The organism is Macromonas nakdongensis (assembly GCF_002837145.1).
GTDB classification, from domain to species: domain Bacteria; phylum Pseudomonadota; class Gammaproteobacteria; order Burkholderiales; family Burkholderiaceae_C; genus Macromonas_B; species Macromonas_B nakdongensis.
This window is the reverse complement of record NZ_NWMV01000009.1, coordinates 1-54,943: the sequence shown is the minus strand read 5'-3', so window position 1 is coordinate 54,943 and position 54,943 is coordinate 1. Positions and strand designations below refer to the sequence as shown.

Sequence of the window (54,943 nt, the reverse complement as noted above, 5' to 3'; positions counted from 1 at the left end):
TGATGGCCTTCTTCCTGCTGATGTGGCTGCTGGGTTCGACCACGGAAGGCGACCGCAAGGGCATTTCGGACTATTTCAACGCCCCGCTGAAGGTGACCTTGATGGGTGGGCCGGGCAGCGGCGCCAGCCACAGCATCCTGCCCGGGGGCGGTGACGACCTGAGCAAGCAGACGGGCGAAGTCGCCAGCGGGGATGTGGAGCTCAAGACCCGCGAGATCGGTGCCCAGCTGGCGCGCGCCGAGGCCATGCGCCAGGACCGCGAACGCATCGACAGCCTGCGCCAGAAGATCGACAACGTCATCAACGCCAACGTCAAGCTGGCCGAGTACAAGAGCCAGATCCGGCTGGAGATGGTGCAGGACGGTCTGAACATCCAGATCGTGGACGACCAGAACCGCGCCATGTTCAACGTGGGCAGTGCGCTGGTCCAGCCCTACATGCGCGACATCCTGCGCGAAATCGGCAACGCCCTGACCGACGTGGACAACCGCATCGCTTTGTCCGGGCACACCGACGCCACGCCTTACGGCAGCGGCGAACGCGCCTACAGCAACTGGGAGTTGTCGGCCGACCGGGCCAATGCCTCGCGCCGCGAACTGGTGTCGGCGGGTTTGCCCGAGGGCAAGCTGGCCCGCGTCGTTGGCCTGGCCTCGAGCCAGCCCCTGGTGGGCGACAAGCCATTCGACCCGATCAACCGGCGCATCAGCATCCTGGTCATGACCCGCGACGCCGAGGCGCGCATGAACCAGTCGTTCGAGGCCGCGACCCGGCTGGACGGTGAAGCGGTGCTGGAACCGGGTTCGCCCCTGAGCCGCGCGCCCGCGGCGCCCACGCCCGGCCCCACGCCCGCCTTGGCCGCCGGTTTGGCCCCCACTTCGGTGAACGCGGTGGTGTCCACCGTGCCCCTGCCGCCCCGGCCGGCCTTGTCCCTGCCGGCGCCCCCGGCGGCTGCACCGCGTTGAGCCGCCACGCCAAGCCTTACACTTAGAGCCCTCCCCAGACGGAGCCATGTATGCCCGAATTGCGCTTTTTGATTGTTGACGACTTTTCCACGATGCGGCGCATCGTGCGCAACCTGCTCAAGGAAATCGGGCACGCCGATGCCGACGAGGCCGAGGACGGCGTGGCCGCGCTGCACAAGCTGCGCAACGGCAAGTTCGATTTCGTGGTCAGCGACATCAACATGCCAAACATGAACGGTTTCGAACTGCTCACCCAGATCAAGTCCGACGACAAGCTCAAGCACATCCCGGTGCTGATGGTGACGGCCGAAGCGCGCAAGGAGGACATCATCGCGGCGGCCCAGGGTGGGGCGGCCGGCTACATCGTCAAGCCGTTCACCAAGGCCACGCTGGAAGAAAAATTGGCCAACATCTTCAAAAAGATGGGCTGGTAACAGGAGGCCGCGCATGAGCCACAACCCGCAGCCCGGGGACCAGACCGCCGAAATGTTTCAGCGCCTGGGGGCCATCACCCGCCAGTTGCACGATGCCCTGAACGAGTTGGGCTACACCCCGGTGCTCAAGGGCGCGGTGGACGAACTCCCGGACGCGCGCAGCCGTCTGGAGTACATCGCCCGCCTGACTGGCGAGGCCGCCGAGAAGGTGCTGAACCGGGTGGACGAAGCCAAGGCCGAGCAGGACGGTGTGATCGAACGCAGCACCCGCCTGCTCGACACCATCGGCGGGGTGCCTGGCCTGAAATGGGCCATGCCCGAGTTGATGGAGTGGTCGGACCAGATCCAGCGCGGGGCGCAACGCACCGACCAGCACCTGACCGAGATCATGATGGCCCAGGACTTCCACGACCTGACCGGCCAGGTGATCAAGAAGGTGGTGTCGCTGGCCGCGACCATTGAAGAGCAGTTGTTGCAGCTTTTGCTGCAGGCCGCGCCGCACGCCCTGGACGGTGAGGCCCGGACCGGTGGCACGCCGGCGTCCAGGGAGGCCTTGTCCGGCCCGGTGGTCAATGCCGAAGGCCGCACCGACGTGGTCACCAGCCAGGCGCAGGTGGATGACCTGCTGTCCAGCCTCGGCTTCTGAGTCCGGGGGTGAATTGGCCGGTTTTCCCGGCTTGATCGCGCTTTAGAAATCTGGCTTGCGCCAGACAATGCGGTGAACGATTCGTTGCACCGCCATGAGCTCCTCCACCCAAGACAAAAACCTGCCGGCCACGCCGCAGCGCCTGAAGAAGGCGCGCGAGGATGGGCAGGTGCCGCGCTCGCGCGACCTGACGCACCTGGCGGTGCTGGGGGGCGGTTTGGTGGCGCTGTCGGTGCTGGTGCCCTGGGGCTACGAACGCCTGCGCCAGGCCATGCGCCTGGGCTTGTCCTTCAACGCCGATACGGTGCGCCATCCCGAGGCGGCCCTGGAGTACATGGTGTTGGCCGTGGGCGAGGCGCTGATGTTCTTCCTGCCCCTGGGCCTGGGTGTGGCCGCCGTCGCCACCGCCGCGATGGTGGCTTCGGGCTCCTTCGCCTACAGCGTCAAGCCGCTGATGCCGGACTTTTCCAAGATCGGCCTGCTCAGCGGTTTTGGCCGGCTGTTCTCGAAGCAGCAGTTCTTCGAAGTGCTCAAGCTGACCGCGATCACGGTGTTGCTGGCGGTGGTGGCGGCGATGTTTGTCCGCAGTCACCTGGCGGAGTTCGGCACGTTGCTGATGCGCCCCCTGGAAAGCTCCATGAGCCAGTTGGGCGAATGGTTCACCACCGGGGTGGGGACCTTGCTGGCGGTGGTGTTCCTGATCGCCGCCATCGACGTGCCGCTGCAGCGCTACCTGCACGCCAACAAGCTCAAAATGTCGCTCAAGGAAGTGAAGGACGAGCACAAGGAGTCCGAGGGCAACCCGCAGCTCAAGGGCAAGCTGCGCCAGCGCCAGCGCGAGATCGCCCAGGGCAACAGCGTCAGCCGCGTGCCGTCGGCCGATCTGGTGGTGATGAACCCGACCCACTACGCCGTGGCGCTGAAGTACGACGACAAGACCATGGTGGCGCCGCACGTCATCGCCAAGGGGGCGGACCTGATCGCGCTGCGCATCCGCGACATGGCCAAGGACCACCAGGTGCCGGTGCTGGAGTCGCCGATGCTGGCGCGTGCCCTGTACGCCCACACCGAGATCGACCAGCAGGTGCCGGCCGCGCTGTTCACGGCCGTGGCCCAGGTGTTGGCCTATGTGTACCGCCTGAAGGCCGCACTGCGTGGCCAGGGCCCGATGCCCACCACCGTGCCACAGCCCGAGGTGCCGGTGGAGCTGGACCCGCACCACGGCCGCACCGCCGCCGCCCATTGAAGACGCTCCCGGAGTCCTGAAGCATGAACGCCTCCCTCCAAAAGATGCAGCACTGGCTGGGCCAGGGCCGTGGCCACGGTTCGGCGCTGGCTGCGCCCATCCTGGTGATGCTGGTGCTGTCGATGATGGTGCTGCCGCTGCCGGCCTGGTTGCTCGACACCTTTTTCACGCTCAACATTGCGCTGTCGCTGACGGTGATGATGGTGGCCGCCTACATGAAGCGGGCGCTGGACTTCCTGGCCTTTCCGGTGGTGCTGCTGCTGACCACCTTGCTGCGCCTGTCGCTCAACGTCGCCTCGACCCGGGTGGTGCTGATGGAGGGCCACACCGGCCCGGGCGCCGCCGGTGCGGTGATCGAGGCTTTCGGCACCTTCCTGGTGGGCGGTAACTTCGCCGTCGGTCTGATCGTCTTCGTCATCCTGGTGGTGATCAACTTCGTGGTGATCACCAAGGGTGCCGAGCGTATCGCCGAAGTGGGTGCTCGCTTCACTCTGGACGCCATGCCGGGCAAGCAGATGGCGATCGACGCCGACCTGAACGCTGGCCTGATCGACCAGCAGGAGGCGAAGAAGCGCCGCTCCGAGGTGGGCGAGGAGGCCGACTTTTTCGGCAACATGGACGGCGCGTCCAAGTTCGTGCGCGGCGACGCCATCGCCGGCATCCTGATCCTGCTGATCAACATCGTCGGGGGTTTTGCCATTGGCGTGCTGCAGCACGGCCTGTCGGCCGGCCAGGCGGCGGACCACTACATCGTGCTGGCGGTGGGCGATGCGCTGGTGGCGCAGATCCCGGGCCTGCTGATTTCCGTGGCCGCGGCCATGGTGGTGTCGCGCGTGGGCAAAGACGAGGAACTGGGCCAGCAGATCGTGTCGCAGATGTTCATGTCGCCGCGGGTGCTGGCGGTGACGGCCACGGTGCTGTTCCTGCTGGGCGTGGTGCCGGGCATGCCGCACGTGGTGTTCCTGACCTTTGCCTTTGCCATCGGCGGTGTGGCCTACTGGCTGGCGCGGGAGCAGGCCAAGCCCGCGGCCGTGGACGTCCAGGCGCAACAAGCGGCCGCGGCCGCGGCCGCGCCGGCGGCCGATGCCGAAGCCACCTGGGACGACCTGCAGCCGGTGGACCTGCTCGGGCTGGAGCTGGGCTACCGTCTCATTCCCCTGGTGGACAAGAGCCGCCAGGGCGACCTGCTGACCCGCATCAAGGGCGTGCGCAAGAAGTTCGCGCAGGAGGTGGGCTTCCTGCCGCCGGCGGTGCACGTGCGCGACAACCTGGAGCTGCGCCCCAGCGCCTACCGCATCACCCTGCGTGGGGTGGTGGTGGGCGAGGGCGAGTGCTTCCCCGGCCAGCACCTGGCGATCAATCCGGGGCACATCAAGACGCCGCTGATCGGCACCGCCACCACCGACCCGGCCTTTGGCCTGCCGGCGCACTGGATCGACGAGCGCCAGAAGGAAAACGCACAAATGGCGGGTTACACCGTGGTTGATTCGGAGACCGTGCTGGCCACGCATTTGTCACACTTGATGCAAGTCCACGCCGCCAAGTTGCTGAGCCGCACCGAGACCCAGGAGCTGGTGGCGCACGTGGCGAAGTTGGCCCCCAAACTCATCGAAGAAGTGGTTCCTGCAATGGTGTCGATCGGCGTGTTCCAGAAAGTCCTCCAGCTGCTGCTGGAAGAGAACGTGAACATCCGCGACATCCGCACCATCGTCGAAGCCTTGGCCGAACACGCGGGCCAGGCGCAGGACCCGGCCGAGCTGGCCCGGCGCGTGCGCCAGGCCCTGGCCCCGGCCATCGTGCAACAGATCTACGGCCCTGTGAACGAGCTGGAAGTCATTGCCATCGAACCCGGCCTGGAGCGGCTGCTGACCCAGGCCCTGAGCGGCCAGGGCATGGCCGCCCTGGACCCCGGCGTGGCCGACATGCTGACCCAATCGGCCGCCAAAGTGGCCAACCGCCAAGAAGAAACCGGTGTGCCCGCCTGCCTGCTGGTGCCCGACGCCATCCGTTCCGCCATGGCGCGCCTGCTGCGCCGTGCCGCCCCGCGCCTGCAAGTGCTGGCGCACAGCGAAATTCCTGAGACCCACCTGATCCGGATCGGCCCGATCCTGGGAGAACCCGCATGAACGCCCAACGCTTTATTGCCTCCAATTCGCGCGAAGCCATGGCCCAGGCCAAAGCCGCCTTCGGCGACAGCGCGGTGATTTTGTCGAGCCGCTCGACCGAGCAGGGCTTCGAGGTGGTCGCCACCGCCGAGGAGCACCTGGCGACCCTGACGACGCACCAGCCGCCGACGGCTCCGGTGGCTGGCCCGCGCGCCGAACGCCCCGCTGGCATGAGCCTGCAGCAACGTGCCGCCCAACAACTGCCCCCGGTGTCGGCCGGTAGCAGCGTGGCGCAGGACACCGAAACCCTGGCCATGAGCACCCTGTCGTTCCAGGACTATGTGCGCGAACGCATGCTGCGCAAGCGCCGCGAGGCCTTGCAGGGCACCGAGGCGGTGGCGTGCAAGCCGGCGGCACGCCCCGTGGCCAGTGCGGCGCCAACCCGCCCGGTGGCCTCTCCCCGCAATGCCCCGGCGGCAGCGCCGGATGACGCGATGAGCCTGCCCTTCGGCCGCCCCACGGCCGCCCCGGCGGCGTCCAAAGCCAAGGGCGCCGCGGTGCCCGAAACCCCGGCTGGCGCCCGCCTGGCCGAACAGATCAACGGCCTCAAGGCGCTGATGGAAGAGCGCTTCAACACCCTGGCCTGGCTGGGGCAGGCCAAGCAGGACCCGATCCAGTCCAACCTGATGCTCAAGCTCATCCGTTCCGGCTATTCGCCCACCGTGGCGCGCGCCGTGATGGAGCGCCTGCCCGAGCAGTACGGCGCCGCCGATGCGTTCCGCTGGGTGCAGGAGGTGCTGGCCCGCAACCTGAAAACCACCCGCGACGCCGGCGCCCTGTGCGACGAAGGCGGCGTGTTCGCCCTGATCGGCTCGACCGGTGTGGGCAAAACCACCACCGCCGCCAAGCTCGCCGCCCAGTGCGTCAAGGCCTACGGCGCCAACAGCGTCGGCCTGATCACGCTGGACACCTACCGCGTGGCCGGTTACGAACAGCTGCGCACCTACGGCCGCATGCTCGGCGTGGTGGCCCACCTGGCCCACGACCGCGCCGCCCTGCAGGACCTGCTGGAGCTGCTGGCGAACAAGCGCATGGTCATCATCGACACCGCCGGCCTCGGCCAAAAGGACCCGCGCATCCAGGAAATGATGGAGCTGCTGGCCAGCCCGAGCATCAAGAAGCTGCTGGTGCTCAACGCCGGTGCCCACGGCGACACCCTGGACGAGGTGTTCGGCGCGTACAAGGACAGCGGCTTGCACGGCGTCGTCCTGTCCAAGGTGGACGAGGCCGCCAAGCTGGGCCCGGCGGTGGACGCGCTGATCCGCCACCAAGTCGTGCTGCGCGGCCTGTGCACCGGCCAGCGCGTGCCCGAAGACTGGCAGCGTCCCGACGCGGCGGCCCTGGTGCGCATGAGCATGGGCAGCAGTGGCAAATCCGCCCAGGACCCGCAGGCCAGCGAGCTGGCGCTGTTCTTCACCGACCCGGTGCAGCCCGGCGTGCAACTGGATGCCTGGCATGCTTGAGACCGTCTGCGATCAGGCCCACGGCCTGCAGGCCCTGGAGCTGCGGCCACCGATCCGGGTGCTGCCGGTGGTGGCCAGCGCCGACGACGAGCGATCGCTCGAACTGCTGTGGCGGCTGGAGCAGGGCTTCCAGGCGCTGGAACTGCCGGTGGTGGTGCTTGAAGGTGCCCACGGCCTGGCGGTGGCCGACGCCCGTGCCGGTCACCGGGCCGTGCTGCGGCGCTGGCTGGAGGGGGTGCCGCCGGGCAGCGTGGTGCTGTGGCACGCCCCGCTGGCGGCCCTGAGCACCCTGCTGGCCGACAGCCAGGCGCGCCCCTTGGTGGCGCTGACCGAGGCGCCCAGCGCCCTGGTGGGCGCCTACAACGCGGTCAAGGTGCTGCAGCAGGCTGCGGCCCTGCAGGCCATCGTGCTGCTGCTGGACATGGCCATCGAACCGCAGGGCACGGCCCGGTTGGCGCAGGTGCGCGAGGCTTTGCGCGACACCTGCGAACGCCGCCTGGGCTGGGTTCCCGCGGTCTGGCCGCTGGGGTATCATCCCAGCAGGCACGGGAGCCTGGGCAGTCGGCTGGCCGAATCGGGCTGGCTCAAACTGCTCGACAGCGCACTGATGATCGACGAATTCGAGACCCGAGCCCATGATGACACCTGCGCCCCGCGTTGCCCGACCCCAGCCGATCAGACCATCGGAGTTCCAGATGTACACCGCCAAAGGCACGCTTGACCGGGACGCCCAACTCCGTCAATACAGCCCGCTGGTGCACCGCCTGGCGCACCACATGATCGCCAAGCTGCCCGCCAGCGTCGAGGTGGACGACCTGATCCAGGTTGGCATGATCGGCCTGACCGAGGCCTTGGCCCGCTTCGAGCCCTCACAGGGCGTGCAGTTCGAGACCTTCGCCAGCCAGCGCATCCGCGGCGCCATGCTCGACGAGCTGCGCGATGGCGACTGGATGTCGCGCGGCTCGCGCAAGCTGCAGAAAGACATCGAACACGCGGTGCAGCGGCTGGAGCAGCGCCTGTCGCGCAGCCCCAAGGAGTCGGAAATCGCCGACGAACTGGGCATGAGCCTGGCCGATTACCAGGAAACCCTGGCGCGGGTGCGCGGCACCCAGCTGGTGTATCTGGAAGACCTGTCGGCCAAGGGCGACGAGGAGGACAATTTCCTCGACCGCTACCTGCCGGCCGATGCGCAGTCGGACCCGCAAGCCCTGTTGGGCGACCACCGCATGCGCAGCGCGCTGATCGAGGCGATCAACAAGCTGCCCGAGCGCGAGCAGTACGTGATGAGCATGTACTACGAGCACGACATGAACCTGAAGGAAATTGCGGCGGTGCTGGGCGTGACCGAGTCGCGCGTGAGCCAGTTGCACAGCCAGTCGATCGCGCGTTTGCGGGCCCGTTTGCGCGAGCACTGAACGCCGCGCCTGTGCGCCGCTCCTGCGGCATGGCCCTTGAGTGCCCAAACAGAACAGGCCCCGAGTGGGCCTGTTCGTGTTGGGGTCGGGGGTTCTCAGGCCTTGAGGTAGGCGGCGCTGCCCAGGCCCGGGCCGCGCGCTGGGCCCAGGCGGCTGTAGGCCTGGATCTGGTCGGTCGGGAACAGCAGCCCCAGGGCTTGCTGGTTGCTGGCAGCCAGCCGGGCCTGGGTTTGCTGCAACAGTTCCAGGCGTTTTTGCAAGGCCTGCAATTTCACGCGGAAGGCGGTCGGGGGCTCGCCCCATTGGATGGCCTGGGCCAGGGTGGGCAGGGCCTGCTGCAGGGCCGGGCCCAGTTCGGCGCAGCACTGCACCAGGGCGTCGGCGGTGCCGAGCCGCACGCTGTCCAGCGCGGCCTGCAAGGCGCGCTCCAAGTGCTGGTCCAGGGTGTCCAGTTGTTCCAGGCTGGGCGACCAGTCGGGCTGCGTCATGGAGACAGGGGGCGACCGCGCCTCAGACGGGGGCGCTGCGGTCGTTGCCCGAGGAGGCGCTGGCCACGCTCAGCATTTCACGGGCGTTGCCCAGCAGCTTGTCGGCAATGGCTTCGGCGTTGACCGAGAAGGAGCCGTTGGCAATGGCGGCGCGCATGGCCTCCACTTTTTCGGCGTTGAACACGTCTGTGCCGGAGCGGGCCACGCCGTTGGTCATGGTCTGCGTCACGGCCGACAACTTGACCGCCACGCTGGCGGTTTGGGCAGCGGCAGCGGTGTCGGTGCTTTGAACGGATGCGGCCGCACCGTCTGCGGGCTTGTTGGGGCCAGCAGACAGGTTGTTGAGGGGCTTTTCCGGCAGGTTTCCGAGTTTCATGACGCTCTCCAGGTGCCCAGTGACGGGCCTTTGGGAGAGTTATCGACCATTGATGGAGGGACTTTACCCCTTTTTTCAAAAAAGTGGCGCGGTCGAAAACCCCGGGTGTGGGCAGAATCCGACAGTCAATGGCGGGCGGAGGGCGCCCGGCAACGCCTCAGAGCGAGATGTCCACCGTGTCGGCGTTGCGCACGGTGCCGCTCAGGATCTTGCGGTTGGGCATGCGCACCCGCGCGGTTTCGCCCACATAGCCGTGGGTGATGGCGGCCCCGGTGGCCATCAGGGTGAAGCCATTGCCTTGGACGCGCACGCGCACCTGGGTGCCGGCGGCAAAGGCCTGCGCCACGCTGACCATGCCTTTGCGCAGCACCTGGCCGGGCGCCAGTGCGCGGTCCGCCTGCTGACCGATCCAGTCTTCGGGGCGGGCCAGGACCGGAGCGCCGCCCTCGGCCCAGTCGACCTCGGTGGCTTCGAACTGGGACGCTTCCAGCGCAGTGCCGCGGGCGATGGGCTGGCGCACCACCCAGGCCGGGCCCCAGGCCTTGACGGTGATGGGCAGGAACACGTTCCAGAGCACCGGCCCCTGGACGCAGCGCAGCCCGATGCGGCTGCGCCCCCAGAGGCGTGTGCCCGTGGGGAGGTAGGGTTCGACGCGGGCGCAGGGGGCCAGTTGCAGCCGGCTGTCGAGTTGGCCCACCGTCACCTCGGGGCGCAACGGCAGGGCGGCCGGAGCTTCTGCCGCCAGCTGCTGCGCGATCCATTGCTGGGCCTCGGCGTTCCAGGACGGGTTGGCCTGGGCCGGTGGGGCCAGGGTGGCCCAGCCCGCACACGCCACCGCCCAGGCCCAGCGGTGGGCGGGCGTGGGTCGGTGGGAAAGGCGGGCACGGTGTGACATCTTGGGGACCGACTGTAGCCCCCGGGGCGGCCGGCAAAGCGCGGAAATGCCGGGCCGGGGCCGGCTTATTTGGGGGATTGAAAACGCTCAAGTTTTTGACAATCACTCCACCGGGGCATGGTGTCCTGGCACCGCAAGTTCTGGAGGTGCTCATGTTTGAACAGCTGACGAATCGGATGGAGCAGTTCTCCAGCGTGCTGCAGTTGCGCGCGCACCGCCAGCAGGTGATTGCCAGCAACATCGCCAACGCCGACACGCCGGGCTATGTGGCGCGCGACTTCAAGTTCGACGCCGCCTTGCGCGACGTGATGGATCGGGCCGGCAGCGGCCGCGGTGCCCTGGCCGGCAACGACGCCGGCCACCTGCGCACCTGGAGCAGCCAGGGCGGGGTGAGCGAGCAGGTGAAGGCCGACTACACGGTGCAGACCCAGCCCAGTCTGGACGGGAACAGCGTCGATCTGGATCAACAGCGCGCGAACTTCACCGAAAACGCCATCCAGTACGAATCGACCCTGCGTTTCATCAACGGTCACGTCAAGACCATGCTCGCGGCCATCCAGGGCCAATAAGGAGTGGGATCGTGTCGATGTTCAACATTTTCAACGTCTCGGGCAGCGCCATCAGTGCGCAGGCCCAGCGCCTGAACACCGTGGCCAGCAACCTGGCCAACGCCGATGCGGTCGCCGGTCCTGACGGCCAGGCCTACAAGGCGCGCCAGGTGATGTTCCAGACCGTGCCCATGGGCAACGGTCAGGCCTCGGCCGGTGTGAAGGTGGTCAACGTGGTGGAAAGCGCTGCGCCCAACCGCCGCGAGTTCAGCCCGCAGCACCCCCAGGCCGACGCTCAGGGCTATGTGACCCATTCCAACGTGAACCCGGTGGAGGAGATGGTCAACATGATCTCGGCGTCGCGCTCGTACCAGAACAACGTCGAGGTGATGAACACCGCCAAGACGCTGATGCTCAAGACCTTGCAGATGGGCCAGTGAGCCCGCGCCGGAGCCAACCATGTACATGACCGCCCTGACCAACGACCAGATCAACGCCTACAACGCCGCTGGCGGCAGCACCGCCGCCAACACCGACCCGGCGGCGGCGCAGGAGCGCTTCCTCAACCTGTTCGTGGCCCAGTTGCAGAACCAGGACCCGCTCAACCCCATGGACAACGCCCAGATGACCTCGCAGATGGCGCAGATCAACACGGTGACGGGCATCCAGCAGCTGAACGAGACGCTCAAGGGCATGGGCACCCAGTTTGCCGCCTTGCAGGCGATGCAGGGTGCCTCGCTGGTGGGGCGCGAGGTGCTGGTGGCGGGCAACCGGCTGAGCTTTGACGACGCCGGCGTGGGCCATGGCGCTTTCAGCCTGGCCAGCAGCGCCGACAGCGTGACCGTGGACGTGATGGGCAAGGCCGGCAACCTGCTGGGCACCCTGCGGCTCGGCGCACAGGCGGCCGGCCAGCAATTCTTCGACTGGAACGCCAACGGCATCGACCCCGCCACCGTCGGGACCTTCCGCGTGACTGCCACCTCGGGCCAGAACGCGGTGGCGGTGACGACCCTCTCGCCCCAGCGGGTCGAGGCCGTGGGCATGAGCGACGGCGCGATGACCCTGCGCACCAGCGCCGGCCAGACCGTGGGCTACGACCAGGTGCAAGCCTTTATGTGACGCGGCGGTGCCGCACCCCCCATTTCTCCTGAAAGGAAATCGCCATGAGCTTCAACACCGGACTTTCGGGCCTGAACGCCGCGTCCAAAAACCTGGACGTGATCGGGCACAACATCGCCAACGCCAACACCTACGGCATGAAGTCCTCGCGCGCCGAGTTCGCCGAGGCCTATGCCTCGTCGCTGGCGGCCACGGGCAGTGGCGGCTTCGGCATCGGCACCACGGTGGCGGCCGTGTCGCAGCAGTTCACGCAGGGCAACATCACCGTGACGGGCAACGACCTGGACGTGGCCATCAACGGCGCCGGCTTCTTCAAGGTGGAGCTGCCCAACGGCTCCGTCGGGTACACCCGGGCCGGCAACTTCAAGCTCAACCCGGAGGGCAACATCGTCACCAACGACGGTGCCAAGCTGCTGAACAAGCTGGGGGTGCCGATCGTGTTGCCGACCAACGCCGGCATTTCCGGCGAGCAGTCCACCAACATCGCGCTGGAACTGAACCTGGACACCCGGGCGCCGGTGTGGAACGACCCGAGCCTGGACGTGCCCGTGCCCCTGACCACCTACGGCACCACCGCGCAGATCTTTGACAGCCAGGGCGCGTCCATCAACGTGGACACCTACTACCGCAAGACCGCCGCCAACACCTGGGATGTGTTTGCCAGCTACCCGACCGAGATCCCGAGCGGCAGCACCTACTACACCGACGCCAATGGCAACCCAATCGTACCGGCCGGATTTTCGGAGGTGGTGACCCCGGGTGATCCCACGGCTACACCTCCCACTCCCGATGTGACGGCGCCCATGTATGTGGGGGCCGACGGCACCTTTTATTCCCAAGCGACCTTGACCGCTGGTGCGACCGCGACGCCGGCCACCTACACCGCCGTCACCGGCCCGGACACGGTGGTGGCCACCAACTACGTGGGCAGCGTGCAGTTCGACGAGCGCGGCAAGATCCTGGCCACCCGTGCGGCGGCCGATTTCGATCCGGCCGACACCAGCACCGGCTTCAGCGCCAGCAACCCGCCGCCCAACCTGACCATCAGCGGGGTGCGCGTGCCGACCGAGGCTACCAGTGCCTTCAACGTCGAACTGGACCTGCTCAACGCCACTCAGTTCGCGGGCGAGTTCAACGTCACCTCGGTGGAGCAGGACGGCCGGGCCAAGGGCGATCTGGTCGGTATCGAAGTGGAGTCCGATGGCAACATCTCGGCCCGCTACTCCAACGGCGAAACGATCGTGGATCCGGAGGACCAGATCTACCTGGCCAACTTCCGCAACGTCGGCGGGCTGGCGCCGATCAACGGCGGCTACTGGGTGGAGACCGCGGCGTCGGGCGAGCCGGCGCTGTCGCCGCCGGGAGCGGGCAACCTGGGTTCGCTGCGTTCGGGCGCGCTGGAAGAGTCCAACGTGGAGCTGACGCAGGAACTGGTGAACATGATCACCGCGCAGCGCACCTACCAGGCCAACGCCCAGACCATCAAGACGCAGGACCAGGTCCTGCAGACCCTGGTGAACCTGCGCTGATCGGCGCAGCCTGAGCCCGGACACCCCTTTGCCGCGAGGTTGAGCCATGGACCGCCTGATCTACACCGCCCTGACCGGCGCATCCGCCGCGATGCACCGGCAGCAGTTGCTGTCGCAAAACCTGGCCAACGTCAACACCAACGGTTTCCGGGCGCAGTTGGCCACCTTCCGCGATGTGCCTTTGCGCGGCGACGGTGCCACCACCCGGGTGCACGCCCTGGAGGCCACCGCCGGCCACCTGGAGGCGCCCGGCACCATGACGGCGACCGGCCGCAACCTGGACGTGGCGGCGCAGGGCAATGCTTACTTCGCCATCCAGGGGCTGGACGGCACCGAGGCCTACACCCGTGCCGGCGCCTTGCAGGTGTCGTCCACGGGCGAGCTGGTGGGCCATTCCGGCCTGCCGATGCTGGGCAATGGCGGCGCCCCGATCACCGTGCCGCAGGGCGCACGCGTCAGCATCGGTTCGGACGGCACCGTGACCGGCCAGGTGCCGGGCCAGGAAAAAGAGCAGCTGGGCCAGCTCAAACTGGTGACGCCCAACGCCACCGATCGCCTGCAACGCGGCGACGACGGCCTGTTCCGTGCCGGCGGCGGCAACCCCTTGCCGCAGGACGAAAGCGCCCGGCTGGCCGACGGCGTGCTGGAAGGCTCGAACGTGAACGCGGTGGAGGCCATGGTGGGCATGATCAGCGTGGCGCGCCAGTTCGAGGTGCAGATGAAGATGCTGCAAAACGCCGAAAAGAACGACCAAAGTGCCAGTCAACTGCTGAGCATGAACGGTTGAGGCCCACTAGCATCAACCCGATAAGACAGGAGTAACACCATGGCACTCGTCAATTCGCTGGGCATTTCCGCCACCGGCATGCAGGCACAGCAAACCCAGATGGACGTGATTTCGCACAACCTGGCGAACGTGTCCACGGCCGGTTTCAAGCGCGGCACCGCGCTGTTCGAGGACCTGATTTACCAGAACCTGCGCCAGGCCGGCGGCAACGCCACGCAGCAGAACGAACTGCCCACGGGCTTGCACCTGGGGCTGGGGGTGCGCACCGTGGGCACGGCCCGCACCTACACCCAGGGCAGTTTGCAGGAAAGCCAGAACGGCTTCGACGTGGCGATCAACGGCAACGGCTTTTTCCAGGTGGAAATGGCCGACGGCAGCACCGCCTACACCCGCGACGGCACCTTCAAGATCAACGCCCAGGGGCAGATGGTGACCAACAACGGTCTGCGGGTGCTGGGCGGCGTCACCGTGCCCGAGGGCGCGCGCAGCGTCACCATCGGCAAGGACGGGGTGGCCACCGCCGTCATCGGCAACAACCCGACGCCGCAGCAGATCGGTTCGATCGAGCTGGCCAACTTCATCAACCCGGCCGGCCTGGAGCCGCGCGGGCAGAACCTTTACACCGAAACCGTGGCCTCGGGTGCCCCGACCACCGGCGAGCCCGGTGCCGAGGGCCTGGGCGAGGTGCTGCAGGGGTACCTGGAATCGTCGAACGTGAACGTGGTGCAGGAACTGGTGACCATGATCCAGACCCAGCGGGCCTACGAGATGAATTCCAAGGCGATCCAGACCTCGGACCAGATGCTGCAACGCCTGGGCCAGCTCTGAGCCCTGGATGACCCCACGCCTTGCCCGCTGGAGCTGACGACATGCACACCCCCCACCACCCGTGGCGCCGCGCGGCGGCCTGGACCCTGCTCGGCCTGGCCGCCTGCGCGGCGACCGGTTGCGCCTCGCTCTCGCAAATTCCCGACGTCGACCTGGCCAAGGCCCCCGACAAGTTGGTCTACCCGCAGGCCCAGGCGACCGAGCCGGGGCCGGCCACGGGCAGCCTGTTCGCCGCCAGCAGCTACCGCCCGGGCTTCGAGGACCACCGCGCCCGCCTGGTGGGCGACACGCTGACGGTGCAGATCGCCGAACGGCTGACGGCCTCGCAGCAGTCCTCGTCCACGGTCAACCGCGAGTCCGAGCTGGGCGGCAGCGTCAGCGCCTTCCCGTTCCTGAATGCGAGCACCCTGGGCAAGCTCACGGCCGGGGCCGCGTCGAGCAACACCTTCAATGGCGACGGCGCCACCGAGGCGACCAACACCTTCACCGGCAACATCACTGCCACTGTCACCGATGTGCTGCCCAACGGGCACCTGGTCGTCATTGGCGAAAAACAGATCGGCGTGAACCAGAATGTGGACGTGCTGCAGTTCTCGGGCACGGTGGACCCGCGCACTATCCGTCCGGGCAACACGGTGCAGTCCACCCAGGTGGCCAACGTGCGCGTGCTCTCGCGCGGGCGTGGGGCGCAGAACGATGCGCAGACATTTGGCTGGCTTTCCCGCTTCTTTTTGACGCTTTTGCCGTTCTAAAGTTTTTCGACAATCGGTTCATGCGGTACGTGCGGTGATGGGCTTGGGGCCCGGCCGCCGGAAAGGACCCCCATGAACCGATTTGCTTTGACCCCTTCTCGATGCCTGGCGCTGGCCCTCCTGGTGGGCCTGGGCGGCTGGCTGAGCACGCCGGCGCAGGCCGCGCGCATCAAGGACGTGGCGGCGGTGCAGGGCGTGCGCAGCAACCAGTTGACCGGTTACGGGCTGGTGGTGGGACTGGACGGCACCGGCGACCAATCCTCGCAGATGCCCTACACCAGCCAGAGCCTGGCCAATTACCTGCAGCAGATGGGCATCGTCCTGCCGGCCGGCGTGGTGGCCCAGCCCAAAAACGTGGCGGCGGTGCTGGTGACGGCGCAACTGCCGGCTTTTGCCCGCCCGGGGCAGGCCATCGACGTGACCGTGTCGTCGGCGGGCAACGCCAAATCGCTGCGCGGCGGCACCCTCATCACCACGCCCTTGCGCGGGGTGGACGGGCAGATCTACGCGCTGGCCCAGGGCAACCTGCTGGTGGGCGGCGCGGGGGCTTCGGCTGGGGGCAGTTCGGTCACGGTGAACCACCTGAGCGCCGGGCGCATTCCCGCCGGCGGCCAGGTGGAACGCAGCGTGCCCACGCCCTTCCTCAGCGGCGAGTCGATCGACCTGACGCTCAACGCCAACGATTTCCAGACCGCGCGCCGCGTGGCCGCGTCGATCAACGCCGCCAAGGGCGCGGGCGTGGCCCGGGCCATGGACGGGCGCACGGTGCGCGTGAGCGCGCCGCCCAGCCCCGACGAGCGCGTCGCCTTCGTGGCCGACCTGGAGGAGTTGCCGCTGGAGATTCCCAACGCGGTGGCGCGGGTGGTGGTGAACGCACGCACCGGTTCGGTGGTGATGAACCAGTCGGTATCGCTCAAGGCCAGCGCGGTGGCGCACGGCAACCTGTCGGTCAGCATCAGCTCGACCCCGCAGGTCAGCCAGCCCAATTCGTTCGCGCCCAGCACCGCACAGACCGTGGTCACGGAGAAGGCCAACATCCAGGTGGCGCAGGACGGCGGCAAGCTGATGCAGGTGGAGGCCTCGCCCCAGCTGGGCGACGTGGTGCGTGCCCTCAACGCCCTGGGCGTGACGCCGCAGGACCTGGTGGCCATCCTTCAGGCGCTGAAGGCGGCCGGTTCGCTCAACGCGGAGTTGGAGGTGATCTGACATGGCCATATCCACTGTGGGCTTTGCCAGCCAGCGCGGGCTGGCTGCCGATGCCACTTCGCTCAATTCGCTCAACGCCCTGGCCGGCAAGGACAGCCGCGCCGCGCTGAAGGAAACCGCCAAGCAGTTCGAATCGCTGTTCATGCAGGAGCTGCTCAAGAGCATGCGCGACGCCTCCATGAAAAGCGGCCTGATGGACAACGAGGCCACCGGCCTGGGCACCGACCTGCTGGACCAGCAATGGTCGCAGTTGATGACCGGCATGCCCGGCGGCCTGGGCGAGATGATCGAGCGCCAGCTGTCGCAGCAGACCACATCGACCCGCCCTGACGCGGCCGGCGCGGCCCCCCGTGCCGGCGTTGCCCAGGTGTCGCAGGCCACCCCGACGCAAGCTGGCTTTGTGGCGCAGCACAGCCAGGCGGCGCTGGCGGTGTCGCGCGAAACCGGCATCCCGGCGGCGTTCATGATCGGCCAGGCCGCACACGAAACCGGCTGGGGCCGCAGCGAGATCCGCGCTGCCGATGGCGGTAACGCCCACAACCTGTTCGGCATCAAGGCCGGTGCCGGCTGGAAGGGCAAGGTCGCCGAGATCACCACCACCGAGTACGTGGACGGCGTGGCGCGCAAGGTCACGGCCAAGTTCCGCGCCTACGACTCCTACGCCGACTCCTTCCGCGACTACGCCCGCATGATCAGCCAGAGCCCGCGCTACGCGCAGGTGATGGACAACCTGCATTCCTCCGGCGCCTTCGCGCAGCAGTTGCAAAACGCCGGTTACGCCACCGACCCGCAATACGCGAGCAAGCTCAGTCGCGTCATCAACACCGCACTCAGCCTGCAGCGCGCCACGGCCTGAGGCTGAAAGGACCGAGCCATGAGCAGCCTCAACATCGCCACCCGCGCCCTCACCACCAACCTGTCCGCCTTACAGGTGGTGGGCAACAACATCGCCAACGTCAACACCGAAGGCTATTCGCGCCAGGTGGTGTCGTTCAACAGCGTCGCCGGCCAGCGCCTGGGGGGCAGCTACTTCGGCAAGGGGGTGGAGCTGGAGAGCGTCACCCGCATTTACGACCAGCTGCTGGCGCGCGAGGCGCAGCTGACGCAGTCGGTCGCCTCGTCCGAGGCGGTGCTCTACCAGCGCCTGCAGCAGGTGGAGGACCTGTTTCCCATGGGCGAGTCGGGTCTGGGCGCAGCGCTCAACGACGCGCTCAACGCCTGGGTGGACGTGTCGTCTTCCCCCACCGACCTGACCGCGCGCACCGTGGTGCTCAGCCGCACCGAGGACTTCACCCAGCAGCTCAACAGCATCACCAAGACGCTGGACGAACTGTGGGTGTCGGCGCGCCAGCAGGTGGACGCGACCATGACCAGCATCAACGAGCTGGCCAAGCAGATCGCTGCCTTGAACGTGCGCATCGTCGAAGGGCAGAGCGCCACCGCCGTGCCCAACGAACTGCTGGACCAGCGCGATCAGCTGCTGCGCCAGCTCAACACCCACATCCAGACCACCGCGGTGGTGTCGGACAGCGGCGCCATGACGGTGTTCGTCGGCGGCAGCCTGCCCCTGGTGCTGGGGGGCGAGGCCTTCAAGCTGGCGCGCTCCGACACGCTCGATCCGCCGCCGACCGACGCACCGCTGGACCCCAAGCAGATTGGCATCGCGCTGGACCGCGACGGCCAGCCCTACTCCATCTCGCAGGACCTGTTGCGTGGCGGTGAACTGAACGGCCTGGTGCGCTTCATCAACAACGAGCTGAACGACGCCACCAACCTGCTGGGCCGCATGGCCCTGGGCACCGCGGTGCAGATGAACGAGCAGCACGCGCTGGGCCTGAACCTCAATGGCGACATGCAGCCCGACAACCCGCTGTTCAGTCTGGCCGGGGGCTACCTGTCCATGGACGGCATCGACGTGTCGTTCAGCGCCATTCCCTCGCGCACCAGTGCCCCGGCGCTGACGGCCACGGTAGAAGATCCGAGTGCCTTCATCGCCTCCAACTACGAGGTGCGCATCACCGATGCCGCGGCCGTGCCGCCCACCGGTTCCATGGTGCGCCTGTCCGACGGCAAGGCGTTTGCGTTCACCGTGGACACGGCCAACAACAACCAGCTGGTGTTCGGCAGCGGCACCAGCCTCGACGGCCTGGGCTTTTCGCTGGCGGCCAGTCCGGCGCTGGCCAGCGGCGACCGCTACCTGATCAAGCCTTTTGCCGATGCCAGCCGCAACATCGGCGTGGCCATCAGCCGGCCCGAGCAGCTGGCCGCGGCCTCGGCGGTCATGGTCCGCCCCGATCTGCAGGCCGGCAGCGGCCTGGGGGTGGAGACCTTCAGCGTGGTCGGCTTCGACCTGGTCAGCGGCAGCATGCCGGCCACACGCCCCACGCTGGAGCTGACTTACGACGACACCACCGGCCAGTTCAACCTGGCGACGACGCCCACGCCGATTGCCCCGGCGACGGCTACCGTTAGCCCCAGCACGCTGACCTATTCGCCCGGCCAGCCGCTGACGGCAAAGATCAGCATCAACGACGGCGCCGGCAACGTCTACACCATCGATTACTCGGTGACCCTGCGCGGCGCCCCGGCGGACGGTGACACCATCACCATGCTGCCCCCCGGTCCGGGCGACGACATGCGCCAGAACGCCGGCAACGCCCAGGCCATGCTGACCTTGCGCGACGTGCCCACGTTCGAAGGCATCGCCCTGAGCGACGGCTACGTGAGCGTGTTTTCCGAGGTGGCCGCGCGCGTGCAGGCGGCCAAGTTCGCGGCCGAATTCTCCGAAACCAAGGCGGTCTCGGCCGAAACCGCCCGCGCCAACGTGGCCGGCGTCAACCTGGACGAAGAGGCCGCCCGCATGCTGCAATACCAGCAGTCCTACCAGGCGGCCGCCAAATACCTGCAGACGGTGCAAGGCACGTTCGACACCCTGATCAACAGCTTCGGCTGATGTGACCGGTCGACCCCGCGCCCAAGGAGCTTCCCATGAGCATATTCCGCGTCTCCACCGCCAACACCTACGACGTGACGATGAACAACATCGCCAAGCGCAACGCCGACCTGGCCACGTCGCAGGAGCAGTTGTCCACCGGCAAACGCGTCATCCGCGCCAGCGACGACGCGGTCGCGGCCACGCTGTCGGAGCGGGCGCGCAACCGCATGGCGCGGGTCGAGGCCGACCAGCGTGCGCTGGAGGCCTCGCGCACCGCCCTGACCCAGGCCGAAAGTGCCCTGGGGGAGGCGACCGATCTGGTGCACTCGATCCGCGAACTCATGGTGCAGGCCGGCAACCCGGCCCTGAGCAACCGCGAGCGCGAAGACCTGGCCAAGCAGCTCGAAGGCCTGCGCGACCAGATGCTCAACGTGGCCAACCGGGCCGACACCACGGGCCTGACCCTGTTCGGCGGTCTGGGGGGCAGCTCCCAGCCGTTTGTCGACGTGTACGGTCCCGACGCCGGCGTGCGCTTTGACGGCCAGCCCGGCCAGTACCTGCCGACCGAATCGTCGCTGCCGCACGCCATCGACGGCAGCATGGTGTGGATGAACGTACCCCAGGGCAATGGCGTCTTCACCGTGGGTCTGGACGCGGCCAACCAGGGCAATGCGGCCGTCGTCAACGGGGCGGTGACGGACACGGCCCCCCCGGCCGCGGCCCCCGGCGTCAGCTACCGGGTGGACTTTTTCAAAGACCCGGCGAACAGTGGGCAACTGAGCTACCGCGTGGTGAACATGGACACCGATGCGGTCGTCGGACCGACCTCGGTGTACGACCCCACCACCACCAGCGTCAGCTTCGTCACGGCAGGCACCGACACCATTGCCTTCGACCTGCAGGGCGTGGCCCAGGCCGGCGACAGCCTCCACCTGACGCCGCAGTTCGACGGCACCGGCACCTTCACCGACTACGCCACCACCGCCGAAACCGGGAATGCGGGCGCGCTGCGTGCCTCGCTCGGCGCGTTCAGCGGCGACACCCTGCCAGCCGGTTTCGACACCGGCGGCCTCGGGTACGAAGTCGAATTCCTCACCGCCGACACCTTCCGCGTGCGCCAGGTGCTGGCAGACACCGCGGCCGGCGATGCGGCCTACGGCGCCAACCTGGTGCTCGACGCACCGGCCGTGCCGGTGCCGCCCAGCACCGACGTCTACAGCTTCACCAACAGCAAGACCCTGTCGTTCGGCGGTGTCCGCCTCGAACTGCAAGGCAGCCCCGCCGCCGGTGACAAACTCACGCTGTCGCCGGTGGTCAACGAACCGGGCGAGTACTTCCAGACCATCCAGAACACCATCGACGCCCTGCGTTACGGCGGCGCCAACCAGAACGCCCAGCTGACACAGGAGTTGTCCCGCGCCCTGCAGGAAACCGACGCCGGGCTCGACCGCATGCTGGCCGCCCGCGGCCGCCTGGGCGAATGGCTCAACCGCGCCGATTCGATGGAAGGCCTGTTCGCCGACCGGCAACTGGCCTACGAAACCGAGAACTCCCAGCTGACCGACGTGGACATGGTCAAAGCCATCTCCGATTTCCAGAACCGCCAGACCGCCTACCAGGCCGCGCTCAAGTCCTACGCCCAGGTCCAGAAACTCTCGCTCTTCCAGTACATTGCGTGAGGTATGTCACTGAACCTGCTTGAGCACGTCGCCTTCGCCTACCAACCGGTCTGGGGCGCCTCGCGCCAGTTGATCGGCGTGCGCCTGCGGGTGCGGGCGCTGGCGCCCGACTCGGTGGACGCGGCCCACCTGCTCGAACTGCTGGCCAACGCCTGGTCCGGGCAGGCGCCCTTCCTGCTGGTGTCCTTCGTGGAGCAGAGCCTGCTGCGCCAGGCGCTGGTGGTCACGCCGCACGACCACCTCTGGCTCGAGATCCCCGACTTTGGCGACACGCCGCCGCCCGGTCTGCCCGAAGCCCTGGCCCGCGCCCAGCGCATGGGCCACCGCCTGGTGCAGGACGCCCCCCTGGCCCGCGCCCGGCCCACCCCGGCCACCGGCCCCGGCGCGCACCGCCACCTGCTGCACCTGTGGCCCGAGCAGGTCACCCAGGCCCTGCAGGCCGCGGAGCAGCACGGGCGCAGCCCCTTGCTGACCGGGCAGCTCTACCGCGACCTGAACCAACGCCGCCTGGCCGTGCACGCCCTGGACGAGCGCCAGGCCTGGGGCGTGCTCGGCTGGCCCGAAGACGATGTGCTCCGCGAGCACCAGCGCCACGGCGTGCCGGTGGACAAACTCACCCTGGTGCGCGTGCAGCAGGCGCTGATGCGCGAGGCCTCCATGGAGGTGATCGAGCGCCTCATCCACCAGGACGCGGTCCTGACCTTCCGCATGCTGCGCCTGGTCAACTCGCCGGTGTTTGGGGCCAGCCGCGAGGTGAGCACGGTGCGCCAGGCCCTGATGCTGCTGGGCCAGCGCCGACTGCGTGACTGGTTGCTGGAGCTCATGCCCGGGGCCTCCGCCGACCGCGAACTGCTGCCGGTGCGCCTGGCCATGGTCCTGCGCGGCAGCCTGATGGAGCACCTGATGAACGCCGGTGTGCAGCACGACCTGGCCACCGAAATCTACGTCACCGGCCTGTTCTCCCGGCTCGACCGCCTGACCCACGAGCCCCTGGCCACCACGCTGCGGCGGGTGCCGCTGTCCGAGCCCATGACCGACGCCTTGCTGCGCCAGACCGGCCCGTACTTCCCCTACTTCGACCTGGCCCGCCGCCTGGAACACGACGACGAGGTGCAGCGCCTGCCCGCGGTGTGCGAGGCCTACGGCTTCCCGCTGGAGCAGCTCAACCGCGCGCTGCTGCGCACCCTGGCCCAGTGGCGCAACAGCCTCTGAGCGGTCCGGGCGCTCTGAGGCCGCTTCAGGCCAGTTGAGCGATCACCACCGCGGCTTCGTCCACGGCGGCCAGGGCCGGCTCGCCCACTGTCAGCCCGTGCCCGGCCTCGGCAAAACCCACCCACTGCACCCCGCCGGGCAAGCGCAGCCCCATTTCACCCCCCTGGGCGGCGCGTCCAGCCCGCGTGACCGTGCCGGTCAACAGGTTGCGGCCTGCAGCGGCGGTCAGCGACCGGCCGATCTGCACGGCCGTGGCCTTGCACAGGGCCAGCACCTCCAGCCCCCGCACCAAGCCCAGCAACTGGGCACTCTCCCGGGTGATGCGGGCGTGCAGCAGGGCGTCGGGGGACAGCTCCAGGGCCACCCGCACCTGCCCGCCCTGCGGCCGGAGCGCGGCCACCGTGCAGGGGAACTGGTTGCGCATGCTGGTGCGCAGGGCCAGAGCGGCCCGGCCGGGGCTGGCCGTGCCCCACCCGCTCAGCAGTTGTTGCCGCACCTGGGCCAGCCGGTCGGCGGCTTCCAGCACGTGCCAGCCGGCGTCGGTCAGCACCGCACCGCCGCCGCCGCTGCCGCCCACCGCCTTGTCCACCAAAGGGGTGCCGGCCAGGTTGGTCAGGGTTTCCAGCGCCTGCCAGGCGGCTTTGTAGCTCACCCCGGCTTGGCGCGCCGCTTCGGAAATCGTCCCGGTCTGGCCGATGCGGCGCAGGATGTCGATGCGTTTGTCGCTGGCCTCGAAGCCGAGGACCTGTGCCAAGGGCAGGGGCGGCGTGCTCATCCGGCAATGGTAGCGGGGGCCGTGCTACATTCTCGCTATTCATCAATGGAATAGCGGAGGCGGTGTGAAGCGAATCGGCTGGGCCATCGGGGCCGTGGTGTGGGCGGTGTCGGCGCAGGCGGCCGAGGTGTCGGTGGCGGTGGCCGCCAACTTCACCGTGCCCATGCAGAAAATCGCGCGCCTGTTCGAGGCCGACACCGGCCACACCGCCACCCTGGCCTTTGGTTCCACGGGGCGGTTCTACGCACAGATCCGCCACGGGGCGCCGTTCCAGGTCCTGCTCGCCGCCGACGACGACGTGCCCGCCCGGCTGGAACAGGAGGGGCTGGCCGTCCCAGGCACCCGTTACACCTACGCGGTCGGGCGCCTGGTGCTGTGGAGCAAGCGCCCCGGCGTGGTGGACGAGCGCGGCGAGGTCTTGCGCCGCGGCGCCTTCGACCGCATCGCTGTGGCCGACCCCAAGCTGGCCCCTTATGGGCAGGCGGCCGTCGAAACCCTGAGCCGCCTGGGCCTGTACGACGCGCTCAAACCCAAATTCGTGCAGGGCGAGAACATCGCCCAGACGCACCAGTTCGTGGCCACCGAAAACGCCCTGTTGGGTTTTGTGGCGCGTTCTCAGGTCGAGGTGGATGGCCGCCTCACCGAAGGCTCGGCCTGGCCGGTGCCGCCCCACCTGCACGCCCCCATCCGGCAAGACGCCGTGCTGCTGCAGAAAGGGCGGGGCCAGTCGGCCGCCACGGCCTTGCTGGCCTACCTGCGCGGTGACAAGGCGCGTGCCGTGATCGAGGCCCACGGCTACGGTTTCTGAGGCACACTGCGGCATGCCCATCGGTCCCGACGCCTGGCAGGCCATCCGCCTCACGGTCGAGCTCGCCACCCTCACCACGCTGTGCCTGCTGGTGCTGGCCGCGCCACTGGCGTGGTGGCTCGCGTTCACCGCGTCGCGCTGGCGGGCGCCCATCAGCGCCCTCGTCACCCTGCCGCTGGTGCTGCCGCCCTCGGTGTTGGGCTTCTACCTGCTGGTGGCCATGGGGCCGCAGGGCCCGCTCGGCCGGCTGACGCAGGCCCTGGGCTGGGGCGTGTGGTCGTTCACCTTCACCGGGCTGCTGCTGGGGTCCATCGTGTTTTCCCTGCCGTTTGCGGTGCAGCCGCTGCAGCACGCCTTCGAGGCCATGGGCCGCCGCCCGCTGGAAGTGGCGGCCACGCTGCGGGCCGGTCCGCTCGACGCCTTCTTCACCGTCACCTTGCCGCAGGCCCGGGGCGGCCTGCTCACCGCGGCCATCCTGAGCTTTGCCCACACCGTGGGCGAATTCGGGGTGGTGCTGATGATCGGCGGCAACATCCCGGGCCAGACGCGGGTCGTCTCCACCCAGATCTACGGCCACGTCGAGGCCATGGAGTACGCCCAGGCCCACGCCCTGGCGGGGGGCATGCTGCTCTTTTCCTTCGCGGTGCTGCTGGCCCTGGCCTGGCTGCGGCGCGGTCCGGCCCGGGTGCTGCCATGACGGCGGCGCTGCACCTCGCGCTCACCCTGCCGCGGGCCGACTTCACCCTGCAGGTCGACCTGACCTTGCCGGCCCGCGGCATCACCGTGCTGTACGGGGCCTCGGGTTCGGGCAAAACCAGCGTGCTGCGCTGCGTGGCCGGCCTGGAGCGGGCCCGGCCCGGCCGGGTGGCGGTGGGCGAAGAAGTCTGGCAGGACGACGCGGCCGGCCATTTCCTGCCCACCCACCGCCGTCCCCTGGGCTATGTGTTCCAGGAGGCGAGCCTGTTCGAGCACCTCGACGTGCGCGGCAACCTGCACTACGCCTTGCGCCGCAGCGGTCACCCCCGTGGCGAACACGCCCTGGCCGAGGTGACGGGGCTGCTCGGCATCGACCACCTGCTGGCGCGCCGGCCGGCGCAGCTGTCGGGCGGTGAACGCCAGCGCGTGGCCATCGCCCGGGCCCTGGCCACCCAGCCGCGCCTGCTGCTGCTGGATGAGCCCATGGCCGCCCTCGACGCGGCGCGCCGGCAGGACATCCTGCCCTGGCTGGAAAAGCTGCGCGACGAATTGCGCCTGCCCATGCTCTACGTCACCCACTCGGCCGACGAGTTGCACCGCCTGGCCGACCACCTGGTGGTGCTGGCGCGCGGCCGTGTCCAGGCCGCCGGTCCGGTCGCCGAGGTCTTGGCCCGGCTCGACGACCCGGTGCTCCTCGGCGACGACGTCGGCGCCCTGCTCCAAGGCGAAGTGGCCGAGCACGACACGCGCTGGCACCTGGCCCGGGTCGCCGTGGACGGTGCCGATTTCTGGTTGCGCGACACCGGCGTGCCCCGGGGGCGCGCCGTGCGCCTGCGGGTGCTGGCCCGCGACGTCAGCCTGGCCACCGAGCGGCCCGTCCACACCAGCATCCAGAACCACTTCGCCTGCGTGGTCGATGCCATCGTGCCCGATCCGCACCCCTCGCAGGCCCTGGTGCGCGTGCGCTGGGGCGGTTCGGTCCTGCTCGCCCGCATCACCCGGCGCGCGCTCGACGCGCTCGGTCTGCAGGTGGGGCAGCGGGTGTGGGCGCAGGTCAAGGCCGTGGCCCTGGTGCAATGAGCGCGCCCACGCCCCCCACCTTTTGGCAGGCCTTGCTGTACTGGCTGCGCCTGGGTTGCCTCAGCTTTGGGGGGCCGGCCGGGCAGATCGCCCTCATGCACGAGGACCTGGTGCAGCGCAAGCGCTGGATTTCCGAGGGGCGTTTCCTGCATGCGCTCAACTACTGCATGGTGCTGCCCGGGCCCGAGGCCCAGCAACTCGCCACCTACATCGGCTGGCTGATGCACCGCACCTGGGGCGGCATCGTCGCCGGGGGCTTGTTCGTGCTGCCGTCCTGGCTGCTGCTGGTCGGCCTGTCCTGGGCTTACCTGTCCTGGGGCCACCTGCCGGCGGTGGCGGGCGTGCTCTACGGCATCAAGCCGGCGGTCACGGCCATCGTGGTGGCCGCCGCGGTGCGCATCGGCTCCCGCGTGCTGCGCAACGCTTGGCTCTGGGGCATTGCGGCCCTGGCGTTCGGAGCCATCGTGGTGTGGCGCCTGCCCTTTCCGTGGATCGTGGCCGCGGCCGCGCTGGTGGGCGTCCTGGGTGGACGCTGGGCCCCCCGCCATTTCGCCCTGGGCGGCGGCCACGGCCGGGCCGGTGCGGCGGTACAGACCGCCGTGCTGGACGACGACACCCCATTGCCCGCGCACGCGCGTTTCGCCTGGGGGCGCTTCGTTCGCGTGCTGGCGGCGTGCCTGGGCCTCTGGGCCGTGGGCATGGGCGGCCTCGTCCTGGCCTTCGGCTGGCACGCCGTGCTCACCCAGATGGCCTGGTTCTTCACCAAAGCCGCGCTGCTCACCTTCGGCGGTGCCTACGCCGTGCTGCCCTATGTGTACCAGGCCGCGGTCGAGCAGTTCCATTGGCTCACCCCGGCGCAGATGATCGACGGGCTGGCACTGGGCGAAACCACGCCCGGTCCGCTCATCATGGTGGTGGCCTTCGTCGGCTTTGTCGGTGGCTGGACGCAGTCGGTGTTCGGGCCCGACGCCCCGCTGCTGGCTGGCATCGCCGCGGCCGGTGTGGTCACCTGTTTCACCTTCCTGCCTTCGTTTTGCTTCATTTTCCTGGGGGCACCCTTCATCGAATCGACCCACGGGCAGCTCAAGTTCACCGCCCCGCTGACGGCCATCACCGCCGCGGTGGTGGGGGTGATCGCTCACCTCGCGGTGTTTTTTGCGCAGCACGTGTTCTGGCCGCAGGGCTGGGGTGGCGGCTTCGACGCAGCCGCGGCCGCCATCGGGGTGGCGGCGGGCGTGGCCCTGCTGCGCTTTAAGCTGGGGGTGATTCCCGTCGTCTGCCTGGCCGGCGTGGCCGGTCTGCTGTGGTCGTGAGCCCGTCCGCCTGGGCCGGCCTCAGACCGCCAGGCGTTTGACCACCGCGGTCACCACCCCGTACAGGGCCGGAGTTGATCCGTCCTCGGTCGCGGTGTCTGCAAAGTCCGGGTGAGCCGCTTGCAGCCGGGTCTGCCCGTCGCGCTGGTACAGCGTGCGGCAGCAGGGTTCGTGGTCCATCCGCGCCACCACCGTGTGGCCGTGCCGGGGCACGATGGCCGGATCGACCACCAGCAGGTCGCCGTCGTCCAGGCCCTTGCCGGTCATGGAGGGGCCGTGCATCTGGACCACGAAGGTGTCGGGCCGTGACAGGCCCAACGCAGCAGCCAGATCGATGGGATGCGGGGCCTCCGCTGTTTGCCCTGCGGCGGCGTCTTGCGGGACGTCCAGCCCACCCGGCTCAACGCCGCACGCGGCCTCGATTTGGCGGGCCAGCTTGGGGCCGACCGGCGTGCCCGACTTGATGCGGCTCCACTGCGCGTTCGAGATGCCCAGCATGGCCGAAAACGCCTTGTCGCCCCCGGGGCGGCCCTGGGCAATTTCTTGCAGACGCCAGCGCGTGAACAGGGTCAGGCTGTTCTGGCGGCGCAGGGCCAGGGTTTCCGGCGGGATGGGTTTGGGCGGCATGCGCGGCGATTGTTCCGACGTTGTACCGAAGGGTGGGGGTAAAGAAAAAAGGCTTACAGCGTTTCCACTGTAAGCCTTTGATTTCTTTGTTAAATTATGGCTCCCCGACCTGGGCTCGAACCAGGGACCTACGGATTAACAGTCCGGCGCTCTACCGACTGAGCTATCGGGGAAAGACGCAAATTCTAGCACAGGCCGAGGCCCTCACCGGCGCGCGTCCAGCTTTTCGAGGGCCATCAAGGCTTCGGCTTCGGTGGCATGCAGGTGCAGGTGGGCGGTGTCGGGCAGTTCGCCGGCCTGGCGCAGCACCGTTTCCACCGGCAGCTTGACCCCGACCAGCCACAGGTGGCGTTGCTGGTTGGCCAGTTGCCGGCGCAGGCGGCCGAAGGTTTCCACCCCGGTGGCGTCGATGCGGTTGATGGGCTGTGCCAGTAGCAGCACGTGCCGGGTCTCGGGTTGCTGGGCCAGGTGTTCGCTCAGGCTTCGCTCCAGCGCGCTGGCCGAGCCGAAATCCAGCTCCGCGTCCATGCGCAAGGCCAGGGTGGCCGGCGCCAGGGGCGGCAGTTGCCACAGGTGCCGGTCGCGCAAGCGGCCGTCGCTGTGCCAGCCCACTTCAATGATGCGCGGGTGCAGCCTCAGGTACAAAAAATGGCTCAGCGCCATCAGCACGCCGGCCAGCACACCCCAATACAGCCGCGGCGCGGTCAGCAGGGTGATGGCGAAGGTGGCGCTGGCCGTCACCGCCTCCACCCGCGAGATGTGCCACAGCCGCACGAACTCGCGCGGTTGGATCAAGCCGACCACCGCCACCAGCACGATCGCCGCCAGCACCGCATGCGGCACGTGGTGCAGCACCGGCAGGAACAGCAGCAGTGCCGCCAGCACCACCCCCACCGAAAACACGGTGGCCCAGCCGGTCTGGGCGCCGGCGTACAGGTTCAGGGCCGAACGCGAGAACGAGGAGCTCGTGGGAAAGGTGCCGGTCAAGCCCGCGGCCAGCTTGGCCAGACCCTGGCCGATCAGGTCTTGGTCCTGGTCCCAGCGCTGGCCCTGGCGGGCGTTGTCTACCTTGGCGCTGGAGGCGGTTTCCAAAAAACTCACCAGGGTGATCACCAGCACCGGCACCACCAGTTGGCCCAGCGTGGCCCAGCCCGGCCAGGTGGGCCAGTACAGCGCCGGCAAGCCCTGTGGCAAGGCGCCCACCACGGCCCCGCCGTTGGCCTCAAACCCGCTCCAGTGGCTCAGCCCGGCCGAGGCCAGCACCAGCAGCAGCACCGTGGGAAAGGTGGGTTTCCAGCGCCGCGCCAGCACCAGCAGGGCGGCGCTGCCCGCGCCAAACGCCAGCGCCGGCCAATGCACCTGCGGCGGGGCCGACCACAGCCCCGACCAGCCACCCTGCAGCCCCAGCATCGGCGGCAGTTGGGAGCCCACGATCAGCACCGCCGCCCCTTGGGTGAAGGCCATCAGCACCGGCGCATTCACCAGGTTCAGCAGCCAGCCGAAGCGCACCGCCCCCAGCACCACCTGCAGCAGGCCGGTCAGCAGCGCCAGCCAGACTGCCAGCGCAACCCAGGCGGCGCTGCCCGGTGCGGCCAGCCCCGACAGCGACGCCGTCACCAGCAGGCAGCTCAAGGCCGTGGGGCCCACCGACAGGCGTTGGGACGCCCCGAACAGCACCGCCACCAGCGCCGGCAGCAGCGACGCGTAAATGCCCGTCACCAGCGGCATGCCCGCCAGGGCGGCATAGGCCACGCCCTGGGGAATCACCATCAGCCCCACGGTCAGGCCGGCCAGGGCTTCGCCGCGCAACAGCCTTGCGCTGGGGCGCGGCCAGCTCAGAAAAGGGAGCCAGCGGCGCAGGGGCATGGTGGCCGCAGGTCTCACACCGCGGCGGTGGCCACGATTTCCACCCGCCAGCCCGGGCGCGCCAGGGCCGCCTGCACCGTGGCGCGCGGCGGCGTGTGGCCGGCGGGCACCCAGGCGTCCCAGGCGCGGTTCATGCCGTCAAAGTCCGCCAGGTCGGCGATGAATATCTGCACCATCAGCAGCCGGGTTTTGTCGGTGCCGGCACGGGCCAGCAGCGCGTCGATGGCGGCCAGCACCTGGCGGGTCTGGCCCTCGATGTCCAGGCTGGCGTCTTCCGGCACCTGTCCAGCCAAATAAACCGTGCCGTTGTGGATGGCCATTTCCGACAAGCGGGGGCCGACGTCAAAGCGTTGCACCATGGGGAAATTACTCCTGTGGGTGAAAAAAGGGAAATCAGGCGTGCGACACGGGCAGCGCACAACGTGCCGCGGCCAGGTCCCAACCGGCCCAACCACAGCTTTTGAAAAACACCGGGCCGCGGCGTCCGGCCTGGGCCTGCCAGACCGGGGTGTGTCGCGCCACGTCGGCCAGGGTGGGCAGGGTGGTCACGTCCAGGTTGGCCTGCAGCAGGTCGCCGGCCTCGTGGTCGGCGTCGCGGGTGTCCACCACCAGGGTGCCGGTGCGGGCCAGGTGCTGGCACACCTCGGGGGCCCATTCCACCATCTGTGGGGTGAAGGCGCCCACGGCGGCCACGAAGGCGTCGGCGCGCGGCCTGCCACGCACGGCCACGGCCTGGGCGCTGGTGGCCGTCACCACCAGGGGGCAGTGCGCCAACGCCGCATCGGCGTCGTCCACCGCGCGGGCGCGCAGGCCCAGGGCGTGTGCGTGGGCCACCAGCGCATCGGCGCTGGCCCGGCTGCGCGAGGCCACCCACACCTCCTGTGTGCCCAGACCGGCGTGGAAGGCCTCCAGGTGGGCCCGCCCCTGCACGCCGGCCCCCACGATGAGCAAAGGCCCCTCGGGCTGGGGGGCCAGCTTCTGCGCCGCCAGCAGCGACACCGCGGCCGTGCGCCGCGCCGTCACAGTGGGGCCGTCGAGCACGGTCAGCCGCTGGCCGGTGCGGGTGTCGAACACCACGATGTCGCCCTGGATGCTGGGCAGCCCGCGCGCGGCGTTGTCGTGCACGAAGGTGATCAGCTTGGTGATGGCCACGCGCGCGTCGTGCGCGGGCATGACGAACAGGCTGGCGCCGCTGGCCAGCCGCTCCACCAGCCGAGGCGGTACCTGCACGCTCGGGTCGCGCAGCACGGCTTCGATCTCCCGTGCCAGGGCCGGGTAGGGCAGGGCTTGGGCGGTGGCGTCGGGGGAACAGAAAGAAGCGCTCATGTCACGACTGTACCCGCCCCATTGGATGGGGCACAAAAAAACCCGCCGGGATCGCTCCCGGCGGGTGGTGCGTGGCGTGGGGTGACCGTGGATCACCCTGGCCGGCGGGGCATTACATGCCCATGCCGCCCATGCCGCCCATGTCACCCATGCCGCCCGGCATGGCCGGTGCGTCGTCCTTCGGGGCCTCGGCCACCATGCACTCGGTGGTCAGCATCAGGCTGGCCACGGACGCGGCGTTCTGCAGCGCGGTGCGGGTCACTTTTGTCGGGTCCAGAATGCCCATCTCGATCATGTCGCCGTAGGTGTCGTTGGCGGCGTTGAAGCCGTAGTTGCCCTGGCCACCCAGCACGGCGTTGACCACCACGCTCGGCTCGCCACCGGCGTTGGCCACGATCTCGCGCAGCGGCGCTTCGATGGCCTTGAGCACCAGGCTGATACCGGCTTGCTGGTCGGCGTTGTCACCGGTGATGGTGCCGGCCGATTGCTTGGCGCGCAGCAGCGCCACGCCACCACCGGCCACAATGCCTTCTTCCACCGCAGCGCGGGTGGCGTGCAGCGCGTCTTCCACGCGGGCCTTCTTTTCCTTCATCTCGACTTCGGTGGCAGCGCCGACCTTGATGACGGCCACGCCGCCGGCCAGCTTGGCCACGCGCTCTTGCAGCTTCTCGCGGTCGTAGTCGCTGGTGGCTTCTTCGATCTGGATGCGGATCTGCTTGACGCGGGCTTCAATGTCCACGGCAGCGCCGGCGCCGTCGATGATGGTGGTGTTTTCCTTGCCCACTTCGATGCGCTTGGCTTGGCCCAGGTCGGCCAGGGTCACTTTTTCCAGGGTCAGGCCCACTTCTTCGGCGATGACCTTGCCACCGGTCAGGATGGCGATGTCTTCCAGCATGGCCTTGCGGCGGTCGCCGAAGCCAGGGGCCTTGACGGCCACCACTTTCAGGATGCCGCGGATGGTGTTCACCACCAGGGTCGCCAGGGCTTCGCCTTCGACGTCTTCGGCAATGATCAGCAGCGGACGGCCGGCCTTGGCCACGGCTTCCAGCGTGGGCAGCAGGTCGCGGATGTTGCTGATCTTCTTGTCGAACAGCAGCACGAAGGGGTTGTCCAGCAGCGCGGCTTGCTTCTCGGGGTTGTTGATGAAGTAGGGCGACAGGTAGCCGCGGTCAAACTGCATGCCTTCCACGACATCCAACTCGTTCTGCAGCGATTTGCCGTCTTCCACGGTGATCACGCCTTCTTTGCCCACTTTGTCCATGGCGTTGGCGATGATGTCGCCGATGCTGGAATCGGAGTTGGCGGAGATGGAACCCACTTGGGCGATCTCTTTGGAGGTGGTGGTCGGCTTGGAAGCCTTCTTCAGCTCGGCGATCAGGGCTTCCACAGCCTTGTCGATGCCGCGCTTGAGGTCCATCGGGTTCATGCCGGCGGCCACGTACTTCATGCCTTCGCGCACGATGGCCTGGGCGAGCACGGTGGCGGTGGTGGTGCCGTCACCGGCGTTGTCCGAGGTCTTGGAAGCGACTTCCTTGACCATCTGGGCGCCCATGTTCTGCAGCTTGTCCTTCAGCTCGATTTCCTTGGCCACGGACACGCCGTCCTTGGTCACGGTCGGGGCGCCGAACGAACGCTCCAGCACCACGTTGCGGCCTTTCGGGCCCAGGGTGGTTTTCACGGCGTTGGCCAGGATGTTCACACCCTCGACCATGCGGGCGCGGGCTTCGCCGCCGAACACTACGTCTTTTGCTGCCATTTTTCAGGTTCCTTCAGTGTTTGGGTTGCAACAGGGGCAAATTACTTCTCGACGACCGCAAACAGGTCGTCTTCCTTCATGACCAGCAGCTCGTCGCCATCGACCTTCACGGTCTGGCCGCTGTACTTGCCGAACAGCACGCGGTCGCCCACTTTCACGGTCAGGGCCTTGGTTTCGCCCTTGTCGTTCGTCTTGCCCGGGCCCACGGCCAGCACCTCGCCCTGGTCGGGCTTTTCGGTGGCGTTGTCGGGGATCACGATGCCCGAAGCGGTTTTGGTTTCGGTTTCCAGACGCTTGACGATCACGCGATCGGCGAGGGGACGAAGTTTCATGAGATCTCCTGCACAGTAAAGAGAAACGTGGTTAGACGGGTCGTGGAGGGCGCCACACACGGAGGTGTTAGCACTCAACTCCAACGAGTGCTAATCATAAGGGCGGGTGGCGGGGTTTTCAAGACCCCGCGCTCATTCCATCGCGGCCCGCAGTTCCTGCGAGGTCGCGCCCAGGCGGCGGATGCCCATTTTGGCCAGCGCGGTGATAAAGGCGTGTGCGCCTTCGGGGTGCTGTTGCCGCCAGGCCTGGAAGCGTTCCCAGTCCAGGGTGCCGACGGTGGTGCCTGCTGCGCCCGCGTGGGCGTAGGCCGTGCGGGCAATGCCGTTCAGAAAGGCCATTTCGCCAAACACCGCCCCGGCCCCGATGACAGACAGCCGCATGCCCGTGCTGGGGGGTTCGGCGGTGGACAGGGTGACGGTACCGCTCTGCACCAGCAGCAGTGACCGATCGCGTTCCCCCTGCCGCAGGATGGTGGCCCCGGGCGGGTAGGTGCGCAGGTCGATCTGGGCTTCCAGCGCCAGCCGGGCTTCGCTCGGCATGTCTGCGCCGAGTTCGTCCAGCACCAACATGGGCGGGTCGGCCAGCAGCACGTCGGGGGGGCATTGCTGCAGCAATTGGTCTTCGGCCCATTCCAGGGCGCGGTCCAGGTCTTGGTGCAGGTGCAGGTCGGCCATGAATGCTGCGGCCCGGCCGCGCACCCCGCACAGCACAAAGGCCACGCCCAGGGCGTGCAGTTCGTGGGCCAATGCCTGCAGCCGCAGGCAACCGGTCTCGTCCCAGGAGGGCACCCGCGAGGCGTCCAGAATCACGCAACGCTGGCCCTGCAGGTGCTGGCGCACCTGGTCCACCACCAGCGCCGCCACCCCGAACGACACAATGCCTTGCAGTTCGAACACGGCCACGTGCCGCATCCGCGGCGCCAGCCAGCGCTCGATCTGAGCGCGCCGCACATGCCGCGAGCGCAACCGGCCTTCCAGGTGCATGCGCCGCACGGCGTGGCTGCCCGAAGCGCGCAGCAGTTCCACCGTGGCCACCGCCAGGCCGGCCAGCAGGGCCATGGCACCGCTGGAGCCCACGAACACCCACGCCACCACCCAGCTTTCAACGTGCGCGGCCTTGCGCAGCCCCCCGGGCTGGAGCGACCACATGGTGCGGGGCACCATGCGCCCACCGGCCACCAGCAGGGCGCTCATCAGCACCGCCATGGGCACCTGGTTCAGCCACCAATGCCCCGTGCCCGCCACCAGCAGCAGGCCCAGGGCGTGCCACTGACCCGCGCGCAGCGTGGGGGCGCGGGTGTACGACAAGGCCGTGCGCGAGCGCGAGGTGCTGGACGAGGCCGGAATCATGCCCAGCGCCGCGCAGGCCATGCCGATGAGGGCCTCCCGGCCCAGCACCCGCTCCAGCGGCGAGCGCAGGCCATGCTCCGTCTCCAGCTGTTGGTAAAACACCGTCACCTCCAGCGCGTTCACCACCGCCATCAGCAGCGAGAGGGAGGCCAGCTGGAAGCCGTATTGGTCCAGCACCGCCCACCAGGGGGCGCCCCACCAGTCGGGAAACACCGGCAGCACGAAGCCGGTGGCCGGGGCCGCCATGGCCAGCGTGGCACTGGGCACCACCAGGTGGCTGGCCAGCGCCACCAGTGCCACCGCCAGCAGCAGCGTCGGGAACCTGGGCCACAGGCGCTGCAGCACCACGCTCAGCACCGTCACGGCCAAGGCCACGGCCGCTTGCCACAGCAGCACATCGCCCCAGCGGTAGCCGCTGGCCTCCAGCAGGCCATGCAACTGGCCCAGCACCAGCGACAAGCCCACCCCGGCCGAGAACCCCTGCGTCACCGACACCGGGATGAAGCGCGCCAGCTTGGCCAGGCCCAGGCGCGCCATCAGCCACTGCATGAAGAACCCCAGGGCGGCAAACAGGCCGGTGATGGCCAGCGCCTGCCCCGCGCCGATGCCGTGGGCCTGGCCGGCTTGCACCACCAGCGCCATCATGCCGCCGAACAGCAGCGCCACCGCCGTGGAGGGGGCGTAAACCACGCCCCGACCCCGGGCCCAGAGCGTCATCAGGGCGCCGGGCACCGCCGCCGACCACAGCGCCAGTGTGCTGGCCGGCAACTGCTGGGCCAAGGGGCTGAACGCCACCAGGCCCAAGCCCAGGGCGTGTGGAATCGACACCGACAAGGCCGCCGCGGCGCCCACGAACGGTTGCGTGGCCAATTCGGTGGACGGGGGCTTGCCGCCGCGGGACAAGTCGAAGGGGAGGCTGTGGTCGGTCGTGTTCACGCGACCATCATGGCGGGCGAATGTGACACGAATTTGTCACATCTCTGCGGTCCAAGCCGGGCTGCCGTGGGCGCGTGGGGTTTGATGCAGATCAAACCCGCTTCAGGTGGGCCGCGGGTTAACCCGTGGGTTTGACCTGGCGCAAACCCGCGCGGCGGGCACGGGCATCCAATGCCGGCAGGGAATGTTCCCTTGCACGACACACACAACATCATGAACAACTACCTGCTTGCCGCGGCCGTGGGCGCCGCTCTGGTTTCTGGCACCGCCATGGCGCAAGACTTCAAAGAGGGCGACTGGCTGGTGCGCGCCCGCGTGGTGCACCTAGATGCCGCCAACAAGGATTCCGCTGGTATGGGCTTGAGTATCAACAACAAGACGTTGCCGGAAGTGGACTTCACCTACTTCTTCAACAAGAACCTGGCGGCCGAGTTGATTTTGACCGTGCCGCAGAAGCAGACCGTGTCGCTGGGCGGCGCGCCGATCGGCAGCCTCAAGCACCTGCCGCCCACGCTGACGCTGCAATACCACTTCGACGCCCCCGGCTTCAAACCCTACGTGGGCGCTGGCATCAACTACACCCGTTTCAGCTCGGTGAACTTGCTGGGCGGTGCCGCTACGATCGATCGCAACAGCTGGGGCGGTGCGCTGCAGGTGGGCGTGGACATTCCCGTGGCCAAGGATATGTACTTCAACATCGACGTGAAGAAGGTCTTCATCAAGACCGATGTGTCTGTCGGTGGCAACTACGCAACCACCTTCAAGGTCGATCCGCTGCTGGTGGGCGTGGGCCTGGGCTGGAAGTTCTGAGGCGAAAAACAAAAAACCCAGCGCGGGTGCGCTGGGTTGGCATCTGAGCGGCAGACCGAGCGCCCTGGGGCGCTCGATTCGCTGCGATCAGAAGGTGTGGCTGATACCGATGTCCAGGCCGGAGGAGGTGAAGCCGGTGGCGGCGCCGGCGGTACCTTTGGGGGTCAAAAGGACGCTCATGCCGTTCTTGTTGCTGACGCGGGCATAAGTGGTGTACACGCTGGTGCGCTTGGACAGGGGGTACACGTAACCGATGGCGAACTTGTTGGCTTTGGCATCGGCCGTGGCGGCATTCAGGTCATCGATTTTGACCGTACCGTAGGAAGCACGCAGGTTGCCAGGGCCCACAGGCATCACGGCGCCGATTTCATAGCCTTTCAGCTTGGAAACGGAAGCGCCAGTGCCGGCATCTTTCAGCTTGTCTTCGTTCCACACGGCCAGCACTTTGACCACGCCGAAGTCGTAAGAAGCGCCAATGTTCATGGACTTCACATCTTCTTGGGCGCCGGTCACGCCATCGACCTGACCGTAACCGAATGCCACATCCAGAGCGCCGGCTTTGTAGCCCAGACGCATGTTGGTGCTTTGGCCCAGGCTGCTCGGGGCGGCCGCTTCGTCAAATGCGTGCTGGATGTTGCCGTACACGCCGCCCAGGTTGCCCGGCAGGATGTAGGAGATGGAGTTGTTGTTCCAGATGTACGGATCGGTGGCGTGGGTGGTGCCGGTGAAGCCCGCAGTAGTGTGGTACGCAGCGCGCGTAGCGTGGAAAATGGTTTGACCCACGCCGTTGGTGCCAAAGGCGGTGAACAGGATGGGGTTCCAGAAAGCGTTGTTGTAGTCGCGGCCCAGGCGGACTTCGCCCATGGTGGCGCTGGCCAGGGACACCCAAGCACCGCGGTCACCCAAGGTGGTGGCGCCAGGAGCGTCAGCGTTCAGGTTGGTTTCGATCTGGAACTTGGCGCTCAAGCCGCCACCCAGGTCTTCGGTACCGCGGAAGCCCAGGCGGTTGGTCAGGTTGGCGCTGGAGGTCAGGCCGGTGTTGCTGCTGCCGCCGTTGCTGTTGGAGGTGCGGGTGAACGCTTGGTCGATCACGCCGTAGATGGTCACGGAAGACTGGGCCATCACGGCGCCGGTGGCGGCCAGGGTGGCCAGGGCAATCAGGGTCTTTTTCATGTGCAGGTATCTCCAGTTTGTGGGGGGAACCGTCGGGGCGTTGCCGCTGTTCGGTTGACTTCCGCGAAGAAGCTGAAGTTGATTACAGCAGACCCCGACCATTCGCCACAGCGCCCAAGTGGTGCATTTCGGGAAAACCCCGGTGGTTTTTGTGGTGCAAATGCAACGCTTTGGGGCGCCGGTGATGTGCCAGGCCAACCGTGTCACGGCTCGGTCACACGGCTTGTTTGCAATGGAGTGGTCTCCCCGCGAGGTGTGGGGAGGGGCAGTGCCCCAGGTGCTGCAAACCCTTTCAAACAGAAAGCTTGTGCAAATGAAAGCAAAACTGATCGCCCTGGCCGCCATGGCCGTTTCCGGCGCCGCCATGGCCCAGTCTTCCGTGACCGTGTACGGCATTGCCGACGTGTTCGTGGGCAGCGTGAAAAACGAAACCGGCCTCAACACCACGCCCGTGAAAACCAGCAACAGCGTGGTCAACAGCGGCGGCCTGTCGTCCAGCCGTCTGGGCTTCAAGGGCACCGAAGACCTGGGTGGCGGTTTGCAAGCCAAATTCCAAATCGAAACCAGCGTGAAATTCGACGCGCCCGAAGCCTCCAAACTGGGCGACCGCGAAGCCTGGGTGGGCCTGGCTGGCAACTTCGGTGAAGTGCAACTCGGTTCGCCCAACAACGCCTACGACGACGTGCACGACATGTCCGAGTCCGGCTTCAAGTCCATCTTCTCGGCCATGGACAACGTGTTCGTGACCAACAAGGCGGGCACCGAAGCCGAAAACGGCATCAAATACATCACCCCGAACTTCGGTGGTTTTGAGGCTGCCGTGTCCTACTCCTTCGGTGAAAACAAAACCCCGACCACCAAAGCCGACAGCATCCTGGCGTTGAGCGTCAAGTACAAGACCGGTCCGTTCGCCGTGGCGCTGGGCCATTTCCAGCACAAGGACGCCGTGGCCGCCGCCAATGCCAGCATTTTCAAAGTGGGCCCGGCCGGCAACAACCAAAAGTCCACGGCCACCAACCTGAACGCCACCTACGACTTCGGCGTGGCCAAGCTCAAGGGCACCGTTGCCAACGGCAAGGTCACCACCGACGCCCTGCCGGACCTGAAGATCAACGAATACGAAATCGGCGTGGACGTGCCGGTGACCTCCGCGTTGGCCGTGTCCGTGGGTTATGGCCAGTCCAAGCAAAAGACTGCTGGTGTGCTGACCTCCAAAAACACCGGTTACGGCGTCACCGCGCTGTACACCCTGAGCAAGCGCACCAACGTGTACGTGGGCCTGGCCAACGACAGCACCAAAAACGGCGCTGGCGTGAAGACCGCCAAGGACACCCAGTACGGCGTGGGCATCCGCCACACCTTCTGATCGACGCAGCCGGCCTTGTGTCGGTGGCTGTGCGCCGCCTGGGGCGGCGCACCCAGTGCAGCCCTTGTGGCCCGGTGGGGTCACAGGGGCTTTTTGCTGGAGCCGCCGGGAGCTTTGTTGCAGAAATAAGACAGGGTGAGCGGATTTTGCGGGTTATCCCTAGAGATTCGGCGCAGGCACCGTTAGCATCTGGTCCGTGGGTTTCATTCAAACCCTCGCCCGGCAAGCCGGGTTCAACTTTTCACTAGGAAGGTTTCTCATGAAAAAGTCTCTGATCGCTCTGGCCGTTCTGGCTGCTTCCGGCGCCGCCATGGCCCAGTCCAGCGTGTCCGTTTACGGTATCGCCGACGTGTGGGTTGGCAAGTCCACAACCAAAGGTACTTTCGAAGGCGTGGCCTTCAAAGAGTCCACCACTGGTCTGGAGAGCGGCGGTTGGGACACCAGCCGTATTGGCTTCCGTGGTACGGAAGATCTGGGCGGTGGTCTGAAGGCCAACTTCCAAATCGAAACTGCCATTGCTCTGGACGCTCCTGAGCAGACCACCCTGGGTGGCCGTACCGCCTACGTCGGCCTGGCCGGTGGTTTCGGTGAAGTGCAACTGGGCAAGAACTGGACCGCCTACGACGACGTCTGGGGTGCCCACAACAACAACTTCGACAGCGCCTTCACGGCTCGCCCGGGCTTCTTCGGTTACACCGACAACCCGAACAACACCATCAAGTACATCAGCCCCTCTTTCGCTGGCTTCAACGGTGCTGTGTCCTACTCGCTGGGTGAAGACAAGGCTGCTGCTGGCGAAAAGGCTAGCAATGTTTTTGCTCTGAGCGTGGCTTACAACAATGGTCCCATTTCTGTTGCCTTCGCACACCAGAAAGAAAAAGTTGGTGAGAACCCCCTGTTGATCGGCCTCGATGCTGAAGGTCTGGCCGGTGAAGGGTTTGGTTTGGTGCTGGCTGATCTGCCTGTTGACACCAAGTTGACCAACAACCAGATTTCTGGTTCTTACGACTTTGGTGTTGCCAAAGTGCTGGCCACCTACAACCAAGCCAAGCTGTCTCTGGTTGGTACTGACCTGAAATCTAACGAGTACAGCTTTGGTGTTGAAGTCCCTGTGGCTGCAAACCTGAGCGTGGCTGCAGGTTACGGCCAAGCCAAGCTGAAAGAAGCTGGCGAGACTTTCGCCAAGGCCAAGTCCTACGGTGTGTCGGCCGTGTACACCCTGTCCAAGCGTACCTCTGCCTACGTCGGTTACAGCCAGACTAAGGTTACCGATCCGTTCAGCACCGACAACGTGAAGAACTCCCTGTACGCAGTGGGTGTTCGCCACGCTTTCTAATCTCAAGGCTGGCCTAGCCAGCTAGAGGTTCAGAAACCAAAACCCACCGTGTTGCCACGGTGGGTTTTTTGTTGGGTGCATGCCAAGCAGGCGCACACCACCCAGCCAAGCCCGGGGTTACAGGTGCAAGGCTTCGGCCATCACCCGGGTCCGCATGCCCGGCGCCAGGCTGGCGGCTTCCACCACGTCCACCCGAAAGGGCAAGAGGCTCTGTTCAAACCGGTCAGCCAGTTCGCAACGCTGTTGCCAGGACAGGCGTTCGGGCGTGGTCAGCAGCAGGTCCAGATCGGAAAAAGGCCGTGCACGGCCTGTGGCGCGTGAGCCAAACACCTGCACTTGCGCCTGGGGCACCACATCGTGCACCGCTTGCAGCACCCAGGCTTGTTGTTCCGCGGTCAGTGCCAGCTCAGGCATGGTTCATGGCCGCCTGCAGGCGGCCCAGCAGGGCGCGGGCGTCGTGCAGGAAGGCGGGGGCTTCCGCGGCAATTGCCTGGGCTTGTTCTTCGTCGTAGCTGTGGCTGGTGCGGTTGCGCAGTTCGCGCCAGCGCCGCCATTCCAGGGGGTCGGGCAGCAGTCCGGCGTCGGCGCCCAGCCGCAGCAAGTCGTTGAAGGACAGGTCTTGCACCAAGTCGGCCGACAAGGCCCGTTCAATCAGCACCCGACGCAGGAAGCGCATGCAGAGTTCGTAGCTGAATTCAAACGCCTGGATGGCGCCGGCACGCAGGTGGGGTTTGCGGCCAGAGTCGTCGGGTTCGGCCTGCCAATAGCCAATCGCGTCGTGCAGCGCACGGGTGGCTTTGTCCAGGCTGGTCAGGTCGATGGGGGGTGGCGTGGCGCTCATGTGCCGATGGTAGAGGATGTGCGCCGCACCGTGTGGTAACGGCCATCCCCCCGCTGCCACACCCGGTCGCTGGCCAGCACGTCGCCGGGGGCCAGTGTGGGCAATTCGGCCGTGGCCTCGTAGAGCGGCGCAAAGTCCACCTGGGCCAGGCGCAGCAGGTCGTCCAGGTGGTCGAGCACGAAGTAGCTTTCCTGGAAGTCGTCGATGCGGTAACGGGTGCGCATGACGCGCGCCAGCTCGAACCCCAGCCGGTGGGGCGAGGGCGAGTCGAGGCAGAACACGCTTTCGGTGTACGACGAGGCGATGCCGGCGCCGTAGAGCCGCAGGCCGCCGGCCTCGCGCACCAGGCCAAATTCCACCGTGTACCAGTAGACGCGGGCCAGCATGTCGAGGTGGCCCAGGCTTTGCGCGCGCAGGCCACCCGCGCCGTAGGCCTGGATGAAGTCGGCCATGACCGGGTTCATCAGCATGGGCACGTGGCCGAACACGTCGTGGAAGACGTCGGGTTCTTCGAGGTAGTCGAGCTGGTCGGGCCGGCGGATAAACTGGCCCGCCGGGAAGCGGCGGTTCGCCAGGTGGGTGAAGAACACGTCGTCGGGCACCAGGCCGGGCACGGCCACCACCTGCCAGCCGGTGCGCGGCTGCAGCACCGCGTTGAGGCGCTCAAAGTCGGGGATCTGCTCTGCGTCCATGGGCAGGTCGCGCATGCCTTGCACGAAGGCCTCGCAGGCGCGGCCGGGCAGCAGCGCCATCTGCCGCTGGTACAGGGTGCGCCAGACGGCGTGTTCTTGTGCGGTGTAGCGCGCCCAGCCCTGGGGCACGGTCCAGTCGGCGTTGGTGGGGCGGCCGGCGTCGCCGGCGGCCAGGCCGTGTTTGGTGGGGGTGTTCATGGCGGCGTGGCCGTGGCGGATGGACGGGGTGGTCAGGTGCCGGCGTCGCCGGCTGCCGCGTCCACCCACAGGGCGAAGTCGATGTCTTTTTCGGTCAGGCCGCCGGCGTCGTGGGTGGTGAAGGTGATGTCCACCCGGTTGTACACGTTGAACCACTCCGGGTGGTGGTTGCGCTGCTCGGCGGCCAGGGCCACGCGGGTCATGAAGGCGAAGGCTTCGTTGAAGTCCTTGAACGCGAAGCGGCGTTCGATGGCGTGGGCGTCTTCGTCGAAATGCCAGCCGGGCACTTGCGCGAGCTGGGCGTGGAGGGCGGGGCCGTCGAGTTTGGTCATGGTGAGCTGGGCAAAAGGTCAGGGGTGGGCGGTGGCCGTCTGGATGGTGCCGCGGCGGATTTGGTCGCGCTCCAGGCTCTCGAACAGGGCCTTGAAGTTGCCTTCGCCAAAGCCCTCGTCGGCCTTGCGCTGGATGAATTCGAAGAAGACCGGGCCGAGCAGCGTCTGGCTGAAGATCTGCAGCAGCAGGCGCTGGTCGCCGTTGGCGGTGGAGCCATCGAGCAGAATGCCGCGCGCCTGCAATTCTGCCGTGGGTTCGCCGTGGCCAGGCAGGCGCTCGTTGAGCATTTCGTAATAAATGTCGTTGGGCGCGGTCATCAGCGGGATGCCGGCCAGCTGCAGCGCGTCCACGCTGGCGAGGATGTCGTCGGTCAGCAGGGCGATGTGCTGGATGCCCTCGCCGTTGAACTGCATCAGGAATTCTTCGATCTGGCCGCTGCCCTTGCCGCTTTCTTCGTTCAGGGGGATGCGGATGAGGCCGTCGGGCGCGGTCATGGCGCGACTGGTCAGGCCGGTGTACTCGCCCTGGATGTCGAAATAGCGGATTTCGCGGAAGTTGAACAGCTTTTCGTAGAAGCCGCCCCAGTAGGCCATGCGGCCGCGGTAGACGTTGTGGGTGAGGTGGTCGATCACCTGGAAGCCGTGGCCCACCGGGTGGCGGCTGGCCGGGTCTTCGAAGCCGGGCAGGAATTCGAAGTCGATGTCGTAGATGCTTTTGCCGTCTTCGAAACGGTCGATCAGGTACAGCGGTGCGCCGCCGATGCCTTTGATGGCGGGCAGGCGCAGCTCCATGGGGCCGGTGGGGATGTCGATGGGCTGGGCGCCCAGTTCAAGGGCGCGGGCGTAGGCCCGGTGCGAGTCGCGCACGCGGAAGGCCAGGCCACAGGCGCTGGGGCCGTGTTCGGCGGCGAAGTAGCCGGCGGGGCTTTTGGCTTCGCGGTTGACGATGAAGTTGATGCCGCCCTGGCGGTAGAGCACCACGTCTTTGGAGCGGTGCCGGGCCACCAGGGTGAAGCCCATGGCTTCGAACAGGGGTTCGAGCACGTTCGGGGTGGGGGAGGCGAATTCGACGAATTCGAACCCGCACAGGCCCATGGGGTTGTCAAACAGGTCGGCCATGGCAGCAACTCCTTGCAATCAATTGAAGCCGAAACTTTATGCCACTGTCAATGCAATGGGTTTGCATTTTGCGCTGGTGTTTGCCATGATTCTGGATTTTATGGATCGATGAATGCCAAATTGGAGAAGAAAAATTGCATGAACCCGAACTCGACCCGACAGACCGGCGCATCCTGGCCCATTTGCAGGCCCATGGCCGGGCCAGCAACCTGGAGCTGGCCGAGGCGGTGCACCTGTCGCCGGCGCAGTGCAACCGCCGCCACCGCCGGCTGGAGGAGCGCGGTTTCGTGCGCCGCTACGAGGCGCGGCTGGACGCCGGCAAGGTGGGCCTGGGCGTGCTGGCCTTTGTGCACGTGACCATGGAGCGCGGCCACATCCGCGAGGTGGTGAAGTTCCGCGACGTGGTGAGCAGCCTGGCGCAGGTGCAGGAGTGCTACGCCGTGACCGGCGATTTCGACTACGTGCTGAAGGTGGTGGCGCGCGATTTGAAGGCGCTGTCGGACTTTTTGCTGGGCACGCTGGCGCAGTTGCCGGGCGTCAACGGCGTGCGTTCCAGCGTGTGTCTGGACGAGGTGAAGTGCACCAGCGCCCTCCCGCTGGACGGTTGAGCCGGTTGGGCGGGCAAGCCGGGTACCATGCCGGCACGAGACACCTTTGAAAGTTGTGGTTTGAGCGTTTCCCTGCATTGTTCTGTGGCCGTGGTGGGCGGTGGCCCGGCCGGCCTGATGGCCGCCGAAGTGTTGAGCGCGGCCGGTGCCGAGGTGCATCTGTTCGACGCCATGCCCACCGTGGGCCGCAAGTTTTTGCTGGCGGGTATTGGTGGGCTGAACCTGACCCACGCCGAGCCACTGCCGGCCTTTGTGGGCCGCTACGGCGCGCGTGCCGACGTGTGCGCCCGCTGGCTGGCCGAGTTGCCGCCCCAGGCGGTGCGCGACTGGGCCGCGGGCCTGGGCATCGACACCTTTGTGGGCAGTTCGCAGCGCGTGTTTCCCTCCGACATGAAGGCCGCGCCCTTGCTGCGCGCCTGGTTGCACCGCCTGCGCCACCCGGCCCAGGGCGCCCCCGTGACCTTGCACATGCGCCACCGCTGGGACGGCACGCTGGCCCCGACCGACGCGGTGGGGGGCGCGGGCCACTGCCTGGGCTTTGTCACACCGAACGGGCCGGTGGCGGTGCAGGCCCGCGCCGTGGTCCTGGCCTTGGGCGGGGGCAGTTGGGCCAAGCTGGGCTCGGACGGCGCCTGGGTGCCCTGGTTGCATGACCGGGGTGTGCCGGTGGCGCCGCTGCGCCCGGCCAACTGCGGCTTTGACGTGGCGGTGCACGGCCGGCGCGGCTGGAGCGAACACCTGTCGCAGCGCTTCGCGGGGCAACCGCTCAAAGGGGTGGTGCTGTCGTTCACCGATGCCCAGGGCCAGACCTTTGGCCGCAAGGGCGAGTGCGTGCTCACCGCCAGCGGACTGGAGGGCAGCCTGGTGTACGCCGCGTCGGCCGCGCTGCGCGAGGCGATCGCCGCACACGGGCAGGTGGCGGTGCACCTGAACCTGCGCCCCGATCTGCCGCCCGACCGGGTGCTGGCCGAGGTGGCGCGGCCACGGGGTGGCAAAACCCTGTCGAGCCACCTGCGTGCGCGCCTGGGGCTGCAGCCCACGCACCTGGCTTTGCTGCACGAGGTCTTGCACAAGGACGCGCTGCGCGACCCCGCCGCCCTGGCCCAGGCCATCCAGGCCCTGCCGCTGGCGCTGGTGGCCCCGCGCCCGCTGGACGAGGCCATCAGCACCGCCGGTGGCGTGGCCCTGGAGGGTTTGACCGACGACCTGATGCTGCGCACCCTGCCCGGTGTGTTCTGCGCCGGGGAGATGCTGGACTGGGAAGCTCCCACCGGGGGCTACCTGCTCACCGCCTGCCTGGCCAGCGGCCGGGTGGCGGCGCAGGGCGTGCTGCGCCACCTGGGGGCGGCACGGCCGGGCTGAAGGCCTGCTCAGCCACGGCCCACAAAGGGCATCTTCGTGGCCATGACGGTGGTGAACAGCACGTTCGCCGTCAGCGGCAGGCGCACCATGGCCATGAAGGTGTCCACCACGGCGGCCATGTCCATGCGCGCTTCGGGGCGCACGCTGCCGTCGGCCTGCAGCACGCCGGCGGCCATGGCGGTGGTCATGTCGCTGGCCACGTTGCCGATGTCGATCTGCCCCACCGCGATGTTGAAGGCGCGCCCGTCCAGCGCCGCGGCCTTGGTCATGCCGCTGATGGCGTGCTTGGTGGTGGTGTAGGGGATGGAGCCCGGCCGCGGCGCGTGCGCCGAGATGGAGCCGTTGTTGACGATGCGCCCGCCCTGCGGCGACTGTTCGCGCATCAGCCGGAAGGCCTGCGACAGGCAGTGAAACGCCCCGTGGAGGTTGACGTTGACCGAGCGCTGCCAGTCGTCCAGCGGGGTCTGGTCGGGCGTGTTCGCGGGGGTGAAGATGCCGGCGTTGTTGAACAGCAGGTCGAGCCGGCCGGCGCGTTCGCGCACGGCCTGGAACAGGTGCTCCACCTCGCTCGGGTGGCTCACGTCGGCCGGCGCAACGTGGGCCAGACCGGTGCCGGGCGTGGCCGCGGCGGCGGTGGCGCGCAGCGCGTCTTCGTTGCGGCCGACCAGGAAGACCTGCCAGCCTTCGGCCAGCAAGGCCAGGGCGCAGGCGCGTCCGATGCCACTGCCCGCGCCGGTTACCAATGCCACTTTGTTCGTCATGGGGTCTGCCTCCAGGGTTGAAACAGCGGCCATTCTCGCCCAGTGGCGGCGCCGACCGGTCCGCGGCGGCGACAGGGGGTATGCTTGTGCCATGACCGTGCCCGACCAGACCCCCAGCACCGTGCCCGCCTCGCACTACCCGCAGCCGCGCACCCCGCGCGAGTTGTGGGAGTTGTTGCAGAACCCGCAGTCGCAGGCCCATGGCGCGCGCCACTTGGGCGAGGCGCTGGTGCAAAGCGGCGTCATCACCGAACAGCAGTTGCGCGAGTCGCTCAAGTCGCAGTTGGAGGAGCGCAAGCTCGGCGTGCACCGCCAACTGGGACAGCAGATGGTGGACAAGGGCGTGTTGACCGAGCAGCAGCTGCGCCATGTGATCGCCGGCTGGCTGGGCAACCGGGTGCTGGACCCGAGCCACTTCGCCTTCGAGACCGAGGCGGTGGCCAAGGTGCCGCAACTGGTGGCCCAGCGCGAGGCGGTGCTGCCGCTGATGGAGCACGAGGACCTGCTGGTGGTGCTGATGGCCGACCCGCTGGACCAGCGCCTGCTGGACGAACTGCGGTTCATGACGCAGCGCCGCATCGTGCCGGTGCTGGCGGCCCCGGGCAGCCTGCCGGCCGCCATCTCGCGCGCCTACGAGCGCCAGCCCGCGCCCGAACCCCGGCACCGCCTGCACCCCGACAACCGCGCCGCCGCCCGCGACCTGGCGCTGGACCTGCAGACCGCGCAGGACGTGGGCAACGAGCCAGAATCCGACGTGGTCAGCGAGTCCGACAACACGCTGGTGCGGCTGATCAACTCGCTGATCGAGGAGGCCATTGCCCAGAAGGCGTCCGACATCCACATCGAGACCGAGCCGGCGCCCAAGCCGGTGAAGGTGCGCTTCCGGCTCGACGGCGAACTGGTGCGCTACCTGGAGGTGGAGTCGCGCTTCCGCTACGCGCTGGTGGCGCGCATCAAGATCATGGCGGGCATGGACATTTCCGAGCACCGCAAGCCGCAGGATGGCAAGATCGACTTTGCCCGCTTCGGTGGCACCAAGACCGAGCTGCGCGTGGTCACCGTGCCCACCACCGGCGGCCTGGAAGACGTGGTGCTGCGCCTGCTGGCCGGCTCCAAGCCCATGCCGATGGACAGCATCGGCCTGAGCCCGCAGAACCTGGTGGACCTGCGCCGCATGGCGCTCAAACCCTATGGGCTGGTGCTGGTGTGCGGCCCCACCGGCAGCGGCAAGACCACCACGCTGCACTCGCTCATCTCCGACATCAACACCGACAGCCGCAAGATCTGGACCGCCGAAGACCCGATCGAGATCACCCAGGCCGGCCTGCGCCAGGTGCAGATGAACCCGCGCATCGGCTGGACTTTCGCCAACGCGATGCGGACCTTCTTGCGCGCCGACCCCGACGTCATCATGATCGGCGAGATGCGCGACGAGGAAACCGCGCGGATTGCGGTGGAGGCCTCGCTCACCGGGCACCTGGTGCTGTCCACCCTGCACACCAACAGCGCGCCCGAGAGCATCACGCGCTTGCTGGAAATCGGCATCGATCCGTTCAACTTTTCCGACTCGCTGCTGGCCATTTTGGCGCAGCGGCTGGTGCGGCGCTTGTGCAAGCAGTGCGTGCAAAGCCGCCCGGCCACGCCGGACGAACTGCAGGCCCTGGCCGCGCAGTACCTGGACGGCGTGCAGCATGCCGACGAGCGCGACATTGCCGCGCAGATCGACCGCTGGACCGCCGACCACGGTGTGGACGACGGCCAGGGTGGGCGCTATTTGCGCACCTTCACCAAAAAAGGCTGCGACGTGTGCGAGGGCCGCGGCCTCAAGGGCCGGCTGGGCATTTACGAACTCATGCTCAACAGCGACGAGATCCGCCACCACATCCGGCACCGCTCGCCGGCCGGCGACATCCGCGCCAGCGCGCTGCAGGCCGGCATGAAGACGCTGCGTCAGGACGGCATCGACAAGGTGGTGCAGGGCCTGACCGACCTGAACGAGGTGATCGCGGCGACCAACCTGTGACCCGGGCCGGCGGGGAATTCGCTAACATGCCGGCCAACGCCCTTTTTGTGGCCCCGCGCCGCCCCGACCCATGCTCCAGTACCTCACCATCCCCGTCACGCCGTTCCAGCAGAACTGTTCCCTCGTCTGGTGCGACGCGACCCTGGACGCCGCCGTCATCGACCCGGGCGGCGACCTGGACACCGTGCTGGCCGAGGCGCAGCGCCTGGGCCTCAAGCTCGGCCAGATCTGGCTGACCCACGCCCACATCGACCACGCCGGTGGCACCGCCACCCTGGCCGAGCGGCTGCAGCTGCCCATCGTCGGGCCGCACCCGGGCGACCAGTTCTGGATCGACGGCTTGCCGCAGCAGAGCGTGATGTTCGGTTTTCCGCCCGCCGGCCACTTCACCCCCACGCGCTGGCTGGCCGACGGCGACACGGTGCAGGTCGGCCGCAGCGTGTTGAACGTGCGCCACTGCCCCGGCCACACCCCGGGCCACGTGGTGTTCCACTCGCCCGAAGCGAAACGCGCCTTTGTGGGCGACGTGCTGTTCGCCGGCAGCATCGGCCGCACCGACTTCCCGCAGGGCGACCACGAGCAGCTGATCGACAGCATCCGCCAGCGCCTGTGGCCCATGGGCGACGACACGGTGTTCATCCCCGGCCACGGCCCGGAAAGCACCTTCGGCCGCGAACGCCGCAGCAACCCCTACGTGCGCGACCTGGCCTGAGCGCGCCGGGCCTTCAGCCGCCGCGGCGGGCCTGTTCGTACAGGCCCTGCACCTTGGGCACGTTGGCCTGCAGTTCGCGGATGCGGTTGGGCCCGCTCGGGTGGGTGGACAAAAAGCCCGGCCCGCCGGCGCCGTTCTGCGAGGTCATCTTCTCCCACAGGCTGACGCTGGCCTGTGGCCGGTAAGCGCCGCGCGCGGCCAGCTCCAGGCCCACCAGATCGGCCTCGGTCTCGTCGTCGCGGCTGTACTTCAGGCTCAGCAGCTGGGTGCCCAGGTTGGCGGCCACGTTGCCCAGGTCGCCCAGGCCCAGCAGCTGCGCCCCGATCGACAGCCCAAGGCTGGTGGCCTGCGTCTTGGCCAAGCGTTCGCGCGCGTGTTCGCGCAGGGCGTGGGCCATTTCGTGGCCCATGATCATGGCCTGCTCGTCGTCGTTGAGCTGCAGCTTGTCGAGGATGCCGGTGTAGAAGGCGATCTTGCCGCCGGGCATGCAGAAGGCGTTGATCTGGCTGCTGCCGATGAGGTTGACCTCCCATTGCCAGCCGCGTGCGCGGTCGTTCCACGGGGTGGTGTGGGGAATGAGCTGGCGCGCGATGGCGCGCAGTTTGCGCAGTTGCGGGTGGTGGTCGGGCGCCAGGGCGTTTTTGGCCTTGGCTTCGGCCAGCATCTGGCTGTATTGCTGGGTGGCGGCGCCCTCGAGTTGCTGCGCCGGCACCAGCTTGCGCAGGCCCGAGGCGTTGCCCACGTCCACCTGCGCGGCCGCGGGGACTGGGGCCAAGCCGGTGGCCGTGGCCGCACCAGCGCTGGCGGCCAGCAGAAACCCGCGGCGCGACGACCAGCGGTGTGGCGCGGCCTCGGGGCCGTGGGAGGAAGTGGGGGCATTGGCCGCCCGTTTTGCATCGCATAGCCAGCACATGGCGCAATGATAGGCAAAATCGGGTCATGGCACCTCCTTCCGTTGCAAATGCTCACCCTTCTCCAGATGCCCAGCCCGGGGCGGGGGCAGGGGCCATGCCGGCGGGCTGGCGCCAGACCCTGGCCACCCTGTGGGATTGGCGCGTGCTCAGCCTGCTGCTGCTGGGTTTTTCGGCGGGGTTGCCGATCCTGCTGATCTTTTCCTCGCTCTCGCTGTGGTTGGGCGAGGCCGGGGTGGAGCGCAAGGCGGTCACCTTCTTCAGCTGGGCGGCGTTGGGGTATTCGTTCAAGTTCGTCTGGGCGCCGCTGGTGGACCGGCTGCCGCTGCCGCTGTTGACGGCCCGGCTGGGCCGGCGCCGCGCCTATATGCTGCTGGCGCAACTGGGGGCGGCGGGGGCCATCGTCGGCATGGCCTTGACCGACCCGGCCGCTGGGGGCCACACGCTCACCACCATGGCCGGTTTCGCGGTGTTGCTGGGTTTCATGTCGGCCACGCAAGACATCGTCATCGACGCCTACCGCATCGAAATCGGGCGGCCCGAACAGCAGGGGCTGCTGTCGTCGGCCTACATCGCGGGTTACCGGTTGGGCATGATCGTGGCCGGGGCTGGGGCGCTGTTTCTGGCGTCGTACTGGGGCTCGGTCAAGGGCGATTACCGCTACCCGGCGTGGCAGTGGACGTACTTGGTGATGGCCGCGACCATGGGCGTGGGCATGCTCACCACCTTGATCACGCCGGAGCCGCAGGTGTCCCGTGAGCGCAGCGCGCCACTGCCCGCGGGTGAGCACCTGCGCCTGCTGGCGGTGTTCGGCGCCAGCGTGCTGGCCTTTGTGTCCGTGTTCTATGCGGTGGGGCAGCTCAGCGCCACGGCCGTGGCGGCCAGCGGCCCGCTGCAGACCCTGCTGCTCGAAGCCCTGCGCATGGCCCTGGGCCTGGGCGCGGCCTTTGCCGTGGGCTGGGGCCTGGTGCGGCTGGGCCTGGCCAGCCGTGCCCAGGCCCACACCACCTGGGTGGCCCCGGTGCTGGACTTCTTCCAGCGCTACGGTGCCCGCACCGCGTGGCTGCTGCTGGCGCTGGTCGGGCTGTACCGCATTTCTGACATCGTGCTGGGCGTCATCTCCAATGTGTTCTACCAGGACCTGGGCTTTTCCAAGCCCGAAATCGCCTACGCCGTGAAAACCTTTGGGGTGGTGGTCAGCATCGCAGGCGGCTTTTTCGGGGGCATCCTGGCCACGCGCCTGGGGGTGATGCGCTCGCTCATGTGGGGGGCGGTGCTGGCCGCGGGCACCAACCTGGGCTTTGTGGCGCTGGCCCAGGCCGGCCACGACGTGCCGCTGATGTACGCCGTGGTGGCGGCCGACAACCTGGCCGCCGGCTTTTCCAGCGCGGCCTTCGTCGCCTTCCTCTCCAGCCTGACGAACGTGTCCTTCACCGCGGTGCAGTACGCCATTTTCAGTTCGCTCATGACGCTGCTGCCCAAGACCCTGGGCGGCTATTCGGGCGGCATGGTGGACGCGATGGGCTACCCCGGCTTTTTCTGGTTCACCACCGGCATCGGCCTGCCGGTGATGGCGCTGGTGTGGCTGGCCGGGCGCCGGCTGGCGGTGGCCGAGCCGCCGCGCGGCTGAGGCGCCCGCCCGGCTTCACGCAACTTTACGCGGGCGCCGGCGGCCAGACACGCGCCCATGGCAAGATGCCGCCATGACGGTGACCCCCGCCCAGCACCTCCTGATGATCGAAGACGATGCCCGCCTGGCGGGCATGGTGGCCGAGTACCTGCAACGTTCTGGCTACAGCGTGGCGCACGCCGGCGACGGCGCGGCCGGACTGGCCGCGGTGCAGCAGCGCCTGCCCGACCTCGTCATCCTCGACCTGATGCTGCCCGACACCGATGGCCTGGACGTGTGCCGTCGCCTGCGCGCCCTGCCGGGCGAGGCCGCGCGCGTGCCGGTGCTCATGCTCACCGCCAAGGGCGACCCGATGGACCGCATCATCGGCCTGGAAATGGGCGCCGACGATTACCTGCCCAAACCCTTCGAGCCGCGCGAACTGCTGGCACGCATCCGCGCCGTGCTGCGGCGCCGGGACGGGCCGCTGGGCGCCTCGGCGGTACCGGGCCAGCCGCCCTTGCGCTTCGGCTCGCTCGACATCGATCGCGACGCCCGCAGCGTCACCGTCCATGGCCGACCCTGCGACATCACCGCCCACCAGTTCGACCTGCTGGTGGTGCTGGCCGAGCGTGCCGGCCGGGTGCTCAGCCGCGACCAGATCATGGAAGCGGTGCGCGGGCGCGAACTGGAAGCCTTTGACCGCTCCATCGACGTGCACATGGGCCGCATCCGCCACGCCATCGAAGACGACCCCAAGGCCCCGCGCCGCATCCTGACGGTGCGCGGCGTGGGCTATGTGTTCGCCAAGCAGCAGGACTGAGCCGTGCACCTGCCGCGTCCGCGCCTGCACCAGCACCTGTCGCTGCGCCTGTGGCTGGCGGTGGTGGCCGCCATCACCGTGATGACGCTGCTGCTGGGCTGGATGTGGCGCGCCCAGTGGGAACACGAGCGGGCCCAGCGGCCCGGCCGCGAGGTGGTGGTGCGCAACGCCGACGGCCAGGTGCTGGGCCGGGCGCCGGTGCGCCTGAGCCGCGGCGACCGGGGACCGGAATTCGAGGTGCCGCTGGACAGTGGCGAAACCCTCACCATCCAGTTGCCGCGCCCGCCCCATCCGCCGGGGGGACGGGCCGAGCCGTTCGGCCTGTTCCAGTCGCTCGGCGGTTTTGTGGTGCTGCTGGTGGGTGTGGCCCTGGCCGTGGCGCTGGGCGCCTACCCGGTGGTGCGCCGGCTGACCCAGCGCCTGGAAACCCTGCAGCGCGGCGTGCAGCGCTGGGGCGAAGGCGATTTGGGGGCACGGGTGCCGGTGCAGGGGCGCGACGAGGTGGCCTTCCTGGCCGAGCGCTTCAACGCCGCCGCCGAGCGGGTGCAGTCGCTACTGCAAGCGCACAAAACCTTGCTGGCCAATGCCTCGCACGAACTGCGCTCGCCGCTGGCGCGCATCCGCATGGGCCTGGCCTTGCTGGAGGACGGCGTCAGCCCCGCCCAGCGTCGCGAGATCGAGCGCAACATCGCCGAGCTGGACGAGCTGATCGACGAAATCCTGCTGGCCAGCCGGCTCGACCTGGCCGATCCGAACGACGCCGCCGCCCTGGGGCCGTTGGAGGAGGTGGACCTGCTGGGCCTGGCCGCCGAGGAGTGTGCCCGCACCGGCGCCACCCTGGACGTGGCCGATGGCTTGCCTCCGGCGGTGATCCGCGGACACGCGCGACTGCTGCGGCGCCTGCTGCGCAACCTGCTGGAAAACGCCCGGCGCCACGGCCTGCGCGCGGGTGACCCGGCCAGCGTCACCTGCGCCTTGCAGCCCCCGGTGGGCGGCCCCGGTGCCGCATCGGGCTGGACGTTGAGCGTCAGCGACCGTGGCCCTGGCGTGCCGGCCGAGCAGCGCGAACGCATTTTCCAGCCTTTCTACCGCCTGCCCGGCGCGAGCGAGCGCGAAGGCGGCGTGGGTCTGGGGCTGGCCCTGGTGCGGACCATCGCCGAACGCCACGGCGGCCACGTGCGCTGCGAAGCACACCCCGGCGGGGGCGCCCGTTTCGCCGTATTTTTGCCAGTTTGAAGGTTTGCCTCCCCCAAACAGGGGATGTTCAAGCCCATGCTGCAGGTGCACAATCGACCACAAGGCTGTCAGCACATACAAGAGAACATCGCGCATTCAGGGAGTTGCTGGCCCGAACAAGAGAACGCCAGCAACTGCTAGGTTCCCAACGACGTCCTGATGGACTTCACGCCACCCCTTGGGGTGGCTTTTTTTTTGCCGGTGTGGCGGCTGGAAGGCAAAAAAAAGCCCGGTCGCGATTGACCGGGCTTTGAACCACCCATAGAGGGCAGAGGAGACAACTGACAACGGGGCTGGCCCCGGGCGATGCAAGCCAGCGTTGGCTGGATTGCATACAATGGTCTCAGTATAAACCCGATATTGTTGCGTTGCAACAACCTCGACGCACTCTGTTGTTTTTTTGGAGACATTTCTGTGGAATGCACCGTCACCTGGACCGGCGCCGCCGGCACCCGTTCGAACATGGGCTTTGTGGCCGAAACCGGCAGCGGCCACGTGCTGGCCATGGACGGCGCGCCCGACGCGGCCAAACCCGAGAACGGTGGCGCCAACCTGGCCCCGCGTCCCATGGAAACCCTGCTGGCCGGCACCGGCGGCTGCACCGCCTACGACGTGGTGCTCATCCTCAAGCGTGGCCGCCACGACGTGCGCGGCTGCAGCGTCAAGCTGAGCAGCGAGCGCGCAGAGACCGAGCCCAAGGTGTTCACCAAGATCCACATGCACTTCACCGTCACCGGCAAGGGCATTTCGGCCGGTGCGGTGGAGCGCGCCATCGCCATGAGCCACGACAAATACTGCTCGGCCAGCATCATGCTGGGCAAGACGGCCGAGATCACGACCAGCTTCGACCTGATCGAGGCCTGAGCGGCCGGGGCCCCGTGGGGCCAGGGGGCGGCGTCAGAGGCGGTGGGCCAGGGTCGTCATGACCCGGCCGGCCAGGCGCATGGCGCGTTTGACCGGTGTCGGCAATTCGGCCGCGCCGGCGTGCTGGGCCTCGCGCGCGTGGCGCACTTCGTCGTCCTTCATTTGCGCCACGATGGCGCGCGAGGCGTGGTCGTGGGCCGGCAGGCGGTCCATGTGGCTGTCGAGGTGGGCCTCTACCTGGCGTTCGGTTTCCACCACGAAGCCCAGGCTGACCGGGCCACCCAGGCGCCCGGCCAGCAGGCCGATGCCGAAGGCGCCGGCGTACCACAGCGGGTTCAGCAACGAGGGGCGGTCGCCGAGTTCGTCGAGCCGCTGCTTGCACCAGGCCAGGTGGTCGGTTTCCTCCTGGCCGGCGGCTTCGAGGTGGCGCGCCAGCCGTTCGCGCGCGGCGACCGGACCCGGGCCGAGCCGGGCCGCGAGCGCCTGCGAGGTGTAGAGCGCCTGGGCGCAGATTTCGCCCACGTGGTTCACGCGCATGAGCGCGCCGGACAGGCGTTTGTCGGCGTCGTTCAGCGGCGGCGCGGCGTCGGCTGGCAGCGGTTCGGGCACGGCGGGGC

At 68.0% G+C, this 54,943-nt stretch carries 55 protein-coding genes and 1 tRNA gene (1 of these 56 cut by a window edge); 35 read left to right on the top strand and 21 right to left on the bottom strand.

The window, feature by feature from the left end; all coding sequences use genetic code 11:
- From motB to CON77_RS01520, 8 genes are all read left to right on the top strand, one after another.
- On the top strand, positions 1-962 hold the 3' portion of the coding sequence (motB, locus tag CON77_RS01555) for a flagellar motor protein MotB (RefSeq protein WP_101047143.1). It extends 115 nt beyond the left edge of the window; 962 of the gene's 1,077 nt are visible here — the last part of the coding sequence; its start codon lies off the left edge, out of view; its stop codon occupies positions 960-962.
- Between the two features lie 50 nt (positions 963-1,012).
- The gene (gene cheY, locus CON77_RS01550) at positions 1,013-1,396 is read left to right on the top strand and encodes a chemotaxis response regulator CheY (protein ID WP_101047141.1); all 384 of its coding nucleotides are present in this window, start codon (positions 1,013-1,015) and stop codon (positions 1,394-1,396) included.
- 13 nt (positions 1,397-1,409) lie between these two features.
- Positions 1,410-2,042, top strand: coding sequence for a protein phosphatase CheZ (locus tag CON77_RS01545; RefSeq protein WP_101047139.1), 633 nt, complete (start codon positions 1,410-1,412; stop codon positions 2,040-2,042).
- Between the two features lie 94 nt (positions 2,043-2,136).
- Positions 2,137-3,288: a flagellar biosynthesis protein FlhB gene (gene flhB, locus CON77_RS01540; RefSeq protein ID WP_101047137.1), complete on the top strand. Its 1,152-nt coding sequence runs from the start codon at positions 2,137-2,139 to the stop codon at positions 3,286-3,288.
- A gap of 44 nt (positions 3,289-3,332) precedes the next feature.
- Complete coding sequence (gene flhA / locus CON77_RS01535) at positions 3,333-5,414, top strand: flagellar biosynthesis protein FlhA (protein WP_232788365.1); 2,082 nt, start codon at positions 3,333-3,335, stop codon at positions 5,412-5,414.
- Complete coding sequence (gene flhF, locus CON77_RS01530; protein WP_101047133.1) at positions 5,411-6,916, top strand: flagellar biosynthesis GTPase FlhF; 1,506 nt, start codon at positions 5,411-5,413, stop codon at positions 6,914-6,916. The genes flhA and flhF overlap by 4 nt, the downstream gene beginning before the upstream one ends.
- On the top strand, positions 6,909-7,637 hold the full coding sequence (locus CON77_RS01525; RefSeq protein ID WP_157826820.1) for a hypothetical protein: 729 nt from the start codon (positions 6,909-6,911) through the stop codon (positions 7,635-7,637). Before flhF ends, CON77_RS01525 begins: the two co-directional genes overlap by 8 nt.
- Positions 7,612-8,331, top strand: coding sequence for an RNA polymerase sigma factor FliA (locus CON77_RS01520; RefSeq protein WP_101047129.1), 720 nt, complete (start codon positions 7,612-7,614; stop codon positions 8,329-8,331). Before CON77_RS01525 ends, CON77_RS01520 begins: the two co-directional genes overlap by 26 nt.
- Positions 8,332-8,426: 95 nt before the next feature.
- On the opposite strand, the gene CON77_RS01515 is transcribed toward CON77_RS01520, so the two are convergent.
- The 3 genes from CON77_RS01515 to flgA all read right to left on the bottom strand — a co-directional run bounded on the left by CON77_RS01515 (position 8,427) and on the right by flgA (position 10,090).
- Positions 8,427-8,819 (bottom strand): hypothetical protein, encoded by a 393-nt coding sequence (locus tag CON77_RS01515; protein WP_101047127.1) that lies wholly within the window; start codon positions 8,817-8,819, stop codon positions 8,427-8,429.
- Positions 8,820-8,841: 22 nt separating this feature from the next.
- Positions 8,842-9,195, bottom strand: coding sequence for a flagellar biosynthesis anti-sigma factor FlgM (gene flgM / locus CON77_RS01510; RefSeq protein WP_101047125.1), 354 nt, complete (start codon positions 9,193-9,195; stop codon positions 8,842-8,844).
- A gap of 157 nt (positions 9,196-9,352) precedes the next feature.
- The gene (gene flgA, locus CON77_RS01505) at positions 9,353-10,090 is read right to left on the bottom strand and encodes a flagellar basal body P-ring formation chaperone FlgA (protein WP_101047123.1); all 738 of its coding nucleotides are present in this window, start codon (positions 10,088-10,090) and stop codon (positions 9,353-9,355) included.
- A gap of 152 nt (positions 10,091-10,242) precedes the next feature.
- Here flgA and flgB point away from each other — a divergent pair, with 152 nt between their 5' ends.
- The 12 genes from flgB (at position 10,243) to CON77_RS01445 (ending at position 22,685) form a co-directional block, all read left to right on the top strand.
- Entirely contained in the window at positions 10,243-10,659 is a 417-nt protein-coding gene (flgB, locus tag CON77_RS01500) for a flagellar basal body rod protein FlgB (protein ID WP_101047121.1), read from the top strand.
- Between the two features lie 11 nt (positions 10,660-10,670).
- Entirely contained in the window at positions 10,671-11,078 is a 408-nt protein-coding gene (gene flgC, locus CON77_RS01495; RefSeq protein ID WP_101047119.1) for a flagellar basal body rod protein FlgC, read from the top strand.
- A gap of 19 nt (positions 11,079-11,097) precedes the next feature.
- Positions 11,098-11,757 (top strand): flagellar hook assembly protein FlgD, encoded by a 660-nt coding sequence (locus tag CON77_RS01490; protein WP_232788361.1) that lies wholly within the window; start codon positions 11,098-11,100, stop codon positions 11,755-11,757.
- A 44-nt stretch (positions 11,758-11,801) separates the two neighbouring features.
- Positions 11,802-13,286 carry a flagellar hook protein FlgE gene (locus CON77_RS01485; RefSeq protein WP_101047117.1) on the top strand — a complete coding sequence of 495 codons (1,485 nt, stop codon included), beginning with the start codon at positions 11,802-11,804 and terminating at the stop codon, positions 13,284-13,286.
- A gap of 46 nt (positions 13,287-13,332) precedes the next feature.
- Positions 13,333-14,073, top strand: a complete 741-nt coding sequence (flgF, locus tag CON77_RS01480) for a flagellar basal-body rod protein FlgF (RefSeq protein ID WP_101047115.1) — start codon at positions 13,333-13,335, stop codon at positions 14,071-14,073.
- 39 nt (positions 14,074-14,112) lie between these two features.
- Complete coding sequence (gene flgG, locus CON77_RS01475) at positions 14,113-14,901, top strand: flagellar basal-body rod protein FlgG (protein ID WP_101047113.1); 789 nt, start codon at positions 14,113-14,115, stop codon at positions 14,899-14,901.
- A 41-nt stretch (positions 14,902-14,942) separates the two neighbouring features.
- Positions 14,943-15,653, top strand: a complete 711-nt coding sequence (locus CON77_RS01470) for a flagellar basal body L-ring protein FlgH (protein WP_101047111.1) — start codon at positions 14,943-14,945, stop codon at positions 15,651-15,653.
- A gap of 72 nt (positions 15,654-15,725) precedes the next feature.
- A complete protein-coding gene (locus CON77_RS01465) occupies positions 15,726-16,859 on the top strand; it encodes a flagellar basal body P-ring protein FlgI (RefSeq protein WP_101047109.1) in 1,134 nt (377 codons plus the stop codon).
- 1 nt (position 16,860) lies between these two features.
- Positions 16,861-17,715: a flagellar assembly peptidoglycan hydrolase FlgJ gene (gene flgJ / locus CON77_RS01460; protein ID WP_101047107.1), complete on the top strand. Its 855-nt coding sequence runs from the start codon at positions 16,861-16,863 to the stop codon at positions 17,713-17,715.
- 18 nt (positions 17,716-17,733) lie between these two features.
- Entirely contained in the window at positions 17,734-19,812 is a 2,079-nt protein-coding gene (gene flgK / locus CON77_RS01455; RefSeq protein ID WP_101047105.1) for a flagellar hook-associated protein FlgK, read from the top strand.
- A gap of 35 nt (positions 19,813-19,847) precedes the next feature.
- Positions 19,848-21,473, top strand: a complete 1,626-nt coding sequence (flgL, locus tag CON77_RS01450; RefSeq protein WP_101047103.1) for a flagellar hook-associated protein FlgL — start codon at positions 19,848-19,850, stop codon at positions 21,471-21,473.
- A 3-nt stretch (positions 21,474-21,476) separates the two neighbouring features.
- The gene (locus CON77_RS01445) at positions 21,477-22,685 is read left to right on the top strand and encodes an HDOD domain-containing protein (RefSeq protein ID WP_101047101.1); all 1,209 of its coding nucleotides are present in this window, start codon (positions 21,477-21,479) and stop codon (positions 22,683-22,685) included.
- Between the two features lie 25 nt (positions 22,686-22,710).
- Here CON77_RS01445 and CON77_RS01440 read toward each other — a convergent pair whose 3' ends face one another.
- On the bottom strand, positions 22,711-23,460 hold the full coding sequence (locus CON77_RS01440) for a TOBE domain-containing protein (protein ID WP_101047099.1): 750 nt from the start codon (positions 23,458-23,460) through the stop codon (positions 22,711-22,713).
- A gap of 64 nt (positions 23,461-23,524) precedes the next feature.
- Between CON77_RS01440 and modA the strand changes: the two genes are divergently transcribed.
- From modA to chrA, 4 genes are read left to right on the top strand one after another with little or no spacing between them, the layout of a single operon-like run.
- The gene (gene modA / locus CON77_RS01435) at positions 23,525-24,268 is read left to right on the top strand and encodes a molybdate ABC transporter substrate-binding protein (protein ID WP_101047098.1); all 744 of its coding nucleotides are present in this window, start codon (positions 23,525-23,527) and stop codon (positions 24,266-24,268) included.
- 13 nt (positions 24,269-24,281) lie between these two features.
- Positions 24,282-24,965, top strand: a complete 684-nt coding sequence (gene modB, locus CON77_RS01430) for a molybdate ABC transporter permease subunit (RefSeq protein ID WP_101047096.1) — start codon at positions 24,282-24,284, stop codon at positions 24,963-24,965.
- On the top strand, positions 24,962-26,044 hold the full coding sequence (gene modC, locus CON77_RS01425; RefSeq protein WP_101047094.1) for a molybdenum ABC transporter ATP-binding protein: 1,083 nt from the start codon (positions 24,962-24,964) through the stop codon (positions 26,042-26,044). The genes modB and modC overlap by 4 nt, the downstream gene beginning before the upstream one ends.
- On the top strand, positions 26,041-27,357 hold the full coding sequence (chrA, locus tag CON77_RS01420; RefSeq protein WP_101047092.1) for a chromate efflux transporter: 1,317 nt from the start codon (positions 26,041-26,043) through the stop codon (positions 27,355-27,357). The genes modC and chrA overlap by 4 nt, the downstream gene beginning before the upstream one ends.
- Positions 27,358-27,378: 21 nt before the next feature.
- Here chrA and CON77_RS01415 read toward each other — a convergent pair whose 3' ends face one another.
- From CON77_RS01415 to CON77_RS01380, 8 genes are all read right to left on the bottom strand, one after another.
- Positions 27,379-27,984: a LexA family protein gene (locus tag CON77_RS01415; protein ID WP_101047090.1), complete on the bottom strand. Its 606-nt coding sequence runs from the start codon at positions 27,982-27,984 to the stop codon at positions 27,379-27,381.
- A gap of 97 nt (positions 27,985-28,081) precedes the next feature.
- A tRNA-Asn gene (locus CON77_RS01410) sits at positions 28,082-28,157 on the bottom strand.
- A 31-nt stretch (positions 28,158-28,188) separates the two neighbouring features.
- Complete coding sequence (locus CON77_RS01405; protein ID WP_101047088.1) at positions 28,189-29,850, bottom strand: SulP family inorganic anion transporter; 1,662 nt, start codon at positions 29,848-29,850, stop codon at positions 28,189-28,191.
- A gap of 14 nt (positions 29,851-29,864) precedes the next feature.
- Positions 29,865-30,209: a RidA family protein gene (locus CON77_RS01400; RefSeq protein ID WP_101047086.1), complete on the bottom strand. Its 345-nt coding sequence runs from the start codon at positions 30,207-30,209 to the stop codon at positions 29,865-29,867.
- A gap of 34 nt (positions 30,210-30,243) precedes the next feature.
- Entirely contained in the window at positions 30,244-31,176 is a 933-nt protein-coding gene (locus CON77_RS01395) for a delta(1)-pyrroline-2-carboxylate reductase family protein (protein ID WP_101047084.1), read from the bottom strand.
- Between the two features lie 112 nt (positions 31,177-31,288).
- Positions 31,289-32,932, bottom strand: coding sequence for a chaperonin GroEL (gene groL, locus CON77_RS01390; protein ID WP_101047082.1), 1,644 nt, complete (start codon positions 32,930-32,932; stop codon positions 31,289-31,291).
- 41 nt (positions 32,933-32,973) lie between these two features.
- Complete coding sequence (gene groES / locus CON77_RS01385) at positions 32,974-33,264, bottom strand: co-chaperone GroES (RefSeq protein WP_101047080.1); 291 nt, start codon at positions 33,262-33,264, stop codon at positions 32,974-32,976.
- A gap of 132 nt (positions 33,265-33,396) precedes the next feature.
- A complete protein-coding gene (locus CON77_RS01380) occupies positions 33,397-35,550 on the bottom strand; it encodes a cyclic nucleotide-binding domain-containing protein (RefSeq protein WP_101047078.1) in 2,154 nt (717 codons plus the stop codon).
- Between the two features lie 213 nt (positions 35,551-35,763).
- On the opposite strand from CON77_RS01380, the gene CON77_RS01375 reads away from it, so the two are divergent.
- Positions 35,764-36,360 (top strand): OmpW/AlkL family protein, encoded by a 597-nt coding sequence (locus tag CON77_RS01375; protein ID WP_101047207.1) that lies wholly within the window; start codon positions 35,764-35,766, stop codon positions 36,358-36,360.
- 87 nt (positions 36,361-36,447) lie between these two features.
- Here CON77_RS01375 and CON77_RS01370 read toward each other — a convergent pair whose 3' ends face one another.
- Positions 36,448-37,533, bottom strand: coding sequence for a porin (locus tag CON77_RS01370; RefSeq protein ID WP_157826819.1), 1,086 nt, complete (start codon positions 37,531-37,533; stop codon positions 36,448-36,450).
- Positions 37,534-37,846: 313 nt separating this feature from the next.
- Between CON77_RS01370 and CON77_RS01365 the strand changes: the two genes are divergently transcribed.
- Both CON77_RS01365 and CON77_RS01360 read left to right on the top strand, forming a co-directional pair.
- Positions 37,847-38,899 (top strand): porin, encoded by a 1,053-nt coding sequence (locus CON77_RS01365; RefSeq protein ID WP_157826818.1) that lies wholly within the window; start codon positions 37,847-37,849, stop codon positions 38,897-38,899.
- A gap of 259 nt (positions 38,900-39,158) precedes the next feature.
- Complete coding sequence (locus CON77_RS01360; protein ID WP_101047075.1) at positions 39,159-40,235, top strand: porin; 1,077 nt, start codon at positions 39,159-39,161, stop codon at positions 40,233-40,235.
- Between the two features lie 117 nt (positions 40,236-40,352).
- Here the strand turns inward: CON77_RS01360 and CON77_RS01355 are convergent, their stop codons facing one another.
- The 5 genes from CON77_RS01355 to hppD are packed head-to-tail and all read right to left on the bottom strand — an operon-like array spanning position 40,353 to position 43,417.
- A complete protein-coding gene (locus CON77_RS01355) occupies positions 40,353-40,649 on the bottom strand; it encodes a nucleotidyltransferase family protein (protein WP_101047073.1) in 297 nt (98 codons plus the stop codon).
- A complete protein-coding gene (locus CON77_RS01350) occupies positions 40,642-41,076 on the bottom strand; it encodes an HI0074 family nucleotidyltransferase substrate-binding subunit (RefSeq protein ID WP_101047071.1) in 435 nt (144 codons plus the stop codon). The genes CON77_RS01355 and CON77_RS01350 overlap by 8 nt, the downstream gene beginning before the upstream one ends.
- Positions 41,073-41,966, bottom strand: coding sequence for a phenylalanine 4-monooxygenase (gene phhA, locus CON77_RS01345; RefSeq protein WP_101047203.1), 894 nt, complete (start codon positions 41,964-41,966; stop codon positions 41,073-41,075). The genes CON77_RS01350 and phhA overlap by 4 nt, the downstream gene beginning before the upstream one ends.
- Positions 41,967-41,998: 32 nt before the next feature.
- Positions 41,999-42,298, bottom strand: a complete 300-nt coding sequence (locus CON77_RS01340) for a 4a-hydroxytetrahydrobiopterin dehydratase (RefSeq protein WP_101047069.1) — start codon at positions 42,296-42,298, stop codon at positions 41,999-42,001.
- An 18-nt stretch (positions 42,299-42,316) separates the two neighbouring features.
- Positions 42,317-43,417, bottom strand: a complete 1,101-nt coding sequence (hppD, locus tag CON77_RS01335; protein WP_101047067.1) for a 4-hydroxyphenylpyruvate dioxygenase — start codon at positions 43,415-43,417, stop codon at positions 42,317-42,319.
- A 134-nt stretch (positions 43,418-43,551) separates the two neighbouring features.
- Between hppD and CON77_RS01330 the strand changes: the two genes are divergently transcribed.
- Both CON77_RS01330 and CON77_RS01325 read left to right on the top strand, forming a co-directional pair.
- Complete coding sequence (locus tag CON77_RS01330; RefSeq protein ID WP_101047065.1) at positions 43,552-44,025, top strand: Lrp/AsnC family transcriptional regulator; 474 nt, start codon at positions 43,552-43,554, stop codon at positions 44,023-44,025.
- A 27-nt stretch (positions 44,026-44,052) separates the two neighbouring features.
- Entirely contained in the window at positions 44,053-45,387 is a 1,335-nt protein-coding gene (locus tag CON77_RS01325) for a TIGR03862 family flavoprotein (protein WP_101047063.1), read from the top strand.
- Positions 45,388-45,395: 8 nt separating this feature from the next.
- On the opposite strand, the gene CON77_RS01320 is transcribed toward CON77_RS01325, so the two are convergent.
- Entirely contained in the window at positions 45,396-46,148 is a 753-nt protein-coding gene (locus CON77_RS01320) for an SDR family oxidoreductase (RefSeq protein WP_101047060.1), read from the bottom strand.
- A 91-nt stretch (positions 46,149-46,239) separates the two neighbouring features.
- On the opposite strand from CON77_RS01320, the gene CON77_RS01315 reads away from it, so the two are divergent.
- Positions 46,240-48,171, top strand: a complete 1,932-nt coding sequence (locus CON77_RS01315) for a GspE/PulE family protein (protein ID WP_101047058.1) — start codon at positions 46,240-46,242, stop codon at positions 48,169-48,171.
- Between the two features lie 70 nt (positions 48,172-48,241).
- The gene (locus tag CON77_RS01310; RefSeq protein WP_101047056.1) at positions 48,242-48,883 is read left to right on the top strand and encodes an MBL fold metallo-hydrolase; all 642 of its coding nucleotides are present in this window, start codon (positions 48,242-48,244) and stop codon (positions 48,881-48,883) included.
- A gap of 13 nt (positions 48,884-48,896) precedes the next feature.
- Here CON77_RS01310 and CON77_RS01305 read toward each other — a convergent pair whose 3' ends face one another.
- Positions 48,897-49,796, bottom strand: coding sequence for a M48 family metallopeptidase (locus tag CON77_RS01305; RefSeq protein ID WP_101047054.1), 900 nt, complete (start codon positions 49,794-49,796; stop codon positions 48,897-48,899).
- 95 nt (positions 49,797-49,891) lie between these two features.
- Between CON77_RS01305 and CON77_RS01300 the strand changes: the two genes are divergently transcribed.
- From CON77_RS01300 to CON77_RS01285, 4 genes are all read left to right on the top strand, one after another.
- Positions 49,892-51,424 (top strand): AmpG family muropeptide MFS transporter, encoded by a 1,533-nt coding sequence (locus CON77_RS01300; RefSeq protein ID WP_101047052.1) that lies wholly within the window; start codon positions 49,892-49,894, stop codon positions 51,422-51,424.
- Between the two features lie 73 nt (positions 51,425-51,497).
- Positions 51,498-52,226, top strand: a complete 729-nt coding sequence (locus tag CON77_RS01295; protein WP_101047050.1) for a response regulator — start codon at positions 51,498-51,500, stop codon at positions 52,224-52,226.
- 9 nt (positions 52,227-52,235) lie between these two features.
- Positions 52,236-53,462 (top strand): sensor histidine kinase, encoded by a 1,227-nt coding sequence (locus CON77_RS01290; RefSeq protein ID WP_439650501.1) that lies wholly within the window; start codon positions 52,236-52,238, stop codon positions 53,460-53,462.
- 414 nt (positions 53,463-53,876) lie between these two features.
- Positions 53,877-54,326, top strand: coding sequence for an OsmC family protein (locus CON77_RS01285; protein WP_101047048.1), 450 nt, complete (start codon positions 53,877-53,879; stop codon positions 54,324-54,326).
- 33 nt (positions 54,327-54,359) lie between these two features.
- On the opposite strand, the gene coq7 is transcribed toward CON77_RS01285, so the two are convergent.
- Positions 54,360-54,935 (bottom strand): 2-polyprenyl-3-methyl-6-methoxy-1,4-benzoquinone monooxygenase, encoded by a 576-nt coding sequence (coq7, locus tag CON77_RS01280; RefSeq protein WP_439650500.1) that lies wholly within the window; start codon positions 54,933-54,935, stop codon positions 54,360-54,362.
- Between the last annotated feature and the right edge of the window lie 8 nt (positions 54,936-54,943).

What these genes read in the sequence shown, in the direction of transcription:
- cheY (WP_101047141.1), top strand. Translation starts at nt 1,013, where the DNA reads ATGCCCGAATTGCGCTTTTTGATTGTTGACGACTTTTCCACGATGCGG.
- CON77_RS01545 (WP_101047139.1), top strand. Translation starts at nt 1,410, where the DNA reads ATGAGCCACAACCCGCAGCCCGGGGACCAGACCGCCGAAATGTTTCAG.
- flhB (WP_101047137.1), top strand. Translation starts at nt 2,137, where the DNA reads ATGAGCTCCTCCACCCAAGACAAAAACCTGCCGGCCACGCCGCAGCGC.
- flhA (WP_232788365.1), top strand. Translation starts at nt 3,333, where the DNA reads ATGCAGCACTGGCTGGGCCAGGGCCGTGGCCACGGTTCGGCGCTGGCT.
- flhF (WP_101047133.1), top strand. Translation starts at nt 5,411, where the DNA reads ATGAACGCCCAACGCTTTATTGCCTCCAATTCGCGCGAAGCCATGGCC.
- CON77_RS01525 (WP_157826820.1), top strand. Translation starts at nt 6,909, where the DNA reads ATGCTTGAGACCGTCTGCGATCAGGCCCACGGCCTGCAGGCCCTGGAG.
- CON77_RS01520 (WP_101047129.1), top strand. Translation starts at nt 7,612, where the DNA reads ATGTACACCGCCAAAGGCACGCTTGACCGGGACGCCCAACTCCGTCAA.
- CON77_RS01515 (WP_101047127.1), bottom strand. Translation starts at nt 8,819, where the DNA reads ATGACGCAGCCCGACTGGTCGCCCAGCCTGGAACAACTGGACACCCTG.
- flgM (WP_101047125.1), bottom strand. Translation starts at nt 9,195, where the DNA reads ATGAAACTCGGAAACCTGCCGGAAAAGCCCCTCAACAACCTGTCTGCT.
- flgA (WP_101047123.1), bottom strand. Translation starts at nt 10,090, where the DNA reads ATGTCACACCGTGCCCGCCTTTCCCACCGACCCACGCCCGCCCACCGC.
- flgB (WP_101047121.1), top strand. Translation starts at nt 10,243, where the DNA reads ATGTTTGAACAGCTGACGAATCGGATGGAGCAGTTCTCCAGCGTGCTG.
- CON77_RS01490 (WP_232788361.1), top strand. Translation starts at nt 11,098, where the DNA reads ATGTACATGACCGCCCTGACCAACGACCAGATCAACGCCTACAACGCC.
- CON77_RS01485 (WP_101047117.1), top strand. Translation starts at nt 11,802, where the DNA reads ATGAGCTTCAACACCGGACTTTCGGGCCTGAACGCCGCGTCCAAAAAC.
- flgF (WP_101047115.1), top strand. Translation starts at nt 13,333, where the DNA reads ATGGACCGCCTGATCTACACCGCCCTGACCGGCGCATCCGCCGCGATG.
- flgG (WP_101047113.1), top strand. Translation starts at nt 14,113, where the DNA reads ATGGCACTCGTCAATTCGCTGGGCATTTCCGCCACCGGCATGCAGGCA.
- CON77_RS01470 (WP_101047111.1), top strand. Translation starts at nt 14,943, where the DNA reads ATGCACACCCCCCACCACCCGTGGCGCCGCGCGGCGGCCTGGACCCTG.
- CON77_RS01465 (WP_101047109.1), top strand. Translation starts at nt 15,726, where the DNA reads ATGAACCGATTTGCTTTGACCCCTTCTCGATGCCTGGCGCTGGCCCTC.
- flgJ (WP_101047107.1), top strand. Translation starts at nt 16,861, where the DNA reads ATGGCCATATCCACTGTGGGCTTTGCCAGCCAGCGCGGGCTGGCTGCC.
- flgK (WP_101047105.1), top strand. Translation starts at nt 17,734, where the DNA reads ATGAGCAGCCTCAACATCGCCACCCGCGCCCTCACCACCAACCTGTCC.
- flgL (WP_101047103.1), top strand. Translation starts at nt 19,848, where the DNA reads ATGAGCATATTCCGCGTCTCCACCGCCAACACCTACGACGTGACGATG.
- CON77_RS01445 (WP_101047101.1), top strand. Translation starts at nt 21,477, where the DNA reads ATGTCACTGAACCTGCTTGAGCACGTCGCCTTCGCCTACCAACCGGTC.
- CON77_RS01440 (WP_101047099.1), bottom strand. Translation starts at nt 23,460, where the DNA reads ATGAGCACGCCGCCCCTGCCCTTGGCACAGGTCCTCGGCTTCGAGGCC.
- modB (WP_101047096.1), top strand. Translation starts at nt 24,282, where the DNA reads ATGCCCATCGGTCCCGACGCCTGGCAGGCCATCCGCCTCACGGTCGAG.
- modC (WP_101047094.1), top strand. Translation starts at nt 24,962, where the DNA reads ATGACGGCGGCGCTGCACCTCGCGCTCACCCTGCCGCGGGCCGACTTC.
- chrA (WP_101047092.1), top strand. Translation starts at nt 26,041, where the DNA reads ATGAGCGCGCCCACGCCCCCCACCTTTTGGCAGGCCTTGCTGTACTGG.
- CON77_RS01415 (WP_101047090.1), bottom strand. Translation starts at nt 27,984, where the DNA reads ATGCCGCCCAAACCCATCCCGCCGGAAACCCTGGCCCTGCGCCGCCAG.
- CON77_RS01405 (WP_101047088.1), bottom strand. Translation starts at nt 29,850, where the DNA reads ATGCCCCTGCGCCGCTGGCTCCCTTTTCTGAGCTGGCCGCGCCCCAGC.
- CON77_RS01400 (WP_101047086.1), bottom strand. Translation starts at nt 30,209, where the DNA reads ATGGTGCAACGCTTTGACGTCGGCCCCCGCTTGTCGGAAATGGCCATC.
- CON77_RS01395 (WP_101047084.1), bottom strand. Translation starts at nt 31,176, where the DNA reads ATGAGCGCTTCTTTCTGTTCCCCCGACGCCACCGCCCAAGCCCTGCCC.
- groL (WP_101047082.1), bottom strand. Translation starts at nt 32,932, where the DNA reads ATGGCAGCAAAAGACGTAGTGTTCGGCGGCGAAGCCCGCGCCCGCATG.
- groES (WP_101047080.1), bottom strand. Translation starts at nt 33,264, where the DNA reads ATGAAACTTCGTCCCCTCGCCGATCGCGTGATCGTCAAGCGTCTGGAA.
- CON77_RS01375 (WP_101047207.1), top strand. Translation starts at nt 35,764, where the DNA reads ATGAACAACTACCTGCTTGCCGCGGCCGTGGGCGCCGCTCTGGTTTCT.
- CON77_RS01370 (WP_157826819.1), bottom strand. Translation starts at nt 37,533, where the DNA reads ATGAAAAAGACCCTGATTGCCCTGGCCACCCTGGCCGCCACCGGCGCC.
- CON77_RS01365 (WP_157826818.1), top strand. Translation starts at nt 37,847, where the DNA reads ATGAAAGCAAAACTGATCGCCCTGGCCGCCATGGCCGTTTCCGGCGCC.
- CON77_RS01360 (WP_101047075.1), top strand. Translation starts at nt 39,159, where the DNA reads ATGAAAAAGTCTCTGATCGCTCTGGCCGTTCTGGCTGCTTCCGGCGCC.
- CON77_RS01355 (WP_101047073.1), bottom strand. Translation starts at nt 40,649, where the DNA reads ATGCCTGAGCTGGCACTGACCGCGGAACAACAAGCCTGGGTGCTGCAA.
- CON77_RS01350 (WP_101047071.1), bottom strand. Translation starts at nt 41,076, where the DNA reads ATGAGCGCCACGCCACCCCCCATCGACCTGACCAGCCTGGACAAAGCC.
- phhA (WP_101047203.1), bottom strand. Translation starts at nt 41,966, where the DNA reads ATGAACACCCCCACCAAACACGGCCTGGCCGCCGGCGACGCCGGCCGC.
- CON77_RS01340 (WP_101047069.1), bottom strand. Translation starts at nt 42,298, where the DNA reads ATGACCAAACTCGACGGCCCCGCCCTCCACGCCCAGCTCGCGCAAGTG.
- hppD (WP_101047067.1), bottom strand. Translation starts at nt 43,417, where the DNA reads ATGGCCGACCTGTTTGACAACCCCATGGGCCTGTGCGGGTTCGAATTC.
- CON77_RS01325 (WP_101047063.1), top strand. Translation starts at nt 44,053, where the DNA reads ATGCCGGCACGAGACACCTTTGAAAGTTGTGGTTTGAGCGTTTCCCTG.
- CON77_RS01320 (WP_101047060.1), bottom strand. Translation starts at nt 46,148, where the DNA reads ATGACGAACAAAGTGGCATTGGTAACCGGCGCGGGCAGTGGCATCGGA.
- CON77_RS01315 (WP_101047058.1), top strand. Translation starts at nt 46,240, where the DNA reads ATGACCGTGCCCGACCAGACCCCCAGCACCGTGCCCGCCTCGCACTAC.
- CON77_RS01310 (WP_101047056.1), top strand. Translation starts at nt 48,242, where the DNA reads ATGCTCCAGTACCTCACCATCCCCGTCACGCCGTTCCAGCAGAACTGT.
- CON77_RS01305 (WP_101047054.1), bottom strand. Translation starts at nt 49,796, where the DNA reads ATGTGCTGGCTATGCGATGCAAAACGGGCGGCCAATGCCCCCACTTCC.
- CON77_RS01300 (WP_101047052.1), top strand. Translation starts at nt 49,892, where the DNA reads ATGCCGGCGGGCTGGCGCCAGACCCTGGCCACCCTGTGGGATTGGCGC.
- CON77_RS01295 (WP_101047050.1), top strand. Translation starts at nt 51,498, where the DNA reads ATGACGGTGACCCCCGCCCAGCACCTCCTGATGATCGAAGACGATGCC.